Raw genomic sequence first — 54,133 nt, 5'->3', positions numbered from 1 at the left:
GGCACTCTCTCCGTTGGGCAAGCTTACTAAGCGCCTGGATGGTTAGCGTTTCATGAAAGATCGCGTAATTACGGAGATTGCCGATATTACCGGCATTCTCCGTAGATTGCCGAGATAACGTGATTCTATCGCCGACCGCAACCGCCCGGGTTCCCCGCGGGGAACTTTGCCCGGACATCATAAATAAGAGGGAGTTCCCCGCGGGGAACTCCTGTCTCGTCATCATGATCACGGCGGGAACTGCGAACTGTCGTCGTCGTTATGCCATCAGGCTACAGCGACGGAGAAATACCATGGAAATCGCAGGACGACCCGGCTCGCATGCGCTCAGCGCGTTTTTTGACGACGAATCCGACGCCGAAAAGGCGTCCGAAGAGCTTATGGAAGCCGGCATACCGAAAGACGCCATCACCATGACGCCCGGAAACCGGCCCGACGTACCACTGATCGATCATATCGGCTTCGTCGACGCCTTGAACGGGTTCTTCTTTACGGAAGAGCAGCGCAAGAACTATGCGGAAGCGCTTCGACGCGGGGGTGCCCTGGTGACCGTGCAGGAAGTCAGCAAGGAGCAGCACGACACCGCGCTGAACATCCTCACGGAAAGGGGAAGCATCGATATGGACGAGCGCGTGGAGGAATGGCGGCGCGAGAATTGGAAGTAGATGAATCCGCAAGCCAGATAACAACGTCTTGCTCAACCGGCGCAGCGACGCGGCGACAGCGGTCTGCGGCGGTTTATGATACGCGAAATCGAAATCATCGATGCTGATGACGTAGACGCGCAGCATAGCGAGTCGTGCTTTTCTTATATAAATCGATCCGCCGCCGCCTTAGTCGCATGCTTGGGAATAAAAATGAAAAGAGCATGTCGAAATCATGCCGGCTCGAGCGTCTTAGGGAATGGAGGGCGCTGCGGGAGGGCGTCCATGCCGCACTAAGATCGATCGCAAAAATAGAGGGGTTAAGCGGATATGAGCGTTTCCTATCGTTGGGTTATCGTGGCCGCCGGCGCGCTGATGACCTGCGTTGCGCTTGGCGCGATGTTTTCACTGGCTATTTTTCAAGTGCCGATCGCCACGGCCACCAATTGGTCGCACGCAGGCATCGCGAGCGCGATGACGCTCAATTTCGTGGTGATGGGTCTCGGCGGGTTCTTATGGGGGGCGGCGAGCGACCGCTTCGGGCCTCGCATCGTCGTGTTGATAGGCGCAGTGCTCCTGGGACTTGCACTTGTGCTGGCGAGCCGCGCGGGATCGCTTCTCGAATTTCAACTGACCTACGGCATTCTCGTCGGCCTCGCCGCCAGTGCATTCTTTGCGCCGATGATCGCGGCCACCACCGCCTGGTTCGAGGAAAACCGCAGCCTCGCCGTTTCACTGGTTTCCGCCGGCATGGGCGTTGCGCCGATGACGATTTCGCCATTCGCCCGCTGGCTAATCTCGGCCTATGACTGGCAGACGGCCATGATGCTCATCGGGTGTCTCGCCTGGATATTATTGGTGCCAGCAGCGCTTCTTGTGCGACGCGCGCCTGCGGCTGAGGGTGGTCCGGCGGCCGAACCTGCGGCCCAAGGCCCCAGCGTACCGCTCGGACAGATATTCCGATCGCCGCAATTTCTCGTTCTCGGAGGAACCTTCTTTGCCTGCTGTGCGGCGCATTCAGGTCCGATCTTCCACATGGTAAGCTATGCGACGATCTGTGGCGTGGCGCCGATGGCGGCAGTCAGCATCTACAGCGTCGAAGGGTTGGCGGGGCTTGGCGGCCGGCTTCTATATGGCACGCTTGCCGACAGGCTCGGCGTCAAGCCGGTCCTCGTTGCGGGCCTGCTGGTGCAGGCGGCAGCGCTCGCGACCTATCTCCTCGTTAGCCAACTCAGCGAATTCTACGCACTCGCGGTCATCTTCGGCAGCGCCTATGGCGGGGTCATGCCGCTTTATGCGGTGCTTGCGCGCGAATATTTCGGCCCGCGCGTCATCGGCACTGTCTTCGGCGCGGTAACGATGCTGTCGAGCATTGGAATGGCGTTCGGTCCGCTGGCGGGCGGCTGGATCTTCGATACGTTCGCGAACTATTCCTGGCTCTTCATCGGATCGTCCATGGTCGGGCTCGGCGCGGTCGCCATCGCGCTCGCCTTTCCGCCCTTGCGGCGCGTCGGGCTTCAACCGGCATAACCTGAATTTGCGGACGATCTCGGCGATCCGAGACTATGACTGTTACGGACGCCGGTCTCCTCATGCGCGATATTGGAGGTCACGCTTGGCATCCTTCGGCCAGGGCGGTGAAAGAATGAGCGATTCTGGACATTACCGCGCCACTTCTCCGCCTTACGCACAGTTTTAGACGGTGGACGCAAGTTGCCGGCATTGCTTTTTTCAATTTTTGGTCAACACTTCTCTCGCGCATCAGATGCGTGGCCTCTGGGGGGAGGAAATCTGGAGGACATGCACCGGCGCAAGGTTTGCCGAGCGGACCCGCCGGGAAACCAAGCGCAATGTCAACATGGGAGGGTACGGCGCGGCTCTGGCTGTCCATATCCTTGGTGCAACTGGGAGGAACAAAAAATGGCAACCACCTCTGTAGGTGAAGCTTCTGGTCGAGGTATGACCAGAGAAGAGAAGAAGGTGATCTTTGCATCTTCGCTCGGAACTGTTTTCGAATGGTATGATTTCTATCTCTATGGTTCTCTGGCCACATTCATCGGTGCGGCCTTTTTCAGTGATTATCCGGAGGCGACCCGCAATATTTTCGCGCTGCTCGCTTTTGCGGCGGGCTTCCTTGTCCGGCCGTTTGGCGCCCTGGTCTTCGGACGGATCGGCGATCTCGTCGGCCGCAAATATACGTTTCTGGTCACGATCACGATCATGGGTCTGTCGACCTTCCTGGTCGGCATCCTGCCGGGTTCGGCCAGTTGGGGCATCATCGCCCCGGTCATTCTGATTGCATTGCGCCTGCTGCAGGGCCTGGCGCTCGGCGGGGAATATGGCGGCGCGGCCACCTATGTCGCGGAACATGCGCCCAATGACCGGCGCGGCTATTACACATCCTGGATTCAGACGACGGCAACGCTCGGACTCTTCCTGTCGCTCATCGTCATTCTGGTGGTGCAGAATTGGCTGGGCAAAAGCGCCTTTGCCGATTGGGGCTGGCGTGTCCCCTTCATTCTGTCCTGCGTCCTTCTCGGCATTTCCGTCTGGATTCGGCTATCGCTCAGTGAATCGCCGGCATTCCAAAAGATGAAGGAAGAGGGCAAAGGCTCCAAAGCGCCGCTGTCGGAGGCTTTCGGACAGTGGAAGAACGCCAGGATCGCTCTGCTCGCGCTTCTTGGCCTCACGGCTGGCCAGGCGGTCGTCTGGTATGCGGGCCAGTTCTATTCGCTGTTCTTCCTGCAGAACGTGCTGAAAGTCGATGGCCAATCGGTCAATATCATGATCGCCATAGCCCTCGTGATCGGCAGCGGCTTCTTCGTCGTGTTCGGCTGGCTATCCGACAAGATCGGCCGCAAGCCGATCATCATGGCGGGCCTGGCCTTGGCGATCCTGACCTATTTCCCGCTGTTCAACGCGTTGACCCGCGCGGCAAACCCGGCTCTCGCCCAGGCGGAGCAGACGATCCGCGCTACCGTCACCGCTGCGCCCGGCGATTGCACCTTCCAGTTCAACCCGGTCGGCACGGCGAAATTCAACAGCTCCTGCGACATCGCGACGTCATTCCTGTCGAAGAGCTCCGTTCCCTATGTCACCGTCGCTGGCCCGGCCGGCCAGCCGGCAACGGTCACGGTGGCCGATACGACCGTCACCTCATTCGATGCCGTCGCCGCGGGTGCGGACGCTGCGGCAAAGAACGCCGCGTTCACGCATGATCTGAATCTTGCTTTGCAGAAGGCGGGCTTCCCGCTTGCCCGCGATCCGGCCAAGATACCGGATGCTAAGCTCGATAGCTTCATTGCCGCAAATCCCGAACTCGGCCTCAATTCAGCGACGGTCCGCGCTGGGGAAAAGACGGTCACTCCGGTCGCCGACCTCATTAAGGCGAAGCTGCTCACAGCGGAACAGGCAGCCGGGGCGGCGGAAATGCCCGTTTACACCGTACCGAACGGTGGCGCGTTTAAAATGGTCGCCGATCCCAATGCGGTAAACTGGCCGCTCACCATCGCCATTCTCACCATTCTCGTTATCTATGTGACCATGGTCTACGGTCCCATTGCCGCGATATTGGTCGAGATGTTCCCGACCCGCATCCGCTATACCGGCATGTCCTTGCCCTACCATATCGGCAACGGCTGGTTCGGCGGCCTGCTTCCGGCAACGGTCTTTGCGATGAGCGCCGCCAAGGGCGATATCTATTACGGTCTTTGGTATCCGATCGCGGTTGCGGCCATGAGCCTTGTCATTGGCCTTATCTTTATCCGCGACACCAAGGGCGTCGACCTCAACGCTATCAAATAGCAACGCAAGCAAAGCCCGGCGCGAGACATCGCGCCGGGCTCACTGTCTCTGACGTTTGGCATTTACGCCACCATCGCGTCAGCAGGCGCTCAAGCGCGCTCCGCCCAGATTTTTGCCAGTTCGACAAGCGTCCTGACGCCCTTCTCCATGTCCTGCCGGCTGACCCATTCGAGCGGCGAGTGAAAGGCATGGCCGCCGGCGAAGATGTTGGCGCAGGGCAGGCCCATGAACGACAGCCGGGAGCCGTCGGTGCCGCCGCGGATGCTGCCGCGAACAGGCGTCATGCCGGCGCGCCGGACGGCTTCGATGGCGTAGTCTGCGATCTCCGGATGGCGGTCAAGGATGGGCTTCATGTTGCGGTACTGCTGCTTGACCCTGAAGGAATAGGTGGAGCCGGGATAATCCGCCATCACCTCTTTTACGATCGCCTCGAGCATGGTCTCCTTGCTGGCGAGACCGCCATCGTCGAAGTCGCGGACGATAAGGCTGAGGGCTGCCTTTTCCATCGAACCGCTCACACCCGTCGGGTGAACGAAGCCATCCCTGCCGTCCGTCGTCTCCGGCGCCATGTCCTTCGGCAGTCGGCTGATGATGTCGCCGGCGATCTTGATAGCATTCTCCATTTTGCCCTTGGCGAAGCCGGGATGGATGGCGACGCCTTGAATGGTGATTTCGACACCATCGGCAGAGAATGTTTCATCCTCGATATGACCGGCCGTTTCGCCGTCGACGGTGTAGGCGAACGCGGCGCCGAGCTTCGTCAGATCGACCTTATCGACCCCGCGTCCGATTTCCTCATCGGTCGTGAACAGGAGCTTGATCGTTCCATGTTCGATCTGCGGATTGTCGACCAAGAACTGAGCTGCCGTCATGATCTCCGCAAGGCCAGCCTTGTCATCGGCGCCGAGCAGCGTCGTGCCGTCTGACGTGATGATGTCGTTGCCGATCTGGTCGCGCAGGACCGGATTATCGCTGACGCGAATGACCTGTTGCGGATCGCCTGGAAGCTGAATGTCACCGCCGGCATAATTTCGCAGGATTTGCGGCTTGACGTTCGTTCCGGTGAAGTCGGGTGCGGTATCCATATGCGAACAGAAGCAGATGACCGGGACTGGCCTGTCGACATTGGAGGGAATGGTTGCGTAGACGTAGCCGTGCTCATCGAGATGAGCATCGGAAAGGCCGATCGCCAGCAATTCCTCGACCAGGATACGGCCTAGGTTCCTCTGCTTTTCCGTGGAGGGCTGTGTCGATGACTTGGGATCCGACTGGGTGTCGATGACGACATAGCGAAGGAAGCGATCGGTAACGGTATCGGTCATGAGCTCAGGGTCCAATATGTGCCTATCGGCGATAGCTCAGCTATAGCCTTGGTCGGTGTGGTCGTGAATGCATTTTCGTTTTGCCGCTGCGTTTTGTCGGCCGGGGCAAGATATGCCAGCTCCCAGCATCGTCTGGGATCGTCAAGTCCGTGCCGCTGCAGCCGCCTCAATCGAAGTAATTAGGAATTTTAGCCCGTTTGACAGATTGAGATAACCTCAGATAGCATTTAAAATTCACAGCACCTAAAGGGTGTTAACCCATGCCGAAAGGCCGCCTGGGGCGGCACGCGTTGTCCGCGATCGATGGCATATGAAATCCTCAATCCAGACCTGAACATACCTCTGCCGGAAGTCGAGATTGAACAGGAGCAGATTATGAGTGCCGCGCCGTTGAACAACCCACCCGTTATCGTGGACCTCACAATATGGGAGGATGATCCGGCAAGTGGGGTATTCACCACAGCCCCTAAACCGGACGTCACGCTACCGCCCCTCAAGTTTTTGATTCCAGGGGCAGTGCAGCCCGTCAGCAATGACATCAACTCCTTCGCATTCCGATATTGGACCGCCGCAGAGGCATTGAAACGAGGCGCGAATTTCTGGGCACCGATAGTCCCGCAACCAAAATGGTGGCAAAGGGGCGAAACCCTGGAGGTGCATCTCGATCGATGGGAAGATTTGGAAGCCGACTACGATCGGACCGCGTTGAATTTCTATCACGGACCTTCAGCTTGCGGGACAGTCTATTCCTGCGCGAGCCCGGATGTGGTCTGTCATGAATTGGGGCACGCCATTCTTGATGCGATCAAACCATGCCTGTGGACAGCCCACCTTCAAGAGGTCGCATCCTTTCACGAAACCTTCGGCGATATAAGCGCTATACTATGTGCGCTGCAGTTGCCGTCATTACGCCAGGCCATATTGGTGGAGACCTATGGCAACCTCTGCGGTGACTCCAGACTTTCGCGGATCGGCGAGCAATTCGGGACTGCTGTGCACGCCCTTTATCCGAAAGACGCCGATCCCAATTGCCTTCGCAACGCGTCGAGCTTTTTCGCCTATCGCGACCCGTCAAGTCTCCCTTCCAGCGCGCTGACGACGAGTCTCTCGTCCGATCCGCATTCTTTTTCGCGGGTCTTCACGGGCGCGCTATTCGAAGCATTCGCGGACATGCTGACCGTCTCCGCCGCTGATCCCACTGCGCCGACGTCAAACGAGCTGCTCGCCGTCACTCTGGAAATGAGAGACATCTTGGCCGGAGGCGCGATGAAGGCTCGTAAAGTTTCTGGATACTTTGCGGAGGTCGCCACAACCATCGCGCTTGAAGGCGCTCAGAAAAATCATGACTATCTCGGAATATTCCTGAGCGCATTCGTTGGCCATTCCATCTTGTCGATGGAAACGGCTGCGACCATTCAGTCATCCTCGGACATTCTTCAAAGCGAATTTGACGAGATGGCGGATGAGGGGCAATTCGCTGCTGAATCGATGATTCTCCCTGCATCGCGTTACGGTCTTGCCGAGGACTTGTACGTCGAGATGGTCTCTACGCCACCGGGTTTCTCCGCGCGCAGCGCGGGCACGGATGGCAAGTCGATTGAGCAAACAAGCTTGCCGATCGCGACCGAGGCTTTTGTCGACGAGTTATTCATGACGGGACAGGTCGATTATAACGACTATGGCGCTAGGGGCTTCAAGTCCTACGGCAGACGCCGAAGCAAGACACATGAACTTGTCCGCATGGATGGCGGTCTGACTTTGCAGCGGCGGCTGTTTCATTAGCTGAGAAAGTACGAACGGACTTATGGCGTGCAAAGGGTTGTCTCGGTGGAAGACCCGCCGGGATCCATCATGGTGGGGAGGATGGGATGGCAGCCGTAACTGGAGACTTTGCAAACCGCATTCTATGCATGAAATTGGCGCTCGGCATGGCTGTCGTCATAATATCAGCCGGACCGGCCATTGCTCAATCGGCCCCTTCCGATCCAGCGTCCAACATGCCGGACTGTACCTATCAGGGCACCGACTATCTGCTGTCCGTCACCAATCCGCCCCCAGACGATCGGCAGCTCATCATGGATCTCATTCATCGATACAATTGGGCCTTGGACGACGGCTCGCTCGTCGGCGTCGACGAGATGCTGCGCGATGATGTCACCTATGAACTTTGCAACTCTATCGAAAAACAGGTCGTGTTGAAAACAAACAAGCTACAGCTTGAACAGTATCTCGAAGATCTTTCGAACGAACTGGATAAAAACCGAAGCATGACTAGGCATATCGAGAGCAACACACTTCTCAATGCGGTCGACGCGAATACGGTGCAAGGAAAAACGACCGTCGTCGTCACCATCCAGTTCGGGGGGATCGAAACGCCGGTGGTCGATTACACGGGAGCCCTTCATACCGTTTTCAAAAAGGACGGTAGCGGCTGGAAATTCTCAAGCATCATTCTCATTACGGACGGGCCCAAGATCAGCTTCAGAGCGCGGTAGTTGTTAGCTTTCCTGCGTGCCGAGGAGATGATTTTGCGGCATATTGGTCTGAAATCGATCCTGATTGCAACTATGGCAAGCTTGCCGCTCAAGACAAGCTGGCCGGGGGGGAAGCAGGCGGAGCTGGCGACCATTCACAGCCTTGCCGCACAAATGGCCGCCTTTGCAATCCTGAGGGTCGAGACTTCACGCTGCGATGAAAGTGAGCGTTGCGATCGATCGACAGGCTGCATCTCCCCCATACCTCCGCGGGAACCTGCCACGGAAGCGCTGCCTGACGATGAAAACCATCGGCTCTACGTGCGCGACCTGCAGGTTTTTCAGCTTTGCCGGCAATTGGTGCTGGCCGCGCCAACCTCAGTGAGAGCTACTGTTCAACCGATCGGCGATGACAACCGGGAGGCCGAGAACCGCAAATTCGCTGAGACGGTCGACCGCTGGAACGGCGATATCCTGTGGGCGCCTGCGTCTCAAACCAGCGATGTGATCACGCGGTTCGGTGACGAGGCGCGCGCTGTTTTCGGCCCCATTCCCGACGGTGATTGCACGGACGATGTGGCGCAAACCATACCTCTGCAGATCGACGGGAATGTGGTGGACCTGAAGCCCAATCCGGCGAAGCCTGGAAATCCGCTGGAATTCCAGCATCGCGACGCAGCCGGTTCTATCGTCAAATGGACCGACACCATAGGGCGATGCGACAAACCTTCGCTTGCCGGCAGCGTCACCTATTGCGGCATGAATTCGCGGATGAGCCGTGTCGTCAAAGGCAATATCGAATGGCTTTCCTTCTGCCGCAAATCCACATCGAGCCTCGAAATCGAGCCCGACGCCTATTGGCAAAGATCAAACCCGAAATTCTCCCGACTGGGCATCATCGGATTCAACAGAGCGACCGGAGAAATCGTGTTCTTCGATGGCACGAAGAAGCGCAAGGAGTTCGACTGGACACAGACTTTCAAGCCACCGGGCGGGCATTCCTATTCCGATCGACAGGGTCGCGCCGCAGCGGAGGCGCTATATGATCCGACGTTTCAGATCGCATGTTCGGCCTGTCACGACAACAAGAATGCTTATGTTGTCGATCCACATATCGGCATGGCAAGGGTTGGATATTCATCCGACACTGGCGAGCGGAGAGAGCGGGCATTCAGTCTGGGTAACTATCTGCCTGGCACGCCACGCAACGATAATTCGCCATTCCGCATCATTGGTTCGGGCTATACCAGCACTCACGCCGCCGCAATCCGACGAGCGAAAACGGTCGCCGATCCCAACGGCAACTGCACCAGATGCCACACGCTGACGACACAGGTTACCGGGCAACGCTTTGCCTCCGATGCCGTTGCACAGGATCCGTGGATTTCGCGGCCGCGTTGGGCGCAGCTTCTGCAGCTACGCGCCGAACAAATGAAACTCCATGAGATCGATAGCCACAGGACGGATTGGGCGCGCCAGTCCGGACAGGGAAAGATCCATCCGTGGATGGTCCCCATCGACGGCAATGACCTGTCAACCTCGATGCCGGAGATCAGTTCCGACGACTGGCATGAACTCAGCAATTGCCTTTGGGACGCCGGGGGAACTGAATGCGGTTACCGGCCGCTTTACACGGAATGCCCCGCACCGAGCATGGGATCGCGGGGCAACAATACCAAACCCGTGGATTTTGCCGCCACATCGCTTCCTCTCCCACCGGGAGAACAGGGCGGCGACCGCAGGCTTCGATTGCACTGGAACTATCTGAACGATCTGGGTGGTGTGCCGGAAAGAGATGATGTCCGCTTCGATGTCGCGCTCAACTCAGTGCCAATCCCATCATCCGCCCAGCCGCCGGCGGAGGATGATTATCCGACGATGGCCGAAACCGAAGGCAAGGATTTCGTCGCCCTGGAGAGCGAGATCGGCAAATCGGGCGCAGCGATGCTGATCCGCAACATCGCCTATTTCGGACATGTAAAATTCACCGAACCAACCCCATCGCTCACCCCGCGAGAGTTCAGGCTGGATCTCCCAGCCCAATGTAATCGCCGCTATCTGGCCCGGATTCTTCCCAAGAGATTCTGTTTCGATCAAAGCGGCATCAAATATGCCGAGGAGGGCGATCTGCTTTATGCCGACGTTCGATGCGACTAGAAGCGGCCCTTTTATATTTGAAATTACTTATGCAACAACGGCTAAAAATGCTAAACTTCAGGGAGGGATATCCGAAGATAAGAGGCAAAGGCATGCACCGTTTCACTGGGGGATCCAATGGACGATGTACGGGAATGGCTGCGCGAACTGAGGCTCGATCATCTCGCCGACATATTCGCCAAGAACCAAATAGATTTCGACAGCCTCCGCCTTCTCTCCGAAGGGGATCTGCAGGATATGCGGATTCCTCTGGGTCCACGCCGGAAGATTCTGGCGGGCATCAAGCTATTGAACAGCGAGCCCGACGCGGTACTGCCGTCGCCGGCGGTCGAACGCCGGCAGTTGACGATATTGTTTTGCGATCTCGTCGGGTCCACGGAGTATGCGACGCAGCTTGATCCGGAAGACTTCAGCCATCTTACCCAAACCTACCTGGCAGCCTGCACGCTCGCGGTAAAAAGCCATAACGGTATTGCTGCAAACTATATCGGCGACGCTTTCCAGGCCCTGTTCGGATATCCGATTGCCGAAGAAGATGACGGCGAACGCGCATTGCGCCTTGCTTTCGATATCCTGCGCATCGTGCCGCAGATCGAAGTGCCGCAGGGACCGCCTCTGCGCGTCCGGATCGGGATAGCGAGCGGATTAGTAGTGGTCGGAGATTTTGTCGGAGCGCCCGCCGGGGTTTCGACGGTCGCTCTCGGCTCGATCCCGAACCTAGCCCAGAGGCTGCAAACGCTGGCCGAGCCGCAGACGATACTGACCGATCAAAAGACCTATGAGATCACGGCCGGCGCATTCGAATTTGCCGATCTCGGGCTGCGGACGCTCAAAGGATTTTCGTCGCCGCAGCAGGTCTGGCGTGCCGAAAAGGCGAATATTCTGGAAAACCGTTTTGCAAAAAGAACGCGGTTGACCGAACTCGTCGATCGGCGTGAGGAAATGACGCGTGTCCTTAAACTCTGGCGCGACGTGATTTCCGAAAAGCGCGGCCAAGCGCTCCTGATCTCCGGCGAACCGGGAATCGGCAAATCGAGGCTGGTCTTCGAGGTTCAGCGGCAAATTCCGCAATGCACAGTGCTGACACTCCAGTGTTCCAGAGCCTATTCGAACACCGCGCTCTTTCCTTTCCTCAGCCTGCTTAAGCGCTACGCAGGCATCGCGGCCGACGATGCCCCTAATGTATTGCTGGATAAGCTCAAAGCTGTCCTCGCGCTCAGCGAGGTTCCGATTGCCAGCTCGCTGCCCATTTTCGCCGAGCTGCTGTCCATCGAACAGGCAGGCGTCCCGATCTCCGATTTGACCGCCGCGCGCCAGCGCGATGTTTCGCACAGAATCCTGATCGACTGGCTTCATCACATTTCTCGGATCAGTCCGGTTCTGCTGTCGATCGAAGACGTTCACTGGATCGATCCTTCATCGCGCGAGGTCGTTGGGATGCTTGTCGGAGAAGCCATCTCATTTCCGATGCTGATCCTGATTACCTCTCGCGAGACATCGCTCGGCAATGACAGGGAACCGGAGCCTTTGTGCAAAATCGGCTTGGAGCGGCTGAGCAACGACGACGCTGCTATGCTCGTCCGTCACATCGATGAAGGCAACAATCTGTCCGACGAGACGAGCCTGTCGCTATTGGCCAAGGCGGAAGGCGTTCCGCTCTTCGTCGAGGAGCTTGCCCGTGCGGTGCTGGAAACGGTGCCTTCCGCCGACGGGGACCTGTCAGGCCGGCAAAAATCCACGCTTTCCGTGCCGAGCTCCCTGCAATCGTCATTGCTCTCGCGCCTTGACAAGATCGGCCCGGCAAAGGCGGTCGCCCAGATTGCTGCCGTGGTCGGACGCGAATTCGATGCGAAGCTTGTCGCACATCTCTGCGGTATTGCACGTCCCGTCCTCGACGCAACACTTAGCCGGCTCATCGAGTCAGGCCTGGTCATACCGCAGCTGTCAGCGGGCGGCCAGAACTATGCTTTTGCGCATGCGCTCCTGCAGGAATCGGCCCGGGATACGCTGCTGCGTGAACGATGCCGGGAACTCCACGGCCAGGTTGCCGAAGCAATCGAGCAAATCCACCCGAAGCTTGCGGCGGAGCATCCGGAAATCCTGGCACAGCATTTCGCCGAAGCCGAGCTGTTCGAGCGGGCCGCCGATTGCTGGCTTGCCGCGGGGCTCAATGTCGGCAAGACATGGGCGAAGGTCGAGGCGGCGAACATGTTTGCGAATGGCTTGGAATGCCTGGCCAAATTGCCGGAGTCGCCCGAGCGCGACAGGAAGGAGCTTCGTCTGGAACTGGAGCGCGGCGACGTGCTCTATGCGACATTCGGCTATGTTACCGCCGGAGGCAGTGCCGCCTACCGCAATGTCTTGCGGCTCAGCGAAAAACTGGAGGATTCCGAAGCACCGATCCGCGCGCTCGACGGCATCTTCGGAACAGCGTTCAACTCTGCCCGCTTTGCAGATGCACTCTGGGCAAGCGACCAGCTTATCGATATCGGCAGAATTCGCAGCAGCCTCAGAGCCGCGGTCCTTGGAATGCAGTTCAAAGGCATGACGCTCTTTGCACAGGGCCACTTCACACAGGCCCGCGAATATCTCGAGGCGGCGCTTCGCTATATCGGGCACGCCGATGAGATCGGCAGTGATTTTCCAAGCATGGCGATGTCTTATCTTGCCTGGACCCTGCAATTGATCGGCCTGGATCAGGCGGCCATCGAATTGTACCGCGATGCGGAAGCCGATGCGCGCCGGCATTCCGCCTACAGGCTTGCCGCCTGCCTCGGCAACGGCTGTATTCTCCACGCATTCCGTGGCGACACCGGGCCGCTGCACCGCATGGTCGACGAATTATCCGTCCTCGCAAAGGAAAACGGCTTTCGCATGTGGCAGAACATGGCCTCCTTTTTCCACGGCTGGCTGATGGTCCGGGTGGATAATGATCCACGCGGCCTGGAAAAAATGCGGCATACCTGCGACAATCTTGGAGAGCAGGAGATCGATAAATCCTGTTACCTCGGCCTGCTCGGAGATTGCTATCTGCAATCAGGTGATCTCCATGCGTGCCTGGCAACTCTGAACCAGGCGCTTGAGCTGGTTGCCAGCACCAGCGAAAACTATTTCACGGCCGAGTTGTTGCGTTTAAAAGGCGAAGCTTTATCGCGTCTGGATTCTACCGATGGCGAGGCGGAGGATTGTTTGTACAGCGCCATCGAATTTGCCCACGAGCAACAAGCGCGAATGTGGGAGATGAAGGCTGCAGACAGCCTCAATCGGATCCAGGGACTGAAAACGCGCAAGCCAAACGCGTGAACCATCCGGCTCAACGAGCAAGTATCGCTTGCCTGCGCGACGACCGCGTTCGAAACGACGCGGTCATCATGTATCCACTGATAGCGTCCAGGGCGTACCTTCGCTCACGGCAAGGTACGCCCTGGTGAAATGCAATGGAGATTTGCTTATTCTATCGTGCTCAGCGTCACTGACGTACCGGTAGCGGCGAGATTGAGCCCGAGTTGCCCGGTTACGCTGATTGTCTGAAGATGGATGGAGCCGGAGGTGCCGCCGACAAGAATGTTGGCGCCGACGCCGGCACCGAGGGTCGCTTCGGCGGTAATGCCCTGATAAAGACCACTCAAGGCACCGTGATGATAGCCGGCTGTCGGGGCAAAGACGAGCCAGACAAGCCGGCTGCGGGTTGTGAAGCCGAGATCGACGCCCATTTTTCGGATAGCACCGGTATAATGGTCCACACGCTCCTTCCCGACGGTCGAGCGGAATACACAATCAACTTCCTTGGCCGATCCGAGTACATACCCGACACCCCCGCCGATGTCGCACGTAAGATAGCCGATCTTCACGCCATTGCGCTCGTCCGGTTCCACGTAGGTTGTCTGCAAGTCGGCCGCACGCGCCGCCGCGGCACCGGTGACGATCAATGATGCTGCTGAAAATGCCGTCGCGAGTAATTTTTTCATCTTTTCTCTCCTTGTCAGAGTATGCGGGGTGTAAGGCACCCACTTCGTCGGGCCGTTGAATCAGCCCAAACTAAAGTCCGTGATCGCAGAACGATCCCGCAAAATTGAGGCGGCTATCGTAGTTATCCCATTCATAATATAAGCGATTACGCAAAAGACGAAAGCCCCACACGCTTCACGTTTTGCGATCAGCGTTATCACATCTCGACGTGTGACAATCGAATCTAGCGTGCGTCTCGGCCGCAGGCATTACGACCGGGCTTTGTGACGTGCCACGCCATTTCCATTCGTCGCAAAAGCGAACACGTCGACCGGTTCGCCAAGACCTTTGAGGGGGAAGGCGCCGAGACTTTCCATCTCGATCTCGCAGCCTGCCATATCGACGAAAGCCTTGGACAACAGCACAGGCCGTTTGACCTCCTTGGTCAGCGTCTCCAGTCGCGAAGCGACATTGACGGCCGGACCGATCACGGTGAAATCGAGGCGGGTCCGGGAACCGATATTGCCATACATCACATCGCCGACATGGACGCCGACGCCATAGCGCAGCACCTCGCGGCCTTGCCGGCTATTTTCTTCATTAAGCGCGCCGACTGCAGCCTCCGCCTCGCTGATCGCCTGGAGGAGGTTGGCGCAGGCCATCGGGTCGCTCAGCGGAAAAATCGCCAGCAATCCGTCCCCCATGAATTTCAGGATCTCACCGCCGTGTTTCTCGATCGGCTCCGACATCGCGTCGAAATAGCCATTCAGAAGTTCGATCACATCGTCGCGCGGCCACATGTCCGAAATCGTCGTGAAGTCGCGCAGGTCGCAGATGAGTATGGCCGCGCCGACGGTGGTGCCGCTGCCGCGGGTGGTGGCGCCGGCCAGGATCTGCTCGCTGGCATGTGGCCCGACATAGGTGCGCAGAAGCGTCCGGGCCAGGATGTTTTTCAGCCTAATCTCGCTCACCAGCGTCAGGGCCGGCAGCAGATCCTTCAGGAAAGTAACGTGCTCTTCGGTGAAGCCGCCGGGTATATCGGCGGCAAAGGTGACGATGTGGCGCTTGCCAAGCGTGTGGTAGATCGGCCAAGCGATATAGTCGGTCAATCCTTCGGCACGCATTTCCTCGTAAAGCGGATAGGCCGGCCGATCGGCCTTATCCAGCTTTTCGAGATTCTGGCGGACCTCGGCGGCACCGTTGAATATCTCATTGATCGGACTTGCCAGAAACTGTGGTGTCGTCTCGACCCCATAGCTGAACATGCTGATGTTCGCCTCATCCAACCCCGTGCGCCAGAGAATTCGTGCGCCGAGCCATTGCGGGTGAAGCGTTCTGAAATGCATTGTTGCCCTGGCAACGGGGATGCCGGCCGCCCGCAGTCTCACGCATAAATCCACGAGAATATTGTCGATGAAGCGTTCGTCACGGGTATCATGCACGAGCCAGTCGAGGATATTGCTCCGTCTTGTCGGCCATATACCAAGGCTCTCGACAGGCGAGCCGGCCGCCTCTTCCGGTGAAAATTGCATTATCCATACCTCACGAATAGCTGATCTGTCGTTGCGCTGCGATCCACGCCGGAGTGCGAATATACGCCGATTGTCATTTGCCTGGAACGACAATTGGTCCCTGTCGGTTATTTTATAAACCGTAGCGCGAACCTATACCGCATCGTGCGGTCCAATGCCGAGGTCGTCCGTGCTAATACACAGAGCAAGCCCATTTGCGCCTATTGACCGTCGGCTCCGGACCAGACTGCACCACGATGTCCTCCGGCCACCTGCAAAGGTGACTATACTCATGTGCTGCTGATCGCTATCTCTGATACAGATCCGCTCAGCCGGTACGGCGGCAATTTTTGAGCGCCAGTGTAAGACCTTCTGAAGGAGACTATTCATGAACCCGTCCGAAGCATCTCGCATCATCGCGGATGAGGCCAAGACCTGGCGCCGCGAGATACACCAACATCCTGAGCTTCTATTCGATCTGCCACGCACATCGGCAATGGTGGCGGAAAAGCTGAGGGCGTTCGGCTGCGACGAGGTGGTGACGGGATTCGCCAAGTCCGGCGTCGTGGCGACGATCTCTGGCAGCAAAGGCAATGGCAAGACGATCGCGCTTCGCTGCGACATGGACGCGTTGCCGATGTCCGAACAGACAAATCTGCCCTATGCGTCGAAGATACCGAACATGATGCATGCCTGCGGACATGACGGTCACACCGCCATGCTTCTCGGTGCCGCCAAGCGCTTTGCCGCCGAGCGCAATTTCGCCGGCAAGATCGTTCTGATCTTCCAGCCGGCAGAAGAGGGCGGCGGTGGTGGACGCGTCATGCTGGAGGAGGGGCTGCTCGATCGTTTCGGCATCGATGAAGTCTATGGCATGCACAATCAGCCGGGTCTCGCCGTCGGTTCGTTCGCTATCCGCAGCGGCCCGATGATGGCTGCTGGCGATCGTTTCGTCATCACCATCAACGGACGAGGCGGCCATGCGGCCTCGCCGCATCTCGCCCGCGACCCCGTAGTTGTCGCGTCGCATGTGGTCGTCGCACTCCAATCGATCGTGTCGCGCTTTACCGATCCGTTCGACCCTGTCGTCATCTCCGTCACCTTCATCAGCGGTGGCGACCGGAAAGCCCTGAACGTCATTCCGCCCGCAGTCGAAGTCGGCGGCACGGTCCGCACGATGCTGCCGGCGACACGCCGGGCCGTCGAACAGCGGTTTCGCGATGTGGTGACTGGGACCGCGAAGCTCTATGACGCGCAGGCCGAAATCGATTGGCGCCCGGGATATCCGGTGACCGTCAACAACGCCGAGAAGACCTTGGTTGCGATTGCCGCTGCCAGCAGCGTCGTGGGTGCGGAGCGCGTCGACGGCAATTGGTCGATGACGATGGGCTCGGAGGACTTTTCCTACATGCTCGAAAAGCGGCCCGGCGCACTTATCTGGCTCGGCAACGGCGACAGCGCCGATCTGCATAATCCGGCCTATGACTTCAACGACAATGCGATCGCCTACGGCATCGATTATTGGGCTGCCCTGGTTGCGCAGCAACTATCGTAGTTAGGCGCAGGAGGTATTTCGATCGCTTCAGATTGAAACTTGGAGACTACCCTGAACCCGGGTGGTCTCGATCCTGACCCAGTCCAGCTCCAACGATATCCGAGGACCGTAAATCAGTAAGTGGGGCATTTTGGTTGGCGGACTTTCGCCGAGGACCGTAGAGAAGTGTGCACAAGCGCGTGGTCTGCGATTTGATTTCCGGCGCTGGGATTCCTTGGCTGGGGCAAATCATGATTCAGTCTCGGGATGGCAAAGAGACGGCTTCCCTCCCCTGAGCATGCCGAGACGCTTTCGCTGAAGGCGTTGCGCAGTTTGGTGACCGGCCTGCTGGAAAGAGCGGAGCAGGCTGAAGTTCGCCTTGCGAGACTTGAGGCCGAGAACGCGGCCCTTCGTGAAGAAAACGCGGCGCTTCGCCTGGAAAACACCCGTCTGAAGGCCGAGAACCAGCTTTTGCGCGACGAGATCGCGCGGCTGAAGAACCTGCCGCCACGCCCGCCGTTTCGCTCCTCCGGCATGGATAAGGCAACGGATGATAAGCCGGGCGGTCAACAGGCCGGCAAGAAGAAGCCACGCGGCCCGAAGCTCGATGTGAAGCGGGTCAGCCGGGAGGAGGTTTTACGTGCAAACGTTCCGGCCGGCTCGCGCTTCAAAGGCTACAAAAGCTGCTTCGTGCGGGAATTGGTTCTCACGGCCGAGCTTGTGCACTACCGGCGGGAATGCTGGATCATGCCGGATGGGAAGACAGTGATCGCACCGTTGCCCGTGGGGATCATGGGTGGCTACGGCCCGAACATCCGGCGGCTTTGCCTGATGCTGCATGCGCAAGGGCAAGTGACGACTGGGCGGCTGACGACGTTGTTGAATGATGTCGGCGTCGAGATCTCTAAGCGTCAGGTCGTGCGCCTTCTGACCAAAGAGCTGGATGGGTTTGTCGCCGAGGATGCGGCGGTGCTGCATGCCGGCCTGGTGTCGTCCTCCTATGTCACAGTGGATGACACCGGCGCCCGCCACGCTCATGGTAACTTTTATACGACGCAGATCGGCGGCGACCACTTTACGGTCTTCCGCACCACGAATCGAAATCGCGACTGAACTTCCTGTCGCTGCTGCGCGGCAACTACCGGGATTATGTCCTCAACGACGCGGCATTCGACTATCTGGAAGAGCGCCGCGGCGATCCGGGCCTTGTTGCCAGACTGCGCACTTTCGAGCCGCAAGGCTTCTGCAATCAGGTGCCGTTCCTGGAATATCTAGCCGGCAAGGGCATCGATATTTTCGACAGGCAAGGGATCGGGGTCCTGGCCGAAGCTGGTCTGTGGGGTTCCCTGCGCCATCACGGCCTGCTGGGCGACATGGTGATCGTCTCTGACGATGCCGGGCAGTTTCGTGTCGGCAATCATGCCCTGTGCTGGGTCCATAGCGAGCGCCTTCTGCAAAAGCTGATGCCGGCCAAGCCGAAGGAGGCGCGAGCGGTCGCGCTGGTGCGCGATCTTATCTGGCGATTTTACAAGGCGCTGAAGATCTGGAAGCAAAAGCCTTTACCACAGGCAATCCCAGGCTTCCGACGACGGTTCGACAGGATCTTTACCCTGCACACTGGCTATGACGCCCTCGATCAACTGCTGACGCGCCTGCATCGTCGAAAAGACGAGTTGCTGAAGGTGCTCGAGTGTCCACATATTCCATTGCACACGAACGCGTCGGAGAACGACTTGCGGGCCTTTGTCACCAAACGCAAAATCTCGGGCGGTACCTTAAGCCGGGACGGCCTCGTTGCGCGCGACACCATGCTCGGTCTGATGAAGACCTGCAAAAAGCTCGGGCTGTCCTTTTATCGCTATCTCGGCGACCGGCTCGGCATCGCCGGCCAGATCATCCCGCCACTGGCAGGCCTTGTCGCGGCGAAAGCTTGAGCGCTGCTACCTGGTGCCGGGCTTTGCAAACGGCACGACACGACCGTCTTCGGACGCTTCTCCATCCAGACCATGCCGGGCCACAAGCGTCAGCAAGGACGGTGACACGTTCCAGTGCTTCTCATCGTCGGTGTGAACCGTCACGGTCTTGCGATTGCGGCGGATGACGATACCCCTGATCGTTCTTCCATCCGGCCCGTCGAACATGACGCCGCTGCCGATCTTGATCTCTCGCAGAGCAGCGGCGGTCTTTTGCTGATGCAGAAAATGCAGCCGTTCGACGATACGTCCATGCAGCGCCATCAGCGTGGCTTCGTCGAGCCCCTCGATATCGATCTCGTGCATCTTGCCGCTATCCCCTCTGGTTCCAATGCCGTCTTATGCTCTACCATCGATTATGGTAGAAGAGCACCGACGGCACAATTGCCCAGCGCTTCGGCAGCGCCACCAAATCTGCCCTTTTTACCGTAAATCATGGCGGCACTGGTCGAGCTTAAGCAAGGCTAAATAATTGTTAAAGCTGAGCTAAGCTGTCAAACGGAAGTAATTCCGGCTTTTATTTCCGTCACTCAATATTCCGTTTTCAGGGGCTAACTTCGATCGTTGGCGTGTCCGGGAGAAAGACGATCTGCAGCCGAGCCAAGTGCTGAAGTGAGATCGATTTGATGAGAATGAGGTTACTATAATAACGATCGAACGCAAAGCGAAATAGGTGACATAATGGATCTTTTGGCGCGGCATCGCCCGCAGCGGGATGAGCGAAGGCCGCAAGGAGCGGAAGATCCGCTGTCCTTCGAGAGCTTGCAGTGGTTCACATAAATGTCCTTCCCTATTCAAGTTCGATTGGTGTGAGGTAAGCTCTGATGCCCGGCCATGGCTCGGCTATAACGACGCTCTCGCCAAAGATTTTGGGGAAGCAGACAAGTCCGAGATTGTTGCGGGAGATCGCGTCGCGCCAAATTTTCGCTGGAGCGTGCGGGATGATGTTTTCATGCTGCATCCCGCACGAGCGACCTTTGGGAGCGTGCCAAAGTCATTAGCATTGGACCAATAGCGAACTCACCACGTTGCGCTCTTCGCGTCAGATTACGCAGATAACCGCCTGCCGAATTGATGTGCTCTGCTCTCTGCAGCATGCAAGCGATGACAGTTGCTGCATTTTGAGGTCCCATGACATCGCAAGCTTCCTGGTAAGCAGACGGACTGATGTTTAACATGGTGCGGATGACGGTTGCTGCGGCCATGAGATCTCGCCAGCTCTCAACTTTGCCAGCATGGCCATAGGATACGACCTCAGGGCAAGCCTGGATCACAAGGTCGAGGGGGAAAGATTTTAGCGGCTGGGCAGAGGGATTTATGGGGCTTTCCGAGATGGTCACGTGATATTTGTCGTCTGCTGATCCTGAGAGAGAGTGAGAGTGCGGACCCTCTTGGTTGTCGCATAGAGTGAGAGTTTCGTTCGCCATCGAGTCCTGAACTGGCTGCGCGCTGGAGGCTGGTTCAGATTCAAGAATGTTTTTAGAATCTGTATTCTGTATATGGCGCTCAGTTTGGGATTCTGTGGCGCTTTGTTTTTGTGTTTCTAGCTGCTTTTCCAATCGGATAACGATTTCGCTGCGGAGCATCTCCAGCTCGTCGAGAACCCCGTTTAAATCGCGGATATGCGGACCGCGCGGAATGGCGTCCACGATCGAGTGGAATGTCGTTTGGATCATTGTCCAGTCGCCCGGCGCTTGTTCCTGAAGGGCGATCTCGATCAGCTTTGCGATGTCACGACGGCAAATCGATAGGCGCTCCTTGGTGATACGCAAGCGTTGGCGTTCCGCGACGATGAGTGCCGCGTTGGCAAATATCTCATCGGCACGTGCAATGAGAGACGCCACACTGAAGCCGAAGGCCTCATGGATTTCGCCTTTCCGGTCGCGCCGCGCATAGCGTTTGCCGTTAGGACTGTCTTTCCGGATCAGCAATCCCGCCGCCACCAAAGCAGCGAGATGACGTCTTAGCGTCGCCGGCGCAATCCCATGCGCTCTTAACGACAATTGCGCATTGGATGGAAAGACCACCAGGCCGTTTTCCTCGGACAAGGCATTTTCCGGATAGAAGCTCAGCAGCGCGTTCAATACGGCAAGAGCACGGTCGGAAATCCCGTAAATGCTTCTGGCTTCGCAGAGGGCGCGAAACAGTTTCCACTTGTCGATCGATTTGCCAGGTTCGATGTCCTTGGCGTCATACTGATTTGACAACATGCCAAGCGTCATCGACCGCCGCCCGAACGGCGTCGTTATGAAATTTGTATTGTGCATATCTTCGCCTCTGATCGCAGGCAAAGCGAATACGGCCACCGAAACGACTTCGATGCATTGACAACTGATTCGGGGGGAGCTATTGATATCTTCGCTACAAGAATGCAAAGGCTCTCGAATGGTTCGCCGTTTGGGGGCCTTTTCTTTTTGCCGTCGCTTACCTTTCTCTCTTCGTTTCAATCATGGTTTCTCGGCATTTGACCGAGTTATTTCCGCTGGTTAGCGGATACCAAACAGATCGAAGGTCGCGGCAAAAGAGCAATGATATCTTCGCTACAAGAATACAAAGGCTCTCGGATGGTTCGCCGTGAGGGCTTCTTCCGTTGATAAGTTATTCCAAATCCGCGCAGGACACGGCGATAAAACCCTGTCAGCTGACAGGGTCTATGCATCATCCTGTTTGTCAGCGGCATCGAACTTCGCGATCAATGCCGGTATTTCGCCTTCGAGGAAAGCTGCAAACCGGATGCCTCGCTCGCTCTCAGGCACAAGCTTCAGCTCCTTTTTCGAAATCTGAAGTCTTGCCAGGGATTTACCGCGTCCATCACGAAGATTTTGACCAGGCAGGCGGGCCGCGGGGGTCTTCAATACCCCCAGGGCCTGACTGAACCGGTCATTCGACATCAAGCGTAAAACCCTGTCATCTGACAGGGTTTCTCTGATTGCCCTAACTGCATCAGGCTTGGCTTTTAACGACCCGCCGAATTCGACCCATCGCGGCCGCCCAATTTTAGGCGCCCTGCCAATGGCCTCGATGATATCGAGCGGGACGACACGATAGACGGATCGCATCCGCGCGAGCTCTGCGTCGTCTATCCCAAGTGCCGCGTAAATGTCTCTCGGGCGAATGCCGGCTTCGTCCATGCGCCACGCAAAAAGCGCTCGTTCGATCCAGCTCAAGTCCTGACGCGCGGCGTTCTCGATGCCCTGAACGACAACAAGGTCTCGATCGGACATCTCCAAAATCAACGCCTTGACCGGGCGCTGAAGTTCACGCGCGGCGCGCAAGCGGCGATGCCCGTAGATCACCTGATACCGTCCCGTCAACGTCGGATGAAGGCGGACCTGAATGGGGATCTTCTGCCCATCTTCCTCGATGCTCTTCTTGAACTCCGCAAACGACCCATCATTGTCGTCAGGAAGCCGGTCGGGAAAAGGTGACGGATCGATCAAACCCGCATCGATCTCGGTCGAGCCGCCTGAGCCAGCCTCGAGCATGGCAAGAAGCCGGTCGCGCTCGTCCCTGATGTCGCTGATAGCCTTATGAGTGGCACCAATAACGCCGGCTCCTACGCGTGCAGCCGCGGACGGAGGTGCCTGTTGTTCAGCAGGCTTCTGCGTATCGGCATTGATACCGGCTGCGAGCAGTCCGAAGCTTGCAGCAAGCGACGATCTTTTTGGGGACTTCGTCATCGCCTCCCCCAACTGGCTTTGATCAAATCCAGGATTGCATCGTTTACCGCATCCATCGCGTCGCGAGCACGGCGATGCGTATCGCGGCCGACTTGGCCCATCTCCAATTCGTATAGGCTTCGCTTGGCGAGACCCGCGGCCTCGACTGCCGTGCTTTCGACCACCGTCGGCAATATGACATCGTCGCCGAAAAGATGACGAAGCATGGCCACCACCTGCGACTGCGGCTGGTCGTTCGGGTCATGGCGGGTGATGAGATAGCGGAAAAAATCCTGCTTCAACACGGCGCCGCTCTCACCCAGGACCTGGATGAGATCTCCCATCATCAACAGGAATTGGCTCATCGACGATACGTCGAGCATTGCCGGGTGGACGGTTACAATCATCCCCGTCGAGGCGTGAATGGCGCCAAGCGTCAGAAACCCGAGGGAAGGGGGCGTGTCGAGGATAACCACATCGTAACGATCCTTGACCTCGTCCAAGGCGAGCTTCAGCCGTTCGAAGAACATGCCCTCGCGGCTGCCCAATCGCTGCGCCAGAATACGAGGCGTTTCGTGCTCGTATTCCATAACTTCGAGATTGCTCGGAATGAGATCGATGCCGTCGAAGTAGGTCCGATGGATGATCTCTTTCATCGGACGGCGTTCGTCGTCATACCGCAAAGCAGCATAGATGGTCTCGTTGGCCTGCACGTCGATCTCGGGCTGGAAGCCGAACATCGCCGAAAGCGAAGCCTGAGGATCGAGATCGATCGCGAGAACACGATAGCCGTGGAGCGCGAGATATTGTGCAAGGTGGACGCTGGTCGTCGTCTTGGCACTACCGCCTTTGAAGTTCGCGACCGCGAGCACCTGCAGATGCTCATTGCCTTGCCGGTAAGGCAGGAACCGCAAAGCATCGGAAGGCTTCTGCTCTGCGAACATGGTGCGCAACTGATTGATCTGTTGCAGCGTATAGGCGCGGTGGTTGTTTTCAAGCCGGCTGGGAACCGGTCCACGGCCCTCATTGGACAATAGCTTAAGCGTCGAGTCGGGAATGGAGGTCAGTTTGGAGACCTCATTCGTCATGAAGTATCGCAGGCTCTTTTCCGCCTTCGGCGGATACATGCGGGTCCGCAAAGCCTGGAGCTGGTTCGAAAGCATGCCGGCATGCCGGACGATCTTCGTCGCCGCATCCTCTGAAAAAGCATTCTCCTGCTCGATTTGTTTTGTTAGCGCCATTTGTCCCTCTTGGCGGCCTACACTCGTTCTATCGGCCGCCACCCGCCAACAAGGACATGATTCTGCGTTCTACGTCCAGCAAAATCAGGTTAGCGCAATCTTAACGCCATTCCCCGGCTAAGAAACGAATCACGATTTTCGTTGTGTTCTCCGTCTCTTAGATGCTTCGCCCGGTGAAGCTCCCATCTGGGTTAGAGCTTTCGTATAAGTAGAAACGTTTGCGTTCGAGCGGCTCGAATTGGCCTTCGAACCTCCGACACTATGATGAGTCGCGACTCGTTTTCGTATGGATCGCCAAGTGGTTTATGAGCCGCGATCTTTCAGGGCCTTCAGGAATTCCAAAAGTACGACCGCATGGTTATGAACCGGATCCTTCGCGCCATACACCAGTGTCACAAGTCCATCGTCAAAATGGAGCAGTGCCTGCACCGCCGGGTTGGACGCCAGCTCTTGCCGGTATCTTTCTCGAAAGTCCGCGAACCGCTCGGGCCTGTGACCAAACCATTTTCTGAGCTCCGGCGATGGAGCCACATCCTTGACCCAGTCGGTCAGTTTCGCATCTTTCTTGGAAAGGCCGCGTGGCCATAACCGATCGACAAGCACTCTTTGACCGTCTTCGTCCGAAGGATCGTCGTATATACGTTTCAGTTTTAGAAGCGAATGAGCCATTCCGGGAGCCCTCGCTATTTCAGAGCATATCGGTGATTACATAGGCAGCGGCCATCACTACGGCAACTGCACTCTACCGTCCGCGATCATCGTCCGTCAGCGGGACGAACATGCCGAGTTTAACATCGCGCAGTACCACATTGGTATGCATGCGGCGGATCTGCGGGTTTTCCGCCATGATCAGAGCTGCGATGTCGTCATAGTGTTCGACATCGCAGGCGGTGACGATGGCGATCAGGTCCACCGCCCCGGTCACGTAGTAGACCTGCTGTATATGATCCTGTTTTTCCGCCCAAATGCGGAACTTTGCCAGGGCGTCGTAATTGTCGCGCTCGATCTCCATTCCAACGATGAACACCATCGGCGTGCCGGTCGCCTTTCGGTCGACGATAGCGACCTCGGCTTTGATGACACCGTCTTCACGCAGGCGTTTCAGCCGCCGCTGCACGGCCGAGGTCGAAAGCCCGACCTTTTCAGCTATGGTTTCCGCCGTGAGCTGGCAATCGCGCTGAACGATGCCCAGGATATCGCGATCGAAACGGTCCAGTTTTTCCATGTCTGTTCCTTCTGTCCCCCTGGTGGCCAATTGCCTTCTGAGTTGGGCATTGCGTCATATTTGATGCGTCAGAAACGAATTTCTGCATATTTTACCCAAATTGATCAGAATTTGCGCGCAAAAACAGCGTGCCTTAGCGATATTCTCCGCAAATTGCTTTTCACTGGAACCATATATGACAGAACCGTCTCCCCAAGCCCTTCAAGTGGATAATCTCCACAAGAGCTTTGGCCCACATGAAGTCCTTAAAGGTGTTTCGGCGAAAGCCAGCAAGGGCGATGTGATTTCGATCATTGGTTCGTCGGGCTCCGGCAAGAGCACCTTCCTGCGCTGCATCAACCTGCTGGAAATACCGGATCGCGGGCGCATCGTCGTGAATGGCGAAGAAATCGCCTGGAAGCCCGGCCGCGACGGACTGATGCAGCCGAAGAGCTGGCGGCAGATCGAGAGGCTGCGCACCGGTCTCGGCATGGTCTTCCAAAGCTTCAATCTCTGGGCCCATCGGACCGTGCTTGAAAACGTCATTGAAGCGCCCGTACATGTCTTGGGTGTCTCGCGCCGCGAGGCTGTCGAAAAGGCGGAAGCTTTGCTCAGCAAGGTCGGCCTCTACGACAAGCGCCATGCTTACCCTGCCTTCCTCTCCGGAGGGCAACAGCAGCGGGCCGCAATTGCCCGTGCGCTTTGCGTCGATCCGGCCGTGATGCTCTTCGACGAACCGACCTCGGCGCTGGATCCGGAATTGGTCGGGGAAGTGCTCAAGGTTATCCGTGATCTCGCCGAGGAGGGCAGAACCATGCTGCTGGTCACGCATGAGATGCGCTTTGCCCGCGATGTCTCCAGTCACGTTCTTTTCCTGCATCAGGGGCGGATCGAGGAGGAGGGGCCTCCGAAACAGATCTTCGATACTCCCCTCAGCGCCAGGTGCCGGGAATTCACCGGCATGCTCGTCCACTGATCCAAACCGCCATCACAAACAACCTCACCTGGAGACTCCTGCCAATGAAACTGCTGCCCATCCTTCTTGCCGGCGCCACGCTTGTCCTTTCCGCTGTCGCAGCGCAGGCTGAGGTTCGTTTCGGCATTATGAATGAATCCTATCCACCCTTCTTCGCCAAAGACGCTTCGGGCAAGTGGCAAGGCTGGGAAATTGACCTGATGGACGCCGTCTGCGAGCAGATGAAGGAGAAATGCTCGATCGTGGAGCTTTCCTGGGATGGCCTCATTCCGGCTCTTCAGAGCAAGAAGTTCGACGTGATCTGGTCGTCGATGTCCAATACCGCGGAGCGGTCCAAGATCATCGACTTCACAGACAAATATTACAATACGCCGAGCACGCTGATCGGCCCGAAGGACGGAAAGCCAGGCGCAACTGCCGATGACGTGAAAGGCAAAACCATCGGCATTCAGGTGTCCACCATCCAGTCGGAATATTACAATAAGTATTTTGCCAAGGTCGCGGAGCAGAAGACTTATCAGACCCTGGACGAGGCGTTTCAGGATCTGGCAGCCGGCCGCATCGACTATGTCTTCGGCGATTCTCTTGCGCTTGACGCCTTCCTGAAAAGCGACGCCGGCAAGGATTGCTGCGAAAAGATGGGCGATGTGGCTGACGACAAGGAAATCCTTGGAGCCGGCGTTTCCGGCGGCCTGCGCAAGGAAGACACGGAGCTGAAGGCGAAGCTCAACGCGGCGATTGCGGCAGTCCGCGCCAGCGGCAAATACGACCAAATCACCAAGAAGTATTTCGACTTCGACATCTACGGCGCAAAATAAGCGAACCGAACGATGGCGGCCACCCAGCAAACCATCTTGGAGCTGCTTTCCCCCTATCCGCCAGGATGGGGGGGCGTGCTATTGTTGGGTGCCGCCTCCACTATTGCCATTTCCGCCGGTGCGTTTTTGATCGGCCTGGTGCTCGGCACGGCAGGCGCTCTCGGCAAGCTTTCCGGCAACAGGCCGCTCCGCTTGCTCCTCGATCTTTATACGACAGCGATCCGTGCCATTCCGGAACTGATCCTGATCGTTGGTCTCTATTATGCCGGCATGGACGGGCTCAACCGGCTTCTAACCGCCGTCAATCTGCCCACATTCGAGATGAACGGCTTTGCCGTTGCCGTCGCCGTGCTCGGTTTCGTGCAGGGCGCTTACATGACTGAGGTGCTGAGAGGAGCGATCCTCGCTATCCCCGTGGGCCAGATCGAGGCGGCAAAAGCGTTCGGCATGGGACCCATGCTGCGTTTCCGCCGCGTCGTGCTGCCCGCATTGTTGCCGAACGCACTGCCGGGCCTTGCCAATCTGTGGATGTCGATCACCAAGGACAGTGCGCTGGTTGCCGTCGTGGGCTACCAGGAACTGGCGCTCGCCACCCGCCTCGCCGGGGCAAGCACCAAGCATTATTTCATCTTCTTTCTCGCCTCCGCCCTTCTTTATCTCGCCCTGACCCTCGCCTCCAACGTCGTCTTCAACCTGATCGAGCGCCGGCTACGGCGCGGTCAGCCGAAGCTCGCTTAGGGAGTGCGTGACATGACCTTTTCATGGATCGTCTCCTATTGGCCGCTTCTATTGGCCGGCGCAGGGCAAACGATATCGCTGCTGGTGATCTCGGTCGTCTTCGGCTTCATCCTTGCGATCGGACTTGCCTTCGCGCAGGTCAGCGGCGGCCCAATTGTGCGAAATGCTGCTCGCGCCTACTGCACCTTCTTTCGCGGCACGCCCCTGCTCATTCAACTTTGGCTTCTCTATTATGGCATTGGATCGCTGTTGCCGATGATCCCGGGCATCCGCCAGAGCTTGTTCTGGCCGATCCTGCGGGAAGGCTTCTTCTTCGCCGCTGTGAGCTTTACGCTGAACTACGCGGCCTATGAGGCGGAGGTGCTGCGCGGCGCCTTGCTTGCCGTTCCAAAGGGCGAGCTGGAGGCCGGCCGTGCATTCGGCATGCGCCCCTTCACGCTGACGTGCCGCATCTGGCTGCCACGCGCCATTCGTATCGCGCTGCCGACAATCGGTGGCGAGATCGTCATGCAGCTTAAGGCAACACCGCTCGCCTTTACCGTCACGGTCATGGATCTCTACGCCGTCGCCAGCAAAGTGCGGCAAGACACGCTGCTCGTCTATGAGCCGCTGATCGTCGTTACGGTCTTCTATCTCATTCTAACCGCCATCATCGCCCGGACCTTCCGCCGCCTGGAGGCGCAGGTGCCGGTGCGACGCTGACCTCACAATGCAAAAGGAAGGCCATGCCCTCACGCCCGCTTGAAGGCTTCTGCCGAGCTCGCAGAGACCGACCGTCCGATCTTGAACCGTCGGCCGCCGCGACAGCAATCGCGCGGCCAAATTTGATACTTGCCTAATCCATTCCGGGAGACCCGTTTATGAGCAAACTCCGCATTCTTGACGGCGGCATGAGCCGCGAACTCATGCGCCTCGGCGCCGAACTGAAGCAGCCGGAATGGTCAGCGCTGGCGCTGATCAATTCACCCGACATCGTCCGAAAGGTGCATGAGGAATTCATCGCCGCCGGCTCGGAAGTCGTTACGACAAACAGCTATGCACTCGTGCCTTTCCATATCGGGGAGGAGCGCTTCTGGGAGGAAGGTGCAAAGCTCATTGCGCGCTCAGGCCAATTGGCGCGTGAAGCCGCCGATGCCTGCAGGGATCGGAAGGTGCTCGTCGCCGGTTCGCTGCCGCCGATCTTCGGCTCCTACGAACCGGAGAATTTCGATCCCTCGCGCGTGCAGGACTATCTCAAGGTACTGGTCGAAAATCTTAATCCATACGTCGATGTCTGGCTCGGCGAAACCCTCAGTCTGATCGCCGAGGGAGACGCTGTGCGCGCCGCAGTTGCTGCGACCGGCAAGCCGTTCTGGATCTCGTTCACGCTTATGGATGATGTGGCGCAGAGAAACGGCAGTGAACCGAAACTGCGCTCCGGCGAACGGGTCGAAGATGCGGCAATCTGGGCCGCCGCGTCGGGCGCAAGCGTACTCCTGTTCAATTGCAGTAAGCCGGAAGTGATGCGGCCGGCAGTCGAAACTGTGGCCCGGGTGTTCAAAGATAAAGGCGCTGCGCTCGAAATCGGCGTCTATGCCAATGCCTTCGAGGGCGAGCAGGGCGATTCCGCTGCCAACGAGGGTCTGCACGACACCCGCAGCGACCTGAACGATGATGTATATTCGCGCTTCGCCTGCTCATGGGTTGAAGCGGGCGCAACGATCGTCGGTGGCTGCTGCGGGATTGGTGCAGGCCATATCCATCGTCTCAAACAAGCATTGGCAGGGTGATATAGGCACTTTGCCCGAGATGTCGCGAGGTTGCGTCGCTGAACCAGATGCCGACGCAATTCAAACTGTCCCAATCCAGCAAAGAGCGGCGCGAAAAGCTCTCTTTGCCCCGCGCATCGATATTGGCGAAATGCCGGACCGAGTTGGCATTACCTGAAATGTTCGCTTGCCTTACTTCAGGCAAAAGCGATAACCGAAGTGTTTAAGAAACGCGAAATTATCTGAGTCGGATGCGGCTCAAGCACATAGTAAATGACGCTCAAATATTACCCGGCGTCAGACGGGTAAGCATAAACAATGGCATGATCTGAGATTTGATTTGACTGAAATTTTCACCGCAAAGCTCAAAGAAGCGCCATTAACGTCTGAGGAAATCGCATACTGGCTGTCCGATAACAAAGAGCAAGACAACCACATACCTCTCAACCGCGAGTCGCGCGATCTTTTTGCTTTCGGCATGCATGGTGTTGATGGTTTTGTCGGGTGGAACGGGTCGAGCGAAGCAAGGCGAGATTTCTCCGTCACGATCGAGCGCGATGATTTTATGTTCTTTTTTGAACATTCCTCATACTGCCGGCTCGCAACCGGAAACATCCGTTATGTCATCAGCCCAGGTTCCGGCGTGCTGACGACGGCTGATCGCTACTCGGGAATAGAAATCGGAGAGAAGTCTAGCGGAGAAGGATTCTCTGTCAGCCGAAAAGCGGTAATGACCGCACTTACCAATACCTATGAGTGTTTTGCGCCGGCGGATTTCGAATTCGAGCCACTGCATGCCTCAACTGATGGGACGATGGTGCGGCTTCTGACGCTGATGCGATTTTTTAGAGACGAAATCTGCGCGAGCCACAATCTGAAGGCATCACCCATCGCACTGGCGAGTTTCCAGGAGACGTTGGCTTTGCTTATGGTGCAGAACCTGCCCCATTCTCTTTCTCAGCGAAAATCGCCTGGAAGCTCGATTGCGCCAAAACAGGTGAGAAGAGCGGCCGAGTTTGCCCGGACGCACGCGAATGCACCAATAACCCTTGCTGACATGGCTGCGGCGGCCGATGTAAGCATTCGCGCTTTACAGGCCAATTTCCGTCGCTTCTACAACGAAACACCGACGGAGCATCTTCGGCGATTGCGGCTTGAAGGCGCACGGAACGACATAAAAAATGCGCCGCCTCTTGCAACGATTGCCGAAATCGCGAGCCGTTGGGGCTTCACTCATCTCGGTCGCTTTTCCCTCCAGTACAAAGAGGCTTTCGGAACCCTGCCCTCGTGGGATTTGAGGCGCGAACGCAAGAAATAGGTTGCAAAGAACTGGATCGGGGCGCTCGCGAGCTTTGCGTGTCGCCGCCCGAAAGAACGGCAAAGGCAGTCGTTTGGACGCAGTTTTTATGGTGTCGCGGGGTCAGGTCGCTCCAAGCATCCCGGCCATTCCGATGCTAATTCTAGGCCACGGCCACGATGACATGTGCCTGAATTTTGGCGGCGACCTCACCGGTACCGTGTCTGGCTGCGATTACGGATGTAGCGTAGTCGGTCGCGGCCTCCAGGCTTCCTGCTTCTCTGGCTTCGATTTCGTTGCGAAGAAGAGTTCCCTGGCAATAGGCAACGGCGGGAAGGCGTGGCGAGGATGCACGGCTTTGTTCGGCTCTCGTTTCGATCACCACATGCGAGAAACCGGCGCGCTCCAGGTCGGTGCGGATCAGATCCCTGTCATGATAGCCGTGCGGCGTGCGTGCCAGAAAGCGTGGTGGATCCTTCGGAAAAATCTCAGCAAGGGCATTCGTCACATCATCTGCAAATATATTCTCCTCGATGCGATCCCACACGCTGAACAAAAAATGCCCTCCGGGCTTCAGAACACGCTTTGCTTCGCGGTAGGCAGACGAACGGTCGGGAAAGAACATCGCGCCGAACTGGCAACAGACGAGATCGAAGGCCGCATCTTCAAACGGAAGCGCCATAGCATCTGCCTGGCGCCATTGGATGCGACTGTCGGGAGCTTGCCGCGAAGCGGCATAGTCGATCATCGGCTGGTTGAGGTCGGTTACGACATAGCTTGCGCTGGGGGATAGCCTGGGCGCCAATGCACGGGTGACGACCCCGGTTCCCGCGGCAATTTCCAAGACGGCGGCTGGCGCCAAGGATGCCGCCCGTTGCGCCAGATCTGCGGCGAAGGCCTCGAAAATCAACGGCACCATATAGCGGTCGTAGTTTTCCGGAATCGAGCCTGCGAACACCTTGTCCGTTTCCAACATCGCTGTCACCGCCGCGCGTTTGATGTCTGACGAAACTAGCATAAGTCGCCTGGGGCGGCCATTAAGCCGTTCTACCGAATAAGAGGCGGTGTTCCACGATTGAAGGCTTTCGATGTACGCCACCTGATATCAGGCGCGCGCCAATGTGTTCCAACGAGCAAATGGCGGGTTGAGATGGGATGCAGCAATGGGTATCTGCTGCTAACCCCAAGCGGACACGTCGCGAACAACAAGGGCATATCCTCGCATGATCCCAGATTTCCTCGTCACCCATTCCGGCGGCTTTCATGCCGACGAGCTGCTGTCCAGTGTCATCCTGACCCGGCTTTTTCCGAACGCTCGCCTGGTCCGCAGCAGGGCGCCGGAATGGATCACTCCCGGCGCCGATCGCATCATCTACGATGTGGGCGGCCGATATGACGCCGCAGTGCAGATCTTCGATCACCATCAACGCGGCGCACCGCTGCGAGAGAACGGCCAACCCTACAGTTCGTTCGGATTGATCTGGAGACATTATGGCCGTGACTATCTTGCTGCCTCGGGCCTTCCCGAAGGGCATATCGAGGCGGTGCATGCCTCTTTCGATGCCAGTTTCGTGCTGCCGGTCGATCTGGTTGACAATGGCGCGCTCAGCCCCTCCGTTGCAGGACCGTTGGCTGGGCTGACACTGCCGGCTCTGCTGGAAACCTTGAAACCCGTTTTCGACGAGGCGGATCCGGAGGCCGGCGATCGCGGGTTCCAAAGCGCCCTTGCCATTGCCCGAAGTTTCGTTGAGGCAAGGATAGCCCAAAGTGCTGCAAAATTGCGGGCCGAGGCGCTCGTGCACCAGGCAATCATAGATGCAGGCAGCGGCCGCGTTCTGGAGCTCCCAATGGGAATGCCTTTCCGCCCGGCGATCGTGAAGGCGGGCGCCGATCACCTGCTGTTTGTCGTTCACCCGCGCGAAAATGATTGGTGCCTGACCGGTATCCGCCGTGCGGACGAGGGGTTTGAACTCAGGGCAGACCTGCCAGCCGCCTGGGCCGGCCTGACCGATCACGATCTGGCAGCGGCTTGCGGCATAGAGGGTGCGAGCTTCTGCCATAGCGGTCGCTTCATCGCCGCTGCCAAAACCCGCGAGGCCGCGCTCGCCATGGCCGAGTTGGCGGTAACGGAGGCTGTTTCGGGGTGATGGTCGGCGTGACACGCGAACGCTCACTTCTCACGGATTTTGTCGTTTTGGCGCAGCTTGTGATCGGTCGAAGCAATCTCTCGTAGGAACTTTCGGATGCAGAGGCCATTCCTCTTTCAGCTCTTACGAGCCGAAAAGGAAAGGAGAATGCTATGAAAACGAAACTCATCGTCTCAGCAGCGGCCGCCTTTGGCCTTCTCGCTGGCTCAGCCTTCGCACAGTCCTCAACGGTCACAGGGGCCGCGGGTGGTGCAGTCACCGGAGCAGTTGTTGGTGGCCCGGTCGGTGCCGCTGTCGGAGGTGTGGCAGGTGCTATCGTTGGAACTGCGATCGATCCGCCGCCGCAAAAGGTCGTCACCTATGTGCAGGAGCAGCCGCTGCCTCCGGCCGAAGCCGTGGTTCAGGACAAGATTATCGTCGGTCAGCAGCTCCCCGAGACCGTTGTCGTAACCCCGGTTCCGGATAACCCGACTTACGCCTATGCAGTCGTCAACCACGAACGCGTCATCGTCCAGCCGAAGACACGCAAGGTTCTCAAAATTCTAGATTAATCGGATCGGAAGGACCTCTGGCGGAGGTCCTTCCTTCGGAGCGCATGGGAGCGTTCGCCTCCTCCGATCTGAGATATGGCAGGCGAGATGAGGTGGCGGTTCGAATGAAGAAGCAACGCTTCAAGCGTCGCCTGTGATTCCCCACTGGCCAGGCTCCCGGAGCTGAGAAACTCAAGAAGATCGATATGCCGCTGGCGGCGTTGCTCGTCCATCATGGAAGCAAGCCTTTTCCTGACAGTTGGGATTGTTTGCTTTGTTGGAATTCCGACCAATGGGAGGCGAGGCTTCTAAGAAGCTGTGAGCCCAACCTGGCCTGTTCTGCCATATCGTTGAAGAGCATCGCCGCTTCTTCGATTTCGCCATGGTCAGAGGTTCCGCTAAGCTGATCGAGCTCTCTGAGCAGTTCTACCAGCACGATGATCTTTCTGCGCTGCCGGACGGCGGACGAGAAAAGCTCGCGGACGACGGCACTGCGTTCGTGGGGCGCAAGGCTCAGTAGTACCTCGCCGACGACCGAGTAGCAGCCGCAATCATCCTGCCGTTTGGCGAAAGCCTCGATCTGACGGAGAGCTGCCGATGAGCGCGCGTCCGCGGCAGCGGCGGTATTATCTTCGCATGGGGTCATCGAGTGGATCCTTCAGCGTTTTTCAATCTGGCAACCCATTCAGCGCCCGCCTGTCCGTGATGGAATCCGCTGTCGCCCTTCCACTTTGAGGGGGATAACCCCAGCCGCTTGGAGTTCGTCGATCTGATCCATGACGTCGAGCGACACAGGGTCTTCGAATGCATATGTCTTGTTTTCCGCAATCTCGAACCGGCCCTTGCAGAGTGTGGGATATTCCGTCGGCTCCTTCAGTCCGCCGAGCAATTGCCATACGGCATTTTTTTAGCAAGAATTGATCTAACATTCGGTGGGAGGAGCCTGATGTACGAGCAATCTGCGCATGCGGATGAGGTCTATGCATCCGCGCAGTCTGTTGCTGCAAGTTCGACGATCGTCGCTTCGTGGCGGCGCTGCATGACGATGCACCGACTGGCACCTGAGGAGAAGCGGTTGCCTATTCGTCTGAGCGAGCAGGAATTTCAATTGGCACGCCAACGGTCGGAAAGGCTGGTGGTGGAAGCCGCCGATGAGCTCGGCCGGCTTTTCTCGACGGTCGGTAAGGCCGGCTGCTGTCTGCTGCTGACCGATCGTGACGGCATTGCGCTGGAACGGCGCGGTACGGCGGGCGACGATAAGGAGTTCCAAAATCTCGGCCTCTGGACCGGTTCTGTATGGACCGAGGCGAGCATCGGCACCAATGGCATCGGCACGGCGCTTGCCGACGATCGGGCTGTGACGATCGTCCGTGATCAGCACTTTTTCTGTTCCAACATCAATCTGAGCTGCACCACAGCGCCGATCCGCGACCATCGTGGTCAGATGGCCGGCGCGCTGGACGTTTCGACGTGCCGCGAGGACATTAACGACGTGACGCTCTCCATCATCTACCAGACGGTTCGCGAGGCGGCGATGCGCATCGAACTCAATCTTTTCCGGAGCGCCTTTTCCGCAGCTCGCTTCGTTATGGTTCCGACCGATAGCGGTTCGACCTCGGCGCTTCTTGCGGTCGATCGGAACGACATGGTGCTTGGCGCGACGAGAGCCGCCCGCGTGGCGTTAAAACTCGACGACAACAGAATTTCCGCTGGCGTTCCCGCCGCCGATGCATTGCGGGAAAGCCATCCGGGCGATGAAGAAGCTCTTCAGGAGGCCGAACGTGCGGCTCTTCTCAGGGCGCTTTCGCGCGCCAATGGCAATGTGACGCAGGCCGCGCTGGCGCTCGGTATGAACCGTGCCACGCTTCATCGTAAGATGAGGAAGCTGGACATGCATTGATCGCACAAAAGTGTCGCAGAGTTGCGACACTGTGCGCTGCGGTATGGACTGTGCACCCTGTCGCTCACCGACGAAGACGCGCAGATTTCTCCCATCGGGTTGCGACCCACACTGTCGACTAAGGGAGGATGGCATGCTGCATCAGAAAATCGTCGAATCTCCGTTCAAGCTGAAATATGGGAATTACATCGGCGGCGAATGGCGCGAGCCGATCGGCGGCAGATATTTCGACAACATCACGCCGGTGACCGGGGGTAAGATCTGCGAGATCCCACGCTCCGACGAGAATGACATCAATGCGGCGCTGGATGCCGCCCACGCCGCCAAGGACAATTGGGCTAAGACATCGGCCGCCGAGCGCTCGAACATCTTGATGAAGATCGCCCAGCGCATGGAAGACAAGCTCGAAGCACTCGCCCAGGCGGAGACGTGGGACAACGGCAAGCCGATCCGCGAGACCATGGCAGCCGATATTCCGCTCGCCATCGATCATTTCCGCTATTTCGCCTCTTGCATTCGCGCTCAGGAGGGCTCGATCGGCGAGATCGACCAGGACACCGTCGCCTACCATTTCCATGAGCCGCTCGGCGTCGTCGGCCAGATCATTCCGTGGAACTTCCCGATCCTCATGGCCGCCTGGAAGCTGGCGCCTGCGCTGGCGGCCGGCAATTGCGTCGTCATCAAGCCCGCCGAACAGACGCCCGCTTCGCTGCTCGTCTGGGCGGAAATCGTAGGCGATCTGCTGCCTCCCGGCGTGCTCAACATCGTCAACGGCTTCGGCCTCGAAGCCGGCAAGCCGCTCGCGACCAGCACGCGTATTGCCAAGATTGCCTTCACCGGCGAAACGACGACCGGCCGGCTTATCATGCAATATGCCAGCCAGAACCTGATCCCCGTCACGCTCGAACTCGGCGGCAAATCGCCGAACATCTTCTTTGCGGACGTCATGGCGGAAGACGACGATTTCCTGGACAAGGCGCTCGAAGGGTTCGCCATGTTCGCGTTGAACCAAGGCGAAGTCTGCACCTGCCCCAGCCGGGCGTTGGTTCAGGAGTCGATCTACGATCGTTTCATGGAGAAGGCTGTGAAGCGGGTCGAACAGATCAAGCAGGGCAACCCGCTTGACGCCGCTACGATGATCGGCGCTCAGGCCTCCAGCGAGCAGATGGAAAAGATCCTCTCCTATCTCGATATCGGGAGACAGGAAGGGGCCGAAGTGCTGACTGGCGGCGGCCGTAACGATCTCGGCGGGGAGCTTTCAAGCGGCTACTACATCAAGCCGACGATCTTCAAGGGCCATAACAAGATGCGCATCTTCCAGGAGGAAATCTTCGGCCCGGTCGTGTCCGTGACGACCTTCAAGGACGAGAAGGAAGCGCTGGAAATCGCCAACGACACGCTCTACGGCCTTGGTGCCGGCGTGTGGACCCGTGATGGCAACCGCGCCTATCGTTTCGGGCGGGAAATCCGGGCCGGCCGCGTCTGGACGAATTGCTACCATGCCTATCCGGCCCATGCTGCCTTCGGCGGATACAAGCAGTCTGGCATCGGCCGCGAGACGCATAAAATGATGCTCGATCACTACCAGCAGACAAAGAACATGCTGGTAAGCTACAGCCCGAAGGCGCTCGGCTTCTTCTGATCCCCTCCCAAGTGGCTATGCAGGGCTTCCGGCTGCGGCCGGAGGCCCTCGGCAACTTAGAGCAATTCCAAGAAAAGTGCGAAGCGGTTTTCCGTCCGGAATGCGTAAAAACAAAGGGATAGAGCGGGAAAGCGATTCTGTGAAACGCTGAGCCGCTCTAAAGCCTCCCCGCATAGCGGCTCGGCACCCGTTGCGTTCAGTCGGGTTGGGGCGCCGAGGTCGTTTCGCCCTCGGAAATCTCACAAGCGAGCAGGATCGGGCGGTCGAGATCAGGCACAGGTTGCTTGTTTAGCAGAATAGCCACGGCCCCCGCTGCGATCCGTTGAATCGGTTGCTTCACTGTCGTCAGGCGCGGCGTCGTCATGCTGGAGAGTGGGATGCCGTCGAACCCCATGATCGAAAGTGCTGCTGGTATCGGAATACCGAGATCATGTGCCGCCCGCATGCAGCCGATCGCCTGCTGGTCGGAGCTTGCGAAGATCGCAGTTGGGCGCTCCTTGCGCGCCCGGGCAAGAAGGTAGTTTCCTGCGAGACGGCCGCTTTCATAGTCAAAGGCCGCCTCTGTTATGAGGGATGGGCTGATCGTTTGCCCGTCATCTTGAATTTGCTCCATTGCGTCCAGATACCCCACAAGGCGATCATTGGCCGGGACAGACCCTTTGGGTCCCGATATGAAGCCGATGCGGCGGTGGCCAAGCTTCAAGAGATATTCGACGCCGAGGCGAACGCCGTTGCGATGGTCGGCGGCGATGCCGGAATATCCCGGCATGAGACGGTCGACAACGACGATCGGCAATCCCTTCGGCAGCTGGATCGTGTGGAAATCATTGCTGGGAACAAGGATGATACCGTCCACCTTCCGGCTTGTCAGTTGTCCGATGCGATCGGCCTCCTTGGCCGGATGGTCGAAGGACGTCATGACGATAATGTTGTAGCCGTGGTTTGCCGCCGCCTGTTCGGCAGACTGGACGAGCTCCGAGAAGAAGGGATTGGTCAGGTCCGGGATGACGATACCGATGAGGCGGCTGACCTTGCTGCGCATGCTTCTGGCGGATGGGTCAGGCATATAGCCGAGTTCTTCGATAATGCCTCTGACACGTGCCCTCAATTCATCCGTGACAGAGGGATGATCATTCAAAACTCTTGAGACGGTCCCGGTGGAAACGCCCGCGAGCCTGGCAACGTCTCGAATTCCAACCTTTGGCATAACAGAAACATATGTCCCTTCATCTTCGCCTTCGGGAAAACCAAAGGCGTCTGATCCGCGCTTTCAGCTATTGGTCTCTATCGCCTTAGTCAAAGGGCTGCACGTAATTTTCACCCCTGATCCCCCCATAGCACGACCTTCCGAGTTCATTCAATGGAAACGGTTCATTGCTTGAGCTTCGGGAAGCTGCAACCATTAGAATTTACACTGGATTTTCCTCTCATTTCGGCCGCTTGACAATCTTTAGGAGCATTGTTACCGAATAAGAGCTGGAAACGGTTCATTGTTGCTACTGACACTCAGATGGTGCTGAGTTCAGGACCGTTCGGGAGGAGAGAAATGTCCAATTCTACAAAGCGTGATTCCGTCTTGATCAGTGCGCCCCGTCGTGCGGCGTTGAAGCTTGGGCTTGCCGGCACGTTGATGCTTGCACTGTCTTGCAGCGTGACGCCTGCCTTTGCGGCGAGCAAGCCCAAGGTCGGCCTGATCATGAAATCCTTGTCCAATGAGTTCTTCAAGCAGATGAAGGCCGGCGCCGATAAATATGCGGCTGAAAACAAGGACAAGTTTGACTTCAAGGCCGTCGGCATGAAGGACGAGCGTGATTTCGCCGCTCAAGTCGATGCCGTCGAAAACTTCGTGACGCAGAAATACGACATCATCGTCGTCGCTCCGGCCGATTCGAAGGCTATGGCCACTCCTCTTGCAAAGGCGGTGAAGGCCGGCGTCAAGGTTATCAACATCGACGTGCCGCTGGACGCCGATGCAAAGAAGGCTGCCGGCATCGATCTTGCCTTCTTCGGACCTGACAATCGCGAAGGTGCGAAGCTTGCCGGCGATGCGCTTGCCAAGGACCTTGGTCTCGGCGGTAAGGTTGTCATCTTGGAAGGTAACCCCGAGGCCGACAATGCCAAGGAGCGCAAGGAAGGCTTCATGGACTCCATCAGCAGCGGCAAGCTGCAGCTTCTCGACAGCAAGACGGCTCATTGGGAGACGGAAGAAGCCAATACCGTCATGACGAACTTCCTGACCAAATATAAGGACATTCAGGGTGTCATGGCGGCCAACGACTCCATGGCGCTCGGCGTCGTGAAGGCTCTCGATGCGGCCGGCCAGAGCGGCAAGATCAAGGTTGTCGGCTTTGACAACATTCCGCCGGTGCAGCCGCTGATCAAGGACGGCAAAATGCTGGCCACGGTCGAGCAATATGGCGCCGAGATGGCCGTCATGGGCATCAAGTATGGTCTGCGTGAACTTGCCGGTGAAAAATTCACTGGCTGGGTCAAAACGGATGTCAAGCTCGTCACCGCCAAGGACCTCAAATAGTCGAGATTGCCGATCGTAAGGTCAACAGAGGCGTCGGCTGATGGCCGGCGCCTACCACCAAAAACCGTTTTCCGCGTTGTTCGCGCCGGCGAGATCGGTTCCCGATCTCGGGAATACGTGTTAGTGGTGGCTTGCCATCTCCCATTGAAATAGACCGCATGAGGTGGACGTGTCAGACCCATCAGATGACTTCATCCTGACGCTGGAAGGAATAGGCAAACGCTTCCCGGGTGTCGTGGCGCTCAGGGACGTCTCCATGCGGATTGGTCGCGGCAAGGGCCATGTTCTTCTTGGCGAGAATGGCGCCGGCAAATCGACGCTGATCAATCTGCTCGGGGGCGTATTCAAGCCGGACGACGGCCACATCCTGTTTGACGGGGAAAGCTATAGCCCAAGCTCGCCGTTGGAGGCGTTCAAGGCAGGGATCCGCGTCATCCATCAGGAATTGCACCCCCTCTCCAATCTCACTGTCGCTGAAAATCTGCTGTTTGAGCATCTTCCACGTCGGTACGGCCTGGTGAACTACAGGCAAATGAATAAGCGAGCGGCCGAACTGCTGGCGGAAGTGGGCCTTGATGTCGCCCCGACGACGCAGGCCAATCGTCTCAGCGTCGCGCAGCTTCAATTGCTCGAGATCGCCAAGGCGCTTTGTTATGAAAGCAAGCTGCTTGTTCTCGATGAACCGACGGCAACCTTGACCTCCAGGGAGGTCGATCGCCTGTTCGAGATTTTGAAGCGACTGAAGGCGCGCGGCGTCACGACGCTTTATATATCTCACAGACTGGAAGAGATTTTTGAAGTCGGCGACGACGTGACGGTGCTGCGCGACGGCCAGCATGTCATCACCCGTCCGCTGGCGGGATTGGGCATTCCCAATATCGTCGAACTCATGGTCGGACGAACGCTTTCCGATCACGGCCTGTTTCGCAGCGACAGCGCCGTGTTCGGTGAGGCGCTTGGCGTTTCCGGGCTGAAGGTGACACGAAACAGCCCGGAATTGTCGTTTTCCGTCGCCAAGGGTGAGATTGTCGGCATTGCCGGCCTCGTTGGCAGCGGTCGGACGGAGGCGGTGCGTGCGATATTCGGTGCCGACGACAAGGCTGCGGGCGAAATTCGCATCGACGGGAAAAAGGTCGAGATCAGTTCGCCGAAGGACGCCGTTGCCGCGGGACTTTGCCTGGCGACAGAAGATCGTAAGCTGCAGGGCCTGATGCTCGACATGACCTGCGCCGAAAACACGACCATAACGGACCTCGGCAAGATCTCCCGCAACGGGCTGATACGCCAGAGGGCCGAAGATAGTCACTCGCGGCGCCTCGTGCATGAGCTGCACATAAAAACACCGTCCATCCATCAGACAGTCAGGACGTTTTCCGGCGGCAATCAGCAGAAGGTGGTCATCGCGAAATGGCTGTTCCGTGGTCCCAAGGTGCTGATCTTCGACGAGCCGACCCGCGGCATCGATGTTGGTGCCAAAGCAGAGATCTACGAACTCCTGTGGAAGTTCGCCGCCGAAGGAAAAGGTGTCTTGGTCGTGTCGTCCGACCTGCCGGAGCTCATCGGCATTTGCCATCGCATCATCGTTTTCTCGGACGGCAAGATAGCCGGAGAGATAGCTCGGGACCAATTTGACGAGAGCAGGATTCTCTCACTCGCTTACAAGGAGTACAGTCGTGTCCGGCAACATTGAAATGACGACTGAGGTCAAAAAGGCCGGCGTCTGGGACAAGCTTATCCGGATTTCGATGAAGGAAGCCGGTGTCGCCATCGCCCTCGTCCTTATCTTGATCTTCTTCTCGGCGACCGCCCCATACTTCGCGACGCCGGAAAACTTCCTGAAGATTTTCGTCCAGATTGCCATCAACACCGTGCTCGCCTCCGGCATGACCTTCGTCATCCTGACCGGCGGCATCGATCTTTCGGTCGGCTCGCTGCTTGCCCTTTGCACGGTCATCGGCGCAACGATCATGATCGACCCCCGGTTTTCGCCGTGGCAGGCGATCGTTCTGGCGTCTCTGGCATCGATGGGTGCGGGCGCTATCCTGGGCGCGGTCAATGGATGGGTATGCGAGAAGTGGAAGCTTCCGTCGTTCATCGTCACGCTCGGCATGCTGAATGTCGCAAGCGGCTTGGCGCGCGTCGTCAGCGACAATTCCACGATCACCGGTCTGCCGCAGCCCTTCGTGGATTTCGGGAACCTGATCTTCTGGGGCGTATTCCCTTCCATTTTTCTGATCGCGATCGTCGTCGTTCTCATAGGCTGGTTCGTGTTGCGCTATTCCATATTCGGGCGCTTCGTCTTTGCGATCGGCACCAATGAGGAGGCGGTTCGCTTGTCGGGCCACGAGCCCAAAAGATACAAGATCGCCGTTTTCACGATTTCCGGTTTGACTGCGGGCATAGCGGCCATGGTCTATCTGCTCCGCCTCAATGTCGGCAGTCCGGTCGCGGGCATTGGGTATGAACTGAATGCCATAGCAGCGGTCATTATCGGCGGGACCAGTCTTTCGGGCGGAAAAGGCTCGATCATCGGCACGCTGGTGGGTGCATGTATTCTGCAGGTTCTATCGACCGGATTGCAGCTTTTGGGCGCCGACGACAACATCAAACCGATCGTCATCGGTGCCGTTATCGTGTTGGCGGTTATCCTGGATAGCTATCGTGGCCGATTGATGCGGATACTGGAAACACGATGATTGACCGCAACGTTCGAGCTGGCGGTGGCAGTCCTATCTGGCAGGGTGAGGCGACCGATTGAATCACGATCGAGCCTATCGCAGGCGCGTCGCTACTCCCTTTGGTCACGATCAGATCCGGTTTGTCGAATTGTGCCGAAGGCTGGCCGGCATTAAAACTAACGTATGACGAAGCTCCGGATCACTTTGGCTCAGATGCTCCTCATGATGGTCGGATTGCTGGCCACCATGGCGATCGCCTTCGGCGTCCCGGATGTCCCATCGGGAACGAGTCATCTTGCGCTGTCCCAGATAGCCGCGATGTCCGCCTCGCCAGCTAATGTGCAAGCTTGTGACCGGATTGAGCTTAGCGACGGAACCAAGCAGGTGCGCAAGCCGAAGCATCATCATAAATGCTGCCGCACCGTCGTCTGTTCCGTCTTCGGGATCATGACTTCGCCGCTCCTGCTCACAGGTCCTGAGATTGTGCGGACTTTTTTCGTGTGGTATTGGCCGCCGCTGTCTCCTTCCGATCCTCAGCGCCTTCTTCGTCCGCCGAAGCGCCTTGCTTAACTCCGCCCGGCGTCTTTGCACTCGGTAGGACAAGTCGTTCCTTCCATCATGCGTGAAGCTCGAAGCTCGCCGATATACGTGCGACCGGCCATCGAAACTGGCCGGCCTCTCTAAGCATGGGTTTAGGCGAGCTTCAAACGAGCTTTTATGACCACAGATCAATCCGGCGGTTGGCGAGTTGTCTCAATCCAATTCGAGTCCTTGTTGCCCGCCCGATCTCCGGAGGAGCGGCGGCACGTTCGAAGGAGTTTTCCGATGTCGACCACTATGGCTGATTTCAGCACCCTCCGTCAGGCTCCCCGCCGCCTCTGTCGCGCATTCTGGGAGGCGATCCCCAGTCCCATACGGCGAACGCCGTTCATGTTCCGCACCGGACGATACATCTATCGCAGGTTCACCAGGAACACCGTACGGGTTCAATCCCACTACACCCATTTCATGCGCAACCCGCCGCTGCTGTCGGTGATCGGAGCGCTTGCGTCCGGATATCCCCGCAACGGCGATGTCAAAGTCGCGTCGATCGGCTGCAGCACGGGAGCCGAACTGTACTCGGTTCTCTTTGCGATCAAGAGAGCTCGGAGCGATTTGCACCTGACAGCGCACGGCGCAGACATATCCGACACGGTCGTGGAGGTAGCGAGGCGGGGCGTCTACTATCCGGATGTTCCGGCCGCTGAAGGAAGCCTGTACGCTGCGGGCAGGCCGGAAGTCGCAAGCGCCGATGTGCCGGCGCTCGTTGAAATCCTGGAGCCCCTTCCGGATGGCTCGCTACGGGTGAAGGAGTGGCTCAGACAGGGCATCACCTGGCTCACGGCTGATGCGACCGACGGCGGGTTGCTGGACCTCGTCGGACGGCAGCATTTCCTGCTGGCGAACAATTTCATGGGACCTATGGACGACCTCATGGCCGAACGGTGCCTCCGCAACATGACAAGGCTGGTCGCACCGGGCGGATATCTGGTCGTCGACGGAATCGATCTCGACGTCAAGACCAAGGTATTGAAGGCATCCGGCTTCCGGCCCGTCTTGACCCGGCAGCATGAGATATGGGTGTCGGAGGAGTCGAAGAGTGGCTGGCCGTGGCTTCGCTGGGCGCGGGAGCCTCTGGATAGCAGCGCGCCCGACTGTGCTTGGCGATATTCCGTCATCTTTCATTTTGGAGATTGATAAGCCCTGAATTCGCATTCAAGCCGTCGAAGGCTGCCCGTCAGGCAGTCAGTGGGCGGTGATCTGCCAGTATGGGAGTTGACGATGTTTTCACCTGTCGAGGGTGCCAAATCTCAAGAATATCTGGATCAACCGCAGTCGGTCGGAGTTGGCGAGGCCAAGCCGGCGATCGTATCCGGCGGGGTTTGGATCGTCACGGCGAAGATCGTTTCGCAGCTTTCTCAGGTTGCGATGTTCTTCGTCGCGGCGCGCTTGCTGAGCCCGGCGGAGTTCGGGCTCTTCGCATTCGTTTCCGCCATTGCCATGCTGCTCGTTGTGGTGGCGGAAGGCGGGTGGGCGGAATTCATGATGAAAGCGAGCGATGAGGACGATTGCTTTGACCAAGTCACCACCATCTCGCTTTTTAGCGGCTGTTTATTCACCGCCGTCGGCGTGATTGCCACAGCAGTCTTCTACGCTCTCACGGGCGACGAAAAGCAGAGTGCGCTTCTTGCTCTGTTCAGTTGCTGGATGTTGCCCGCGGCGCTGACTGCGGCTTTCGATGGGACGCTCGTCGTTTCCGGCCGCCTGCGCCAACGTGCAATCGTCAGGATCGTGGGAGAGACATCGGGCCTGATTGCGGCAATGGTGTTGCTCCACCTCCATGCGCACGCGTCGGCGCTGGCAGCGGCCAAAATAGTTTGCCAACTCGTTCTCCTTATAGGATCGGTGCACGCCACGAGGCGGCTGCCGCACTTGCATGTGACGAAGCCCGTTCTCGTCGAGGTCATGGCGTTTTCGCGCCAGATCGTCGGCAATCGCCTGGTCGTGTTTCTGGGCTCGTATTCGGGCACACTCGTCGTCGGAAGCTTTCTCGGAATAGCGGACGCCGGTTTCTATCGTGCTGCGGAGCGTATTGTCGCCGTTGTTTCGGAGCTGCTGGGCGAGCCGGCACGGTCGTTGAGCTGGGTGGTTTTCCGGCGTGCGCATCTGCAGCCTGCACCGGCTCGATCGGTCGGTCACGCCGGCGTCCGGTTTCTCCTCGTTCTCTTCGCCATCGCCGCGCCTATGTACCTTGGATTGGCGCAGGTATCCGAAGCTGTCGTGCGGCTGGTGCTTGGCGAGGTATGGATACCTGCAGCCTCCATAATTCCCTTCCTTTGTCTGCGGCAGTTGCTGCTTTCGCCGGGTTACATCAACGAAGCGTCGCTATCTGTCGTTGGTCACATCCGGTATCGGCTCCCCGTCACGGTGTTGAACGTCGCCGTCTCGCTTGTGGTAATCGTCGCGATCGCCCGGTTCGGACTGTGGGAATTAGCAATCGCGCAATGCTTCACCGCGGCGTTCGCGCTAGCGACCTGCATTGGATTGCAATCGAAGTTCGCGAGTGTGAATTGGCTGGAGATTGCGCGGGGGATCATCCTGTTGATCGTGCCGCCGAGCATGATGATGGTCGCAACCGTGGAACTGGCTCGGCAATACCTCTTCGAGGATTGGTCCTGGCGGATCGTTCTTCTCCTCCAGATCGGCGCAGGCGCTTTGGCCTATGCCGCTGTCCTGATGGTCATGATCCAAACAAGCAGGCGTCTGCGTTGGCTAACATTGGAATAAGGAGCCGCAAGGACCTGCGCTCCATCGATCCCGCTGGATTCTCATCCTCTGCCGCAATCTGCAGAAACTGACCGAACGTGCGTTCAGTTGTCGGATCCCATCGCCGCGCCCGCGTACCGGCCGAGTCGTGGAACATTCCCGTGCAACCGGAGTTTTTCTGTAACAGCTTTTAGCCGCCAAGGCTGTCAACGTTGTGATGTGGTCTGATGGCGGCACTCGCCACGTTTCCGGGAGGCATTACGATGGCCCAGGATATGATCACCCACAATCCTCACAGCACGGCAAGCATTGCCGGTCATCCTGTCCATGCAATGCTGATACCGTTCCCGATCGCGTTCTTCGTCGCGACCTTCGTCTGCGACCTCGTCTTCTGGCGAACCGGCAACACAGCCTGGTTTACCGCCACGCTCTGGCTGCTCGGGGCCGGCCTGGTGATGGCCGCGTTGGCTGCTCTTGCCGGCCTCACCGACGTTCTGGGTGAGGCCCAGATCCGCAACCTCCGGGATGTATGGCTTCACGCAGGCGGCAACGTCCTCGCCGTCGTGATCGAGCTTTACAACTGGTACTCGCGATATACCAACGCAGAGGCAGCGGTGGTGCCGGTTGGCCTCGTCCTGTCGCTGATCGTTGTCCTGATCCTTCTGTTCACCGGCTGGAAAGGCTGGGGGATGGTCTACCGACATCATGTCGGCGTCGCCGATGAGCCGGACCAGGTACGCTGAATTTGTAGGCTTGGCTCGCGCCACAAGAGCGTCTCTGTCCCTACCAACCATAGCTGAAGGTAGCGCCGCTCATTCCATCACCGTCCTGCACTACATCGGTGCGGGTCGCTTTCCCATATTGGAAAACGCCGTAGGTATTGTCGTCGCCGTTCTGCCGCAACGTGGCTGAGTGACCGTTGCCCCGCTGCTGGATAATGCCGAGATTGCCGCGGCCGTTCTGAGCCAAGCCGGCAACATTGCCGTGGCCGGACTGCCGGATATCGCCATCGCGCAGGCCGCGATATAGCGAGTAAAAACGGAGACCGGTCGCAAAGATACCAGCATCTTCGGCATTGGCCGGAGCGAAGCTTACCGAGACCCGGCCGCCTGCGTAGGCCGGTACCGACATAGCCGCCTGGCCGATGCTGCCGGCAAGAAGAGCGGCGGTAATGATCTTGAACATTCTGCGGGTCATCCTGGTCTCCATTTTCTGGCTATCCTCAAGCCAATGGCCAACCCTCGCATTTTGTGGCTGAACCCAATCGGAATTCGCTGTTCAGTTATCATTCAGTCGTGTCGGCAAGGGCTTACACCACAAAGGGCGCCGGAAACCGGCGCCCTTTGTGTTCAATTAGCGGGTATGGTCAGTTCGCATCGCCGATCCGCCGCGCGCACCGGATGGTGTTGTCGCCGGCGGTGATATCAAGCGTGGCGTCGTAGGCGCCAGCTTTGGAGCGGAGCGAGACGGAACCGAGTGTGGCGGTGCGTCCTGGAGTGGCATCGAAGGCACCACTCTGATCGATATTGGAGCCGCCCGCACCTCCGGCACTCTCGACATGGAAAGTGTAGTTGCCGCTGATATGCTTATCAGTGTGGGCAAGGGCCTCCAAAGTGACCATGCCCGCCTCCGGCGTGGCGCGAATCTCGCAGCGCAGGCCCCCTTCGGATTGGTCGGTCGCGACCATGGCCGCCAGCGCGCCGGCGGGGAGGAGGACCAGAGTGAGCGCCGTCATAAGACGGCGCGGATGATTGATGACATGTGGCATGGTTCGTCTCCTTGACGTTCCCTCGCCGCGACTGCGGTATCTTTTTGGCCGCGTCGCCGATGGTTGTCGATTACGGGCAGGCCTGAACGAAGGCAGCGACGTTGCCGCTACCGCCCTGGCTGACATTGGCGTTGCAGCCGTGTCCCACCTGAACGCCGGCGGCGATGTTGCCGTTGCCGTCCTGTGTGAGGATGGTGGTGTGGTTGGAACCGAACTGGCCTACGCCGGCAACATTGCGGTCGCCATTCTGATAGGTGGCGCCGTAGTTGCCGTTGCCTTCCTGGCCGACGGCGGAAAGGTTGTGGCGACCATATTGCTGGCCCACCATCCTGTTGTAACCGCCATTCTGGTACACCCGGATCCGGTTTCTGAAGCCTTGTTGGGCACCGCCGGCAGAGTTGGACCAGCCATATTGTTCGATGTTCACGTCGTTCGCCAGCGCGGGGACGGCGGTGGCAACGCCGATGAGAGCGACGAGTGCGGTTGCGATGAAAGAATTGCGGATCATGACTGCGTCTCCTTTGGCAGACGGGACCGGTTGAACGCCTTCCTTTTAGAAGCTGCCGTTGGAACCGATGCTGAAGACAGCATTCAGTTGCGGTTCATTCATGCTCGCCTGAGAACTCAGCAAGTGTCGAAGATTTGAACCGGTGACGCAAAGGCGCCGCATCATGCAGCCTGGCTCAATGCGATGCCCGGGTGCGTGGTAATCTGGATACGTTCCGTCGCAAGGTGCCGGTCAGGAACGCGGACTTTAGTGGTATTTGGATACTGGAATTTTATTGCGTCAACGGGAGAGGCGCATGGTTTCAGGAAATGCACCTAAGCTTATCGGGCGCGTTTTGGTCGCTGAGCGCAATCCGCTCGTCATTGCAGCGCTTCGCGGACTTTTTGAAAATAAACCGGGGTTCTTGATCGTCGATACCGCACAGAGTTCGGCTGAGCTGTTTCAGAAGCTTACCGAGGTCGAGGCGGATTGCCTGCTTCTCAGTTGGCAACTCGAAGATGCCGACGCCCCCGATGTGCTCACGGAAATTGGCAAGCTCGGTTTCGATCCGCGCGTTGTCCTCTTTGCCGACAAGAACGATCCCGCCGTGATTCAAGAGACGGTTCGGCTGGGCGTCAATGGTCTTTGCTACCAGTTCGAGGACCCGGAAATCCTCTTTGCGACCCTGACCGCCGTCATAAAGGGGCGGATCTGCATTCCCTATACGATGCTCTCAAAAATCTCGAACACGCCCTTCCAGCAGCTCACGTCGCGCGAGACGGAGTTGCTGGGCATGCTGTCGCATGGCTGGTCCAACACCCAGATCGCAAGCCGCACCGGAATTTCCGAAAACACGGTGAAATACCACCTCAAGAATCTCTATGACAAGCTTGAGGTGCGCAATCGGGCCATGGCCGTTGCCCTTTACGCCAGAGAACGCCGCCGCAAGGTTGGCTGACCTACCCGCCGGGTAGTCCCGGCCTGCCCATTCATAAGAACCAGCCACCCGCTCGGGCCGCAAATGCGCTGCCCATCCGGCATCATTTTCTGCCCGGAGGGGTGTGGTGGAGCGATCGTCCAAAAGGCAGTCTTGGCGTCGAGGAAACATTCACCTCGGACCAGTATGCATCGGAGGAACCATGGCAGGCTTCAATCATCTCTTCATTCCCGGCCCCACCAATATTCCCGAACAAGTTCGCCAGGCAATGAACCTGCCGATGGAAGATATGCGCGCGCCGCGCTATCCGGAATTGACGCTGCCGCTCTTCGCCGATGTGAAGAAGGTGTTCAAGAACTACAATGGCCGCGTGTTCATCTATCCGTCTTCGGGCACCGGGGCTTGGGAAGCGGCGATGACGAACGTGCTTTCACCGGGCGACAAGGTGCTGATGAGCCGCTTCGGCCAGTTCTCTCATCTCTGGGTCGACATGGCCGAGCGCTTCGGCTTCGACGTCGATTGTTTCGACATGGAATGGGGTACGGGCGCGCCGGTCGAGCTTTATGCCGAACGTCTCGCCGCCGACAAGGCGCACAAGATCAAGGCCGTGTTCGTAACGCATAACGAAACGGCGACCGGTGTGACGTCCGATGTCGCAGCCGTCCGTGCGGCGCTCGATGCCTGCAGCCACCCGGCGCTGCTTTTCGTCGATGGCGTCTCCTCGATCGGTTCGATCGATTTCCGCCAGGACGAATGGGGCGTCGATTGCGCCGTTTCAGGATCGCAGAAGGGCTTCATGCTGCCCGCTGGCCTGGGCTTCCTCTCGGTCAGCCAGAAGGCGCTGGAGGCTGCCAAGACTGCACGCCATATGCGCTGTTATTTCTCCTTCGAGGACATGATCAAGACCAACGACACCGGCTATTTCCCCTACACGCCGCCGACGCAGTTGCTGCACGGTTTGCGCGCCGCGCTGGATCTGATCTTCGAGGAAGGCCTGGAAAACATCTTCGCGCGCCATCATCATCTTGCGAATGGTGTCCGTGCTGCGGTTTCCGCTTGGGGGCTCAAGCTCTGCGCGACCGAGCCGAAATGGCATTCCGACACAGTATCGGCGATCCGCCTGCCCGACGGCATCGATGGCGTCGAGGTGATCAAACACGCTTACCGCACCTACAACACCTCGCTCGGCAGTGGCCTCAGCAAGGTGGCCGGCAAGGTTTTCCGCATCGGCCATCTCGGCTCGCTCGACGAAGTGATGGTGCTCGGCGCACTCGGCGCCGCCGAACTGACGCTGCTGGACTGCGGCGTAAAGATCGAAGCCGGCTCAGGCGTGGCGGCGGCGATCAACCAGTTCCGTTCCGCCGCCGCAATCGCTGCCGCCAAGGCAGCCTGAGAAGACAGGACCGGGAGACCATCATGAGCCACACCATCAACCATCTCCGCCGGCTTCGTCTGCAACGCAGCGAGCTTGCCGTACCGGGTTCCAATCCTGATATGATCGAGAAGGCGGCCAATTCCGACGCAGATTATATCTTCCTCGATATCGAGGATGCCGTGGCGCCGCCGGACAAGGAGCGTGCCCGCGCCAACATCGTTCAGGCGCTGAACCAGATCGACTGGCGCGGCCGCGGCAAGACGATCTCGGTGCGCATCAACGGGCTGGACACCCATTATATGTACCGGGACGTCGTTGACCTGATGGAACAAGCCGGCGACCGGATCGATACGCTGCTCGTTCCGAAGGTCGGCGTCCCCGCCGACCTCTATATGGTCGAAGCCATGATCAACCAGATCGAGATCGCCAAGGGCTACAAGACACACGTCGGCCTTGAGGCGCTGATCGAAACGGCACTCGGCATGGCCAATGTCGAGGCTATCGCTTCCTTCGGCGGCCGGCTGGAAGCGCTGCATTTCGGCGTTGCCGATTATGCTGCGAGCCTCAAGGCCCGCACCGTCAACATTGGCGGGCTCAATCCGGACTATCCCGGCGATCAGTGGCATTTCGGCCTGTCGCGCATGACGGTGGCCTGCCGCGCTTACGGCCTGCGCGCCATCGATGGTCCGTTCGGAGATTTCTCCGACCCCGACGGTTACAGGGCCGCCGCTCGCCGGGCTGCAGCACTCGGCATCGAGGGCAAGTGGGCGATCCACCCCAGCCAGATCGCGCTCGCCAACGACATATTCTCTCCGCCTGAAAAGGAAGTCGAGCGCGCCCGCCGCATCATCGAGGCGCTGAAGCTCGCGGAGAGCCAGGGCAAGGGCGCGGCGTCGCTCGACGGCAAGATGATCGATGCTGCCTCAGAGCGCATGGCCCGCAACGTGCTTGCCACCCATGACGCCATTGTGGCCGGAACCAGATAAGAGGAGGAAGACATGGACATTCATGAATACCAAGCCAAGGAACTTCTCTCCCGCTATCAGATCCACATCCCGCGCGGCGGCCTCGCCTACAGCCCCGAGCAGGCGGCCTATCGCGCCCGCGAGATCGGCGGTGATCGGTGGATCGTCAAGGCGCAGATCCATTCCGGTGCGCGCGGCAAGGCTGGCGGTGTCAAGCTCTGCTCGTCCGACCACGAGATCGTCGACGCCGCCGATTCCATGCTGGGCCGGACGCTTGTAACGCACCAGACCGGGCCCCAGGGGAAACTGGTCAGCCGCCTCTATGTCGAAGAGGCGATGGATATCGAGCGCGAGATTTATCTCGGCTTCGTTCTCGACCGCAAATCCGAGCGGATCATGATCGTTGCCTCCTCCTCGGGCGGCATGGAGATCGAGGAGATCGCCGAGGCCGAACCGGACTCGATCATCCGCGCAACCGTCGATCCCGGCGTCGGCATGCAGGACTTCCAGGCCCGTGAGATCGCCTTTGGGCTCGGCATCGACAATGCCCTGATCGGCCGCGCCACGCAGACGCTGCTCGGCTGCTACCGCGCCTTCGTCGATTATGATGCCTCGATGCTCGAGATCAATCCGCTGGTCGTCACGCGCCGCGGCGAGCTCGTGGCGCTCGACGCCAAGATGAGCTTCGACGAGAACGCACTGTTCCGCCGGCCGCATATTTCGGAGATGCGCGACAAGAGCCAGGAGGACCAGCGCGAAACCTATGCGTCCGACCGCGGCCTTTCCTATGTCGGCCTCGATGGCAATATCGGCTGCATTATCAACGGCGCGGGCCTGGCCATGGCGACTATGGACATGATCAAGATCGCCGGCGGCGAGCCTGCGAACTTTCTCGACATCGGCGGCGGCGCCTCGCCGGAACGTGTGGCAAAGAGCTTCCGCGCCGTGCTCCGTGACAAACAAGTCGAAACGATCCTCGTCAATATCTTCGCCGGCATCAACCGTTGCGACTGGGTGGCCGAGGGCGTGATCAAGGCGTTGCGCGAAGTCGGCGTGCCGGTACCGCTGGTCGTGCGTCTTTCCGGCACCAACGAGGAGGAGGGGCGGCGCATTCTCGCCGAGTCCGGCGAAAACATCATTATTGCGGAAACGCTGGCGGAGGCTGCCGACAAGGCTGTTAGTGCCTGGCGTTCATACACTGCGAACAAGGCCGCTTGAGGGAGGATCACGCCATGGCCATTCTACTTGACAAGAACACCCGCGTGATCGTGCAGGGCTTTACCGGCAAGATCGGCAGCTTCCACGCCGAGGACATGAAGCGCTACGGCACCAATGTCGTTGGCGGTGTCACCCCCGGCAAGGGCGGGCAGACGCATCTCGGCATGCCGGTCTTCAACACGGTGAAAGGTGCGATGCAGGAAACCGGCGCCGAAGCCTCGATCGTCTTCGTGCCGCCGCCCTTCGCCGCCGACTCGATCATGGAAGCGGCAGATGCCGGCATAAGGCTCTGCGTCTGCATCACCGATGGCATTCCCTCCCAGGACATGATCAGGGTCAAGCGATATATGAGGCGCTACCGCTTCGAGGATCGCATGACCCTGATCGGGCCGAACTGTGCGGGCATGATCACGCCCGGCGAGGCGCTGATGGGGATCATGCCGGGTTCGATCTATCTGCCCGGCAGGATCGGCATCGTCGGCCGCTCCGGTACGCTCGGCTATGAAGCCGCGAGCCAGATGAAGGCGCTCGGTATCGGCGTTTCCACATCGGTGGGTATCGGTGGAGATCCGATCAACGGCTCGTCCTTCAAGGACATGCTCGAACTGTTCGAAAAGGATCCGAATACCGACGCCGTGCTGATGATCGGCGAGATCGGCGGGCCGCAGGAGGCGGAAGCTGCACTCTGGGCACGGGACAATATGAAGAAGCCGCTGATCGCCTATATTGCCGGGCTTTCGGCCCCGAAGGGCCGCCGCATGGGCCATGCCGGTGCGATCATCTCGGCTTTCGGAGAGTCGGCCCAGGAAAAGGTCGAGATCCTGAAGGGTGCAGGCGTTACCATCGTGCCGACGCCTTCGAGCTTCGGCGAAACGGTGGCCGAAGTGCTCTCAGCAATGAGCAAGGCGGCCTAGACAATTCTAGGAAAAGCGATTTCCCGTCCGGAATTGCGTAAAAACAATAGGTTAGAGCGGCTGAGCGTTTTGGTAAAGCGCTCAGCCGCTCTAGAGCGGGATGAATTTAAGCCCGGTCATAGCCAGCATTTATGAAGTAGTTTGAGCATTCTTGTGGCGCAATGGTGCGGAGGATGTCTCCAAGTACGTCGTAGATGGCCTGACGGGTCCTAGCCTGGGCTTTTCGCAACCGATGTTTGACCTTTGCGAAGAGCTGTTCGATCGGATTGAGGTCGGGAGAATATTGCGGCAGAAAGAACAAGTGGGCGCCAGCTTTGCGGATGGCGGTGCGGATCACCTTGGCTTTGTGAGAACCGAGATTATCCATCACAACAATGTCGCCGGGGTTGAGCTCCGGCACCAACACCTGTTCGACATAGATGCGGAAGCGGTCACCATTGATCGGACCGTCGAGGATGAAGGGCGCACTGACGCGGTCGATGCGCAAGGCGGCGAGGAAGGTCATGGTGTTCCAGTGACCGAAGGGAGCCTCACCGAGTAGTCGTTCGCCGCGCGGCGCCCAGCCCCTGAGCGGCGCCATATTCGTCTTTGTCCAAGTTTCGTCGATGAAAACCAGGCGGGCAGGATCGATGCGATGGCGATGCTTCAGCCAGCGAGCTCGTCGCGCGACGACATCGGCCCGTTT

Annotated in this window: 48 protein-coding genes and 1 pseudogene (1 of these 49 running past the window's edge); 31 read left to right on the top strand and 18 right to left on the bottom strand. The window is 58.3% G+C overall.

Translation table 11 applies throughout. The features are described 5' to 3' along the window. Window positions 1-293: 293 nt before the first annotated feature. From QA646_RS26885 to QA646_RS26875, 3 genes are all read left to right on the top strand, one after another. Window positions 294-665 carry a hypothetical protein gene (locus QA646_RS26885; RefSeq protein WP_283059776.1) on the top strand — a complete coding sequence of 124 codons (372 nt, stop codon included), beginning with the start codon at window positions 294-296 and terminating at the stop codon, window positions 663-665. 309 nt (window positions 666-974) lie between these two features. Then, complete coding sequence (locus QA646_RS26880) at window positions 975-2,174, top strand: MFS transporter (protein WP_283059775.1); 1,200 nt, start codon at window positions 975-977, stop codon at window positions 2,172-2,174. A 390-nt stretch (window positions 2,175-2,564) separates the two neighbouring features. Beyond that, on the top strand, window positions 2,565-4,448 hold the full coding sequence (locus tag QA646_RS26875; RefSeq protein ID WP_283059774.1) for an MFS transporter: 1,884 nt from the start codon (window positions 2,565-2,567) through the stop codon (window positions 4,446-4,448). Between the two features lie 89 nt (window positions 4,449-4,537). Here the strand turns inward: QA646_RS26875 and pepT are convergent, their stop codons facing one another. Next, window positions 4,538-5,770, bottom strand: a complete 1,233-nt coding sequence (gene pepT / locus QA646_RS26870) for a peptidase T (RefSeq protein ID WP_283059773.1) — start codon at window positions 5,768-5,770, stop codon at window positions 4,538-4,540. Between the two features lie 303 nt (window positions 5,771-6,073). Here pepT and QA646_RS26865 point away from each other — a divergent pair, with 303 nt between their 5' ends. From QA646_RS26865 to QA646_RS26850, 4 genes are all read left to right on the top strand, one after another. Then, on the top strand, window positions 6,074-7,552 hold the full coding sequence (locus tag QA646_RS26865; protein ID WP_283059772.1) for a hypothetical protein: 1,479 nt from the start codon (window positions 6,074-6,076) through the stop codon (window positions 7,550-7,552). Window positions 7,553-7,638: 86 nt separating this feature from the next. Beyond that, on the top strand, window positions 7,639-8,265 hold the full coding sequence (locus QA646_RS26860; RefSeq protein ID WP_283059771.1) for a nuclear transport factor 2 family protein: 627 nt from the start codon (window positions 7,639-7,641) through the stop codon (window positions 8,263-8,265). A gap of 33 nt (window positions 8,266-8,298) precedes the next feature. After that, the gene (locus QA646_RS26855) at window positions 8,299-10,401 is read left to right on the top strand and encodes a hypothetical protein (protein ID WP_283059770.1); all 2,103 of its coding nucleotides are present in this window, start codon (window positions 8,299-8,301) and stop codon (window positions 10,399-10,401) included. Window positions 10,402-10,518: 117 nt separating this feature from the next. Then, window positions 10,519-13,704, top strand: a complete 3,186-nt coding sequence (locus QA646_RS26850) for an adenylate/guanylate cyclase domain-containing protein (protein ID WP_283059769.1) — start codon at window positions 10,519-10,521, stop codon at window positions 13,702-13,704. A gap of 146 nt (window positions 13,705-13,850) precedes the next feature. Here QA646_RS26850 and QA646_RS26845 read toward each other — a convergent pair whose 3' ends face one another. Continuing rightward, a complete protein-coding gene (locus QA646_RS26845) occupies window positions 13,851-14,369 on the bottom strand; it encodes a DUF992 domain-containing protein (RefSeq protein ID WP_283059768.1) in 519 nt (172 codons plus the stop codon). 249 nt (window positions 14,370-14,618) lie between these two features. Beyond that, window positions 14,619-15,881, bottom strand: a complete 1,263-nt coding sequence (locus tag QA646_RS26840; RefSeq protein WP_283059767.1) for an adenylate/guanylate cyclase domain-containing protein — start codon at window positions 15,879-15,881, stop codon at window positions 14,619-14,621. A gap of 367 nt (window positions 15,882-16,248) precedes the next feature. Between QA646_RS26840 and QA646_RS26835 the strand changes: the two genes are divergently transcribed. Both QA646_RS26835 and QA646_RS26830 read left to right on the top strand, forming a co-directional pair. Then, on the top strand, window positions 16,249-17,415 hold the full coding sequence (locus QA646_RS26835; protein ID WP_283059766.1) for a M20 aminoacylase family protein: 1,167 nt from the start codon (window positions 16,249-16,251) through the stop codon (window positions 17,413-17,415). A 312-nt stretch (window positions 17,416-17,727) separates the two neighbouring features. Further along, complete coding sequence (locus tag QA646_RS26830; protein ID WP_283059765.1) at window positions 17,728-18,507, top strand: cell division protein ZapB; 780 nt, start codon at window positions 17,728-17,730, stop codon at window positions 18,505-18,507. A 158-nt stretch (window positions 18,508-18,665) separates the two neighbouring features. Here QA646_RS26830 and QA646_RS26825 read toward each other — a convergent pair whose 3' ends face one another. Beyond that, window positions 18,666-18,833, bottom strand: coding sequence for a hypothetical protein (locus tag QA646_RS26825; protein WP_283059764.1), 168 nt, complete (start codon window positions 18,831-18,833; stop codon window positions 18,666-18,668). Between the two features lie 24 nt (window positions 18,834-18,857). Between QA646_RS26825 and QA646_RS26820 the strand changes: the two genes are divergently transcribed. Beyond that, window positions 18,858-19,328, top strand: coding sequence for a transposase (locus QA646_RS26820; RefSeq protein ID WP_283059763.1), 471 nt, complete (start codon window positions 18,858-18,860; stop codon window positions 19,326-19,328). 6 nt (window positions 19,329-19,334) lie between these two features. Here the strand turns inward: QA646_RS26820 and QA646_RS26815 are convergent, their stop codons facing one another. The 6 genes from QA646_RS26815 to QA646_RS26790 form a co-directional block, all read right to left on the bottom strand. Further along, on the bottom strand, window positions 19,335-19,673 hold the full coding sequence (locus QA646_RS26815; RefSeq protein WP_283059762.1) for a hypothetical protein: 339 nt from the start codon (window positions 19,671-19,673) through the stop codon (window positions 19,335-19,337). A 644-nt stretch (window positions 19,674-20,317) separates the two neighbouring features. Then, window positions 20,318-21,634 (bottom strand): plasmid replication protein RepC, encoded by a 1,317-nt coding sequence (gene repC / locus QA646_RS26810; protein WP_283059761.1) that lies wholly within the window; start codon window positions 21,632-21,634, stop codon window positions 20,318-20,320. Between the two features lie 384 nt (window positions 21,635-22,018). Continuing rightward, window positions 22,019-23,047 carry a plasmid partitioning protein RepB gene (gene repB, locus QA646_RS26805; protein ID WP_283059760.1) on the bottom strand — a complete coding sequence of 343 codons (1,029 nt, stop codon included), beginning with the start codon at window positions 23,045-23,047 and terminating at the stop codon, window positions 22,019-22,021. After that, window positions 23,044-24,267, bottom strand: a complete 1,224-nt coding sequence (gene repA / locus QA646_RS26800) for a plasmid partitioning protein RepA (protein ID WP_283059759.1) — start codon at window positions 24,265-24,267, stop codon at window positions 23,044-23,046. The genes repB and repA overlap by 4 nt, the downstream gene beginning before the upstream one ends. Before the next feature lie 303 nt (window positions 24,268-24,570). Continuing rightward, window positions 24,571-24,936 carry a DUF488 family protein gene (locus QA646_RS26795; protein ID WP_283059758.1) on the bottom strand — a complete coding sequence of 122 codons (366 nt, stop codon included), beginning with the start codon at window positions 24,934-24,936 and terminating at the stop codon, window positions 24,571-24,573. Window positions 24,937-25,009: 73 nt separating this feature from the next. Then, entirely contained in the window at window positions 25,010-25,492 is a 483-nt protein-coding gene (locus tag QA646_RS26790; RefSeq protein WP_283059757.1) for an Lrp/AsnC family transcriptional regulator, read from the bottom strand. 175 nt (window positions 25,493-25,667) lie between these two features. On the opposite strand from QA646_RS26790, the gene QA646_RS26785 reads away from it, so the two are divergent. The 6 genes from QA646_RS26785 (at window position 25,668) to QA646_RS26760 (ending at window position 31,069) form a co-directional block, all read left to right on the top strand. Continuing rightward, complete coding sequence (locus QA646_RS26785; protein ID WP_283059756.1) at window positions 25,668-26,447, top strand: ATP-binding cassette domain-containing protein; 780 nt, start codon at window positions 25,668-25,670, stop codon at window positions 26,445-26,447. 44 nt (window positions 26,448-26,491) lie between these two features. After that, window positions 26,492-27,265, top strand: coding sequence for a transporter substrate-binding domain-containing protein (locus QA646_RS26780; RefSeq protein ID WP_283059755.1), 774 nt, complete (start codon window positions 26,492-26,494; stop codon window positions 27,263-27,265). Between the two features lie 12 nt (window positions 27,266-27,277). Continuing rightward, on the top strand, window positions 27,278-28,003 hold the full coding sequence (locus QA646_RS26775; RefSeq protein WP_283059754.1) for an ABC transporter permease subunit: 726 nt from the start codon (window positions 27,278-27,280) through the stop codon (window positions 28,001-28,003). 12 nt (window positions 28,004-28,015) lie between these two features. Beyond that, window positions 28,016-28,705, top strand: a complete 690-nt coding sequence (locus QA646_RS26770; protein ID WP_283059753.1) for an ABC transporter permease — start codon at window positions 28,016-28,018, stop codon at window positions 28,703-28,705. 158 nt (window positions 28,706-28,863) lie between these two features. Further along, a complete protein-coding gene (locus tag QA646_RS26765) occupies window positions 28,864-29,772 on the top strand; it encodes a homocysteine S-methyltransferase family protein (protein WP_283059752.1) in 909 nt (302 codons plus the stop codon). 319 nt (window positions 29,773-30,091) lie between these two features. Then, on the top strand, window positions 30,092-31,069 hold the full coding sequence (locus QA646_RS26760; protein WP_283059751.1) for an AraC family transcriptional regulator: 978 nt from the start codon (window positions 30,092-30,094) through the stop codon (window positions 31,067-31,069). A gap of 142 nt (window positions 31,070-31,211) precedes the next feature. On the opposite strand, the gene QA646_RS26755 is transcribed toward QA646_RS26760, so the two are convergent. After that, complete coding sequence (locus tag QA646_RS26755; RefSeq protein WP_283059750.1) at window positions 31,212-32,024, bottom strand: class I SAM-dependent methyltransferase; 813 nt, start codon at window positions 32,022-32,024, stop codon at window positions 31,212-31,214. Window positions 32,025-32,271: 247 nt separating this feature from the next. Here QA646_RS26755 and QA646_RS26750 point away from each other — a divergent pair, with 247 nt between their 5' ends. Further along, complete coding sequence (locus QA646_RS26750; RefSeq protein ID WP_283059749.1) at window positions 32,272-33,195, top strand: MYG1 family protein; 924 nt, start codon at window positions 32,272-32,274, stop codon at window positions 33,193-33,195. Window positions 33,196-33,347: 152 nt separating this feature from the next. After that, complete coding sequence (locus tag QA646_RS26745) at window positions 33,348-33,746, top strand: DUF1236 domain-containing protein (RefSeq protein ID WP_283059748.1); 399 nt, start codon at window positions 33,348-33,350, stop codon at window positions 33,744-33,746. A gap of 211 nt (window positions 33,747-33,957) precedes the next feature. Here the strand turns inward: QA646_RS26745 and QA646_RS26740 are convergent, their stop codons facing one another. Then, complete coding sequence (locus tag QA646_RS26740) at window positions 33,958-34,371, bottom strand: hypothetical protein (protein WP_283059747.1); 414 nt, start codon at window positions 34,369-34,371, stop codon at window positions 33,958-33,960. 66 nt (window positions 34,372-34,437) lie between these two features. Further along, window positions 34,438-34,584, bottom strand: a pseudogene (locus QA646_RS26735) (U32 family peptidase); the annotation flags it as partial. An 87-nt stretch (window positions 34,585-34,671) separates the two neighbouring features. Between QA646_RS26735 and QA646_RS26730 the strand changes: the two are divergent. Beyond that, window positions 34,672-35,625 (top strand): helix-turn-helix domain-containing protein, encoded by a 954-nt coding sequence (locus QA646_RS26730; RefSeq protein ID WP_283059746.1) that lies wholly within the window; start codon window positions 34,672-34,674, stop codon window positions 35,623-35,625. A 133-nt stretch (window positions 35,626-35,758) separates the two neighbouring features. Continuing rightward, entirely contained in the window at window positions 35,759-37,267 is a 1,509-nt protein-coding gene (adh, locus tag QA646_RS26725; protein ID WP_283059745.1) for an aldehyde dehydrogenase, read from the top strand. Between the two features lie 196 nt (window positions 37,268-37,463). On the opposite strand, the gene QA646_RS26720 is transcribed toward adh, so the two are convergent. Continuing rightward, entirely contained in the window at window positions 37,464-38,474 is a 1,011-nt protein-coding gene (locus QA646_RS26720; protein WP_283059744.1) for a LacI family DNA-binding transcriptional regulator, read from the bottom strand. Window positions 38,475-38,813: 339 nt separating this feature from the next. Here QA646_RS26720 and QA646_RS26715 point away from each other — a divergent pair, with 339 nt between their 5' ends. From QA646_RS26715 to QA646_RS26690, 6 genes are all read left to right on the top strand, one after another. Then, window positions 38,814-39,800, top strand: a complete 987-nt coding sequence (locus QA646_RS26715) for a sugar ABC transporter substrate-binding protein (RefSeq protein ID WP_283059743.1) — start codon at window positions 38,814-38,816, stop codon at window positions 39,798-39,800. A gap of 169 nt (window positions 39,801-39,969) precedes the next feature. Then, a complete protein-coding gene (locus QA646_RS26710) occupies window positions 39,970-41,490 on the top strand; it encodes a sugar ABC transporter ATP-binding protein (RefSeq protein WP_283059742.1) in 1,521 nt (506 codons plus the stop codon). Beyond that, window positions 41,474-42,496, top strand: a complete 1,023-nt coding sequence (locus tag QA646_RS26705; protein ID WP_283059741.1) for an ABC transporter permease — start codon at window positions 41,474-41,476, stop codon at window positions 42,494-42,496. Before QA646_RS26710 ends, QA646_RS26705 begins: the two co-directional genes overlap by 17 nt. Before the next feature lie 807 nt (window positions 42,497-43,303). Next, window positions 43,304-44,215: a CheR family methyltransferase gene (locus QA646_RS26700; protein ID WP_283059740.1), complete on the top strand. Its 912-nt coding sequence runs from the start codon at window positions 43,304-43,306 to the stop codon at window positions 44,213-44,215. 84 nt (window positions 44,216-44,299) lie between these two features. Continuing rightward, complete coding sequence (locus QA646_RS26695) at window positions 44,300-45,805, top strand: oligosaccharide flippase family protein (protein ID WP_283059739.1); 1,506 nt, start codon at window positions 44,300-44,302, stop codon at window positions 45,803-45,805. 242 nt (window positions 45,806-46,047) lie between these two features. Then, entirely contained in the window at window positions 46,048-46,527 is a 480-nt protein-coding gene (locus QA646_RS26690) for a DUF2231 domain-containing protein (protein ID WP_283059738.1), read from the top strand. A gap of 40 nt (window positions 46,528-46,567) precedes the next feature. On the opposite strand, the gene QA646_RS26685 is transcribed toward QA646_RS26690, so the two are convergent. The 3 genes from QA646_RS26685 to QA646_RS26675 all read right to left on the bottom strand — a co-directional run bounded on the left by QA646_RS26685 (window position 46,568) and on the right by QA646_RS26675 (window position 48,060). Then, a complete protein-coding gene (locus QA646_RS26685) occupies window positions 46,568-46,981 on the bottom strand; it encodes a curlin (RefSeq protein ID WP_283059737.1) in 414 nt (137 codons plus the stop codon). A 169-nt stretch (window positions 46,982-47,150) separates the two neighbouring features. Next, complete coding sequence (csgH, locus tag QA646_RS26680) at window positions 47,151-47,552, bottom strand: curli-like amyloid fiber formation chaperone CsgH (protein ID WP_283059736.1); 402 nt, start codon at window positions 47,550-47,552, stop codon at window positions 47,151-47,153. A gap of 70 nt (window positions 47,553-47,622) precedes the next feature. Next, window positions 47,623-48,060, bottom strand: coding sequence for a curlin (locus tag QA646_RS26675; protein WP_283059735.1), 438 nt, complete (start codon window positions 48,058-48,060; stop codon window positions 47,623-47,625). A 295-nt stretch (window positions 48,061-48,355) separates the two neighbouring features. Between QA646_RS26675 and QA646_RS26670 the strand changes: the two genes are divergently transcribed. From QA646_RS26670 to sucD, 5 genes are all read left to right on the top strand, one after another. Then, window positions 48,356-48,997, top strand: a complete 642-nt coding sequence (locus QA646_RS26670) for a response regulator transcription factor (protein ID WP_283059734.1) — start codon at window positions 48,356-48,358, stop codon at window positions 48,995-48,997. A gap of 181 nt (window positions 48,998-49,178) precedes the next feature. Continuing rightward, a complete protein-coding gene (locus QA646_RS26665) occupies window positions 49,179-50,369 on the top strand; it encodes an aminotransferase class V-fold PLP-dependent enzyme (RefSeq protein WP_283059733.1) in 1,191 nt (396 codons plus the stop codon). A gap of 23 nt (window positions 50,370-50,392) precedes the next feature. Further along, window positions 50,393-51,337 carry a CoA ester lyase gene (locus tag QA646_RS26660; protein WP_283059732.1) on the top strand — a complete coding sequence of 315 codons (945 nt, stop codon included), beginning with the start codon at window positions 50,393-50,395 and terminating at the stop codon, window positions 51,335-51,337. 12 nt (window positions 51,338-51,349) lie between these two features. Then, a complete protein-coding gene (locus QA646_RS26655; protein WP_283059731.1) occupies window positions 51,350-52,534 on the top strand; it encodes a malate--CoA ligase subunit beta in 1,185 nt (394 codons plus the stop codon). A 14-nt stretch (window positions 52,535-52,548) separates the two neighbouring features. Continuing rightward, window positions 52,549-53,448, top strand: a complete 900-nt coding sequence (sucD, locus tag QA646_RS26650; RefSeq protein WP_283059730.1) for a succinate--CoA ligase subunit alpha — start codon at window positions 52,549-52,551, stop codon at window positions 53,446-53,448. Between the two features lie 106 nt (window positions 53,449-53,554). Here sucD and QA646_RS26645 read toward each other — a convergent pair. Continuing rightward, window positions 53,555-54,133 (bottom strand): IS630 family transposase gene (locus QA646_RS26645; protein ID WP_283057968.1); it runs 368 nt beyond the window's last position. Within the gene, window positions 53,555-54,133 belong to an annotated coding region that runs on past the window's edge; the region does not span the whole gene.

The organism is Rhizobium sp. CB3090 (genome assembly GCF_029714285.1).
In the GTDB taxonomy this organism is placed as follows: Bacteria; Pseudomonadota; Alphaproteobacteria; order Rhizobiales; family Rhizobiaceae; genus Rhizobium.
This window is presented reverse-complemented; position numbering and strand designations above follow the sequence as displayed.

Excerpts from the sequence above, each read along its gene's own strand:
- QA646_RS26880 (WP_283059775.1), top strand. The coding sequence starts at position 975 with ATGAGCGTTTCCTATCGTTGGGTTATCGTGGCCGCCGGCGCGCTGATG.
- QA646_RS26845 (WP_283059768.1), bottom strand. The coding sequence starts at position 14,369 with ATGAAAAAATTACTCGCGACGGCATTTTCAGCAGCATCATTGATCGTC.
- adh (WP_283059745.1), top strand. The coding sequence starts at position 35,759 with ATGCTGCATCAGAAAATCGTCGAATCTCCGTTCAAGCTGAAATATGGG.
- QA646_RS26835 (WP_283059766.1), top strand. The coding sequence starts at position 16,249 with ATGAACCCGTCCGAAGCATCTCGCATCATCGCGGATGAGGCCAAGACC.
- QA646_RS26840 (WP_283059767.1), bottom strand. The coding sequence starts at position 15,881 with ATGCAATTTTCACCGGAAGAGGCGGCCGGCTCGCCTGTCGAGAGCCTT.
- QA646_RS26825 (WP_283059764.1), bottom strand. The coding sequence starts at position 18,833 with ATGGACCCAGCACAGGGCATGATTGCCGACACGAAACTGCCCGGCATC.
- QA646_RS26670 (WP_283059734.1), top strand. The coding sequence starts at position 48,356 with ATGGTTTCAGGAAATGCACCTAAGCTTATCGGGCGCGTTTTGGTCGCT.
- QA646_RS26780 (WP_283059755.1), top strand. The coding sequence starts at position 26,492 with ATGAAACTGCTGCCCATCCTTCTTGCCGGCGCCACGCTTGTCCTTTCC.
- QA646_RS26770 (WP_283059753.1), top strand. The coding sequence starts at position 28,016 with ATGACCTTTTCATGGATCGTCTCCTATTGGCCGCTTCTATTGGCCGGC.
- repC (WP_283059761.1), bottom strand. The coding sequence starts at position 21,634 with ATGCACAATACAAATTTCATAACGACGCCGTTCGGGCGGCGGTCGATG.
- sucD (WP_283059730.1), top strand. The coding sequence starts at position 52,549 with ATGGCCATTCTACTTGACAAGAACACCCGCGTGATCGTGCAGGGCTTT.
- QA646_RS26820 (WP_283059763.1), top strand. The coding sequence starts at position 18,858 with ATGCCGGCCAAGCCGAAGGAGGCGCGAGCGGTCGCGCTGGTGCGCGAT.
- QA646_RS26720 (WP_283059744.1), bottom strand. The coding sequence starts at position 38,474 with ATGCCAAAGGTTGGAATTCGAGACGTTGCCAGGCTCGCGGGCGTTTCC.
- QA646_RS26690 (WP_283059738.1), top strand. The coding sequence starts at position 46,048 with ATGGCCCAGGATATGATCACCCACAATCCTCACAGCACGGCAAGCATT.
- repB (WP_283059760.1), bottom strand. The coding sequence starts at position 23,047 with ATGACGAAGTCCCCAAAAAGATCGTCGCTTGCTGCAAGCTTCGGACTG.
- QA646_RS26765 (WP_283059752.1), top strand. The coding sequence starts at position 28,864 with ATGAGCAAACTCCGCATTCTTGACGGCGGCATGAGCCGCGAACTCATG.
- QA646_RS26875 (WP_283059774.1), top strand. The coding sequence starts at position 2,565 with ATGGCAACCACCTCTGTAGGTGAAGCTTCTGGTCGAGGTATGACCAGA.
- QA646_RS26675 (WP_283059735.1), bottom strand. The coding sequence starts at position 48,060 with ATGATCCGCAATTCTTTCATCGCAACCGCACTCGTCGCTCTCATCGGC.
- QA646_RS26860 (WP_283059771.1), top strand. The coding sequence starts at position 7,639 with ATGGCAGCCGTAACTGGAGACTTTGCAAACCGCATTCTATGCATGAAA.
- QA646_RS26815 (WP_283059762.1), bottom strand. The coding sequence starts at position 19,673 with ATGCACGAGATCGATATCGAGGGGCTCGACGAAGCCACGCTGATGGCG.
- QA646_RS26730 (WP_283059746.1), top strand. The coding sequence starts at position 34,672 with ATGTACGAGCAATCTGCGCATGCGGATGAGGTCTATGCATCCGCGCAG.
- QA646_RS26745 (WP_283059748.1), top strand. The coding sequence starts at position 33,348 with ATGAAAACGAAACTCATCGTCTCAGCAGCGGCCGCCTTTGGCCTTCTC.
- QA646_RS26685 (WP_283059737.1), bottom strand. The coding sequence starts at position 46,981 with ATGACCCGCAGAATGTTCAAGATCATTACCGCCGCTCTTCTTGCCGGC.
- QA646_RS26655 (WP_283059731.1), top strand. The coding sequence starts at position 51,350 with ATGGACATTCATGAATACCAAGCCAAGGAACTTCTCTCCCGCTATCAG.
- QA646_RS26665 (WP_283059733.1), top strand. The coding sequence starts at position 49,179 with ATGGCAGGCTTCAATCATCTCTTCATTCCCGGCCCCACCAATATTCCC.
- QA646_RS26695 (WP_283059739.1), top strand. The coding sequence starts at position 44,300 with ATGTTTTCACCTGTCGAGGGTGCCAAATCTCAAGAATATCTGGATCAA.
- pepT (WP_283059773.1), bottom strand. The coding sequence starts at position 5,770 with ATGACCGATACCGTTACCGATCGCTTCCTTCGCTATGTCGTCATCGAC.
- QA646_RS26790 (WP_283059757.1), bottom strand. The coding sequence starts at position 25,492 with ATGGAAAAACTGGACCGTTTCGATCGCGATATCCTGGGCATCGTTCAG.
- QA646_RS26865 (WP_283059772.1), top strand. The coding sequence starts at position 6,074 with ATGGCATATGAAATCCTCAATCCAGACCTGAACATACCTCTGCCGGAA.
- QA646_RS26740 (WP_283059747.1), bottom strand. The coding sequence starts at position 34,371 with ATGACCCCATGCGAAGATAATACCGCCGCTGCCGCGGACGCGCGCTCA.
- QA646_RS26660 (WP_283059732.1), top strand. The coding sequence starts at position 50,393 with ATGAGCCACACCATCAACCATCTCCGCCGGCTTCGTCTGCAACGCAGC.
- QA646_RS26715 (WP_283059743.1), top strand. The coding sequence starts at position 38,814 with ATGTCCAATTCTACAAAGCGTGATTCCGTCTTGATCAGTGCGCCCCGT.
- csgH (WP_283059736.1), bottom strand. The coding sequence starts at position 47,552 with ATGCCACATGTCATCAATCATCCGCGCCGTCTTATGACGGCGCTCACT.
- QA646_RS26795 (WP_283059758.1), bottom strand. The coding sequence starts at position 24,936 with ATGGCTCATTCGCTTCTAAAACTGAAACGTATATACGACGATCCTTCG.
- QA646_RS26785 (WP_283059756.1), top strand. The coding sequence starts at position 25,668 with ATGACAGAACCGTCTCCCCAAGCCCTTCAAGTGGATAATCTCCACAAG.
- repA (WP_283059759.1), bottom strand. The coding sequence starts at position 24,267 with ATGGCGCTAACAAAACAAATCGAGCAGGAGAATGCTTTTTCAGAGGAT.
- QA646_RS26775 (WP_283059754.1), top strand. The coding sequence starts at position 27,278 with ATGGCGGCCACCCAGCAAACCATCTTGGAGCTGCTTTCCCCCTATCCG.
- QA646_RS26750 (WP_283059749.1), top strand. The coding sequence starts at position 32,272 with ATGATCCCAGATTTCCTCGTCACCCATTCCGGCGGCTTTCATGCCGAC.
- QA646_RS26755 (WP_283059750.1), bottom strand. The coding sequence starts at position 32,024 with ATGTTGGAAACGGACAAGGTGTTCGCAGGCTCGATTCCGGAAAACTAC.
- QA646_RS26885 (WP_283059776.1), top strand. The coding sequence starts at position 294 with ATGGAAATCGCAGGACGACCCGGCTCGCATGCGCTCAGCGCGTTTTTT.
- QA646_RS26700 (WP_283059740.1), top strand. The coding sequence starts at position 43,304 with ATGTCGACCACTATGGCTGATTTCAGCACCCTCCGTCAGGCTCCCCGC.
- QA646_RS26850 (WP_283059769.1), top strand. The coding sequence starts at position 10,519 with ATGGACGATGTACGGGAATGGCTGCGCGAACTGAGGCTCGATCATCTC.